59 protein-coding genes are annotated in these 43,752 nt (G+C 63.8%); 46 read left to right on the top strand and 13 right to left on the bottom strand.

Annotated features, from left to right (window positions below; translation table 11 throughout):
- The 7 genes from MRY80_RS27200 to MRY80_RS27170 form a co-directional block, all read left to right on the top strand.
- On the top strand, nt 1-188 hold a 188-nt coding region (locus tag MRY80_RS27200; RefSeq protein WP_293295038.1), incomplete at its 5' end, for a hypothetical protein.
- A gap of 62 nt (nt 189-250) precedes the next feature.
- Nucleotides 251-739, top strand: coding sequence for a hypothetical protein (locus MRY80_RS27195; protein ID WP_293295042.1), 489 nt, complete (start codon nt 251-253; stop codon nt 737-739).
- On the top strand, nt 739-948 hold the full coding sequence (locus MRY80_RS27190; RefSeq protein WP_293295037.1) for a hypothetical protein: 210 nt from the start codon (nt 739-741) through the stop codon (nt 946-948). The genes MRY80_RS27195 and MRY80_RS27190 overlap by 1 nt, the downstream gene beginning before the upstream one ends.
- Complete coding sequence (locus MRY80_RS27185; RefSeq protein ID WP_293295036.1) at nt 938-1,363, top strand: DUF6362 family protein; 426 nt, start codon at nt 938-940, stop codon at nt 1,361-1,363. Before MRY80_RS27190 ends, MRY80_RS27185 begins: the two co-directional genes overlap by 11 nt.
- 152 nt (nt 1,364-1,515) lie before the next feature.
- Entirely contained in the window at nt 1,516-2,049 is a 534-nt protein-coding gene (locus MRY80_RS27180) for a hypothetical protein (protein WP_293295034.1), read from the top strand.
- A gap of 469 nt (nt 2,050-2,518) precedes the next feature.
- Nucleotides 2,519-3,808, top strand: coding sequence for a site-specific DNA-methyltransferase (locus MRY80_RS27175; protein WP_293295033.1), 1,290 nt, complete (start codon nt 2,519-2,521; stop codon nt 3,806-3,808).
- 745 nt (nt 3,809-4,553) lie between these two features.
- Complete coding sequence (locus tag MRY80_RS27170; RefSeq protein WP_293295032.1) at nt 4,554-4,856, top strand: hypothetical protein; 303 nt, start codon at nt 4,554-4,556, stop codon at nt 4,854-4,856.
- Here the strand turns inward: MRY80_RS27170 and MRY80_RS27165 are convergent.
- Together MRY80_RS27165 and MRY80_RS27160 are read right to left on the bottom strand one after the other, a co-directional pair.
- A complete protein-coding gene (locus MRY80_RS27165) occupies nt 4,802-5,341 on the bottom strand; it encodes a DUF3489 domain-containing protein (RefSeq protein WP_293295030.1) in 540 nt (179 codons plus the stop codon). The genes MRY80_RS27170 and MRY80_RS27165 overlap by 55 nt on opposite strands.
- Nucleotides 5,342-5,435: 94 nt before the next feature.
- Nucleotides 5,436-5,708, bottom strand: coding sequence for a hypothetical protein (locus MRY80_RS27160; RefSeq protein WP_293295028.1), 273 nt, complete (start codon nt 5,706-5,708; stop codon nt 5,436-5,438).
- 160 nt (nt 5,709-5,868) lie between these two features.
- On the opposite strand from MRY80_RS27160, the gene MRY80_RS27155 reads away from it, so the two are divergent.
- The 6 genes from MRY80_RS27155 (at nt 5,869) to MRY80_RS27130 (ending at nt 12,084) form a co-directional block, all read left to right on the top strand.
- Entirely contained in the window at nt 5,869-6,366 is a 498-nt protein-coding gene (locus MRY80_RS27155; protein ID WP_293295026.1) for a hypothetical protein, read from the top strand.
- Nucleotides 6,272-8,302 (top strand): terminase gpA endonuclease subunit, encoded by a 2,031-nt coding sequence (locus tag MRY80_RS27150; protein WP_293295024.1) that lies wholly within the window; start codon nt 6,272-6,274, stop codon nt 8,300-8,302. Before MRY80_RS27155 ends, MRY80_RS27150 begins: the two co-directional genes overlap by 95 nt.
- Nucleotides 8,303-8,491: 189 nt before the next feature.
- Nucleotides 8,492-10,096 (top strand): phage portal protein, encoded by a 1,605-nt coding sequence (locus MRY80_RS27145; protein WP_293295023.1) that lies wholly within the window; start codon nt 8,492-8,494, stop codon nt 10,094-10,096.
- Nucleotides 10,093-10,353, top strand: coding sequence for a hypothetical protein (locus MRY80_RS27140; RefSeq protein ID WP_293295022.1), 261 nt, complete (start codon nt 10,093-10,095; stop codon nt 10,351-10,353). Before MRY80_RS27145 ends, MRY80_RS27140 begins: the two co-directional genes overlap by 4 nt.
- Nucleotides 10,350-11,696 (top strand): S49 family peptidase, encoded by a 1,347-nt coding sequence (locus tag MRY80_RS27135; RefSeq protein WP_293295020.1) that lies wholly within the window; start codon nt 10,350-10,352, stop codon nt 11,694-11,696. Before MRY80_RS27140 ends, MRY80_RS27135 begins: the two co-directional genes overlap by 4 nt.
- A 16-nt stretch (nt 11,697-11,712) precedes the next feature.
- Nucleotides 11,713-12,084, top strand: coding sequence for a head decoration protein (locus MRY80_RS27130; protein WP_293295018.1), 372 nt, complete (start codon nt 11,713-11,715; stop codon nt 12,082-12,084).
- Here MRY80_RS27130 and MRY80_RS27125 read toward each other — a convergent pair whose 3' ends face one another.
- Entirely contained in the window at nt 12,085-12,417 is a 333-nt protein-coding gene (locus tag MRY80_RS27125; protein WP_293295016.1) for a type II toxin-antitoxin system HicB family antitoxin, read from the bottom strand.
- The gene (locus MRY80_RS27120) at nt 12,414-12,668 is read right to left on the bottom strand and encodes a type II toxin-antitoxin system HicA family toxin (RefSeq protein ID WP_293295014.1); all 255 of its coding nucleotides are present in this window, start codon (nt 12,666-12,668) and stop codon (nt 12,414-12,416) included. The genes MRY80_RS27125 and MRY80_RS27120 overlap by 4 nt, the downstream gene beginning before the upstream one ends.
- 89 nt (nt 12,669-12,757) lie before the next feature.
- Between MRY80_RS27120 and MRY80_RS27115 the strand changes: the two genes are divergently transcribed.
- The 5 genes from MRY80_RS27115 to MRY80_RS27095 all read left to right on the top strand — a co-directional run bounded on the left by MRY80_RS27115 (nt 12,758) and on the right by MRY80_RS27095 (nt 15,923).
- A complete protein-coding gene (locus tag MRY80_RS27115; protein WP_293295012.1) occupies nt 12,758-13,789 on the top strand; it encodes a major capsid protein in 1,032 nt (343 codons plus the stop codon).
- A gap of 165 nt (nt 13,790-13,954) precedes the next feature.
- Entirely contained in the window at nt 13,955-14,098 is a 144-nt protein-coding gene (locus MRY80_RS27110; protein ID WP_293295010.1) for a hypothetical protein, read from the top strand.
- A 61-nt stretch (nt 14,099-14,159) separates the two neighbouring features.
- The gene (locus tag MRY80_RS27105; protein WP_293295009.1) at nt 14,160-14,576 is read left to right on the top strand and encodes a hypothetical protein; all 417 of its coding nucleotides are present in this window, start codon (nt 14,160-14,162) and stop codon (nt 14,574-14,576) included.
- The gene (locus tag MRY80_RS27100; protein WP_293295007.1) at nt 14,573-15,382 is read left to right on the top strand and encodes a hypothetical protein; all 810 of its coding nucleotides are present in this window, start codon (nt 14,573-14,575) and stop codon (nt 15,380-15,382) included. Before MRY80_RS27105 ends, MRY80_RS27100 begins: the two co-directional genes overlap by 4 nt.
- A 1-nt stretch (nt 15,383) precedes the next feature.
- Nucleotides 15,384-15,923 (top strand): hypothetical protein, encoded by a 540-nt coding sequence (locus MRY80_RS27095; RefSeq protein WP_293295005.1) that lies wholly within the window; start codon nt 15,384-15,386, stop codon nt 15,921-15,923.
- A gap of 63 nt (nt 15,924-15,986) precedes the next feature.
- Here the strand turns inward: MRY80_RS27095 and MRY80_RS27090 are convergent, their stop codons facing one another.
- Both MRY80_RS27090 and MRY80_RS27085 read right to left on the bottom strand, forming a co-directional pair.
- Nucleotides 15,987-16,670: a hypothetical protein gene (locus tag MRY80_RS27090; RefSeq protein ID WP_293295003.1), complete on the bottom strand. Its 684-nt coding sequence runs from the start codon at nt 16,668-16,670 to the stop codon at nt 15,987-15,989.
- A 134-nt stretch (nt 16,671-16,804) separates the two neighbouring features.
- Nucleotides 16,805-17,245: a hypothetical protein gene (locus MRY80_RS27085; RefSeq protein WP_293295001.1), complete on the bottom strand. Its 441-nt coding sequence runs from the start codon at nt 17,243-17,245 to the stop codon at nt 16,805-16,807.
- A gap of 81 nt (nt 17,246-17,326) precedes the next feature.
- Here MRY80_RS27085 and MRY80_RS27080 point away from each other — a divergent pair, with 81 nt between their 5' ends.
- From MRY80_RS27080 to MRY80_RS26975, 22 genes are all read left to right on the top strand, one after another.
- Nucleotides 17,327-17,599, top strand: a complete 273-nt coding sequence (locus MRY80_RS27080; protein WP_293295000.1) for a hypothetical protein — start codon at nt 17,327-17,329, stop codon at nt 17,597-17,599.
- Nucleotides 17,600-17,620: 21 nt separating this feature from the next.
- Nucleotides 17,621-18,046, top strand: a complete 426-nt coding sequence (locus tag MRY80_RS27075; protein WP_293294998.1) for a GPW/gp25 family protein — start codon at nt 17,621-17,623, stop codon at nt 18,044-18,046.
- On the top strand, nt 18,043-18,930 hold the full coding sequence (locus tag MRY80_RS27070) for a baseplate J/gp47 family protein (protein WP_293294997.1): 888 nt from the start codon (nt 18,043-18,045) through the stop codon (nt 18,928-18,930). Before MRY80_RS27075 ends, MRY80_RS27070 begins: the two co-directional genes overlap by 4 nt.
- A gap of 11 nt (nt 18,931-18,941) precedes the next feature.
- Complete coding sequence (locus MRY80_RS27065; RefSeq protein WP_293294995.1) at nt 18,942-20,201, top strand: phage tail protein I; 1,260 nt, start codon at nt 18,942-18,944, stop codon at nt 20,199-20,201.
- 4 nt (nt 20,202-20,205) lie between these two features.
- On the top strand, nt 20,206-22,491 hold the full coding sequence (locus MRY80_RS27060; RefSeq protein WP_293294993.1) for a hypothetical protein: 2,286 nt from the start codon (nt 20,206-20,208) through the stop codon (nt 22,489-22,491).
- An 18-nt stretch (nt 22,492-22,509) separates the two neighbouring features.
- A complete protein-coding gene (locus MRY80_RS27055) occupies nt 22,510-22,680 on the top strand; it encodes a hypothetical protein (RefSeq protein WP_293294991.1) in 171 nt (56 codons plus the stop codon).
- A 4-nt stretch (nt 22,681-22,684) separates the two neighbouring features.
- Nucleotides 22,685-23,470, top strand: coding sequence for a hypothetical protein (locus MRY80_RS27050; protein WP_293294989.1), 786 nt, complete (start codon nt 22,685-22,687; stop codon nt 23,468-23,470).
- A 9-nt stretch (nt 23,471-23,479) separates the two neighbouring features.
- Nucleotides 23,480-23,704, top strand: coding sequence for a hypothetical protein (locus MRY80_RS27045; protein WP_293294988.1), 225 nt, complete (start codon nt 23,480-23,482; stop codon nt 23,702-23,704).
- Between the two features lie 72 nt (nt 23,705-23,776).
- Nucleotides 23,777-25,024, top strand: a complete 1,248-nt coding sequence (locus tag MRY80_RS27040; protein ID WP_293294987.1) for a phage tail protein — start codon at nt 23,777-23,779, stop codon at nt 25,022-25,024.
- 11 nt (nt 25,025-25,035) lie between these two features.
- Nucleotides 25,036-25,572 (top strand): phage major tail tube protein, encoded by a 537-nt coding sequence (locus MRY80_RS27035; RefSeq protein ID WP_293294985.1) that lies wholly within the window; start codon nt 25,036-25,038, stop codon nt 25,570-25,572.
- A 4-nt stretch (nt 25,573-25,576) separates the two neighbouring features.
- Complete coding sequence (locus MRY80_RS27030) at nt 25,577-25,894, top strand: phage tail assembly protein (protein WP_293294984.1); 318 nt, start codon at nt 25,577-25,579, stop codon at nt 25,892-25,894.
- A gap of 108 nt (nt 25,895-26,002) precedes the next feature.
- Complete coding sequence (locus MRY80_RS27025) at nt 26,003-28,447, top strand: phage tail tape measure protein (RefSeq protein WP_293294983.1); 2,445 nt, start codon at nt 26,003-26,005, stop codon at nt 28,445-28,447.
- Nucleotides 28,447-28,878 carry a phage tail protein gene (locus MRY80_RS27020; RefSeq protein WP_293294981.1) on the top strand — a complete coding sequence of 144 codons (432 nt, stop codon included), beginning with the start codon at nt 28,447-28,449 and terminating at the stop codon, nt 28,876-28,878. The genes MRY80_RS27025 and MRY80_RS27020 overlap by 1 nt, the downstream gene beginning before the upstream one ends.
- The gene (locus tag MRY80_RS27015) at nt 28,866-29,093 is read left to right on the top strand and encodes a tail protein X (RefSeq protein ID WP_293294980.1); all 228 of its coding nucleotides are present in this window, start codon (nt 28,866-28,868) and stop codon (nt 29,091-29,093) included. The genes MRY80_RS27020 and MRY80_RS27015 overlap by 13 nt, the downstream gene beginning before the upstream one ends.
- A gap of 13 nt (nt 29,094-29,106) precedes the next feature.
- On the top strand, nt 29,107-30,099 hold the full coding sequence (locus tag MRY80_RS27010) for a contractile injection system protein, VgrG/Pvc8 family (RefSeq protein WP_293294978.1): 993 nt from the start codon (nt 29,107-29,109) through the stop codon (nt 30,097-30,099).
- 11 nt (nt 30,100-30,110) lie between these two features.
- Complete coding sequence (locus tag MRY80_RS27005) at nt 30,111-30,455, top strand: hypothetical protein (protein ID WP_293294976.1); 345 nt, start codon at nt 30,111-30,113, stop codon at nt 30,453-30,455.
- A complete protein-coding gene (locus tag MRY80_RS27000; RefSeq protein ID WP_293294974.1) occupies nt 30,455-30,682 on the top strand; it encodes a hypothetical protein in 228 nt (75 codons plus the stop codon). The genes MRY80_RS27005 and MRY80_RS27000 overlap by 1 nt, the downstream gene beginning before the upstream one ends.
- Nucleotides 30,682-31,548: a hypothetical protein gene (locus MRY80_RS26995; protein ID WP_293294972.1), complete on the top strand. Its 867-nt coding sequence runs from the start codon at nt 30,682-30,684 to the stop codon at nt 31,546-31,548. Before MRY80_RS27000 ends, MRY80_RS26995 begins: the two co-directional genes overlap by 1 nt.
- Nucleotides 31,549-31,570: 22 nt before the next feature.
- Nucleotides 31,571-31,819, top strand: coding sequence for a hypothetical protein (locus MRY80_RS26990; protein ID WP_293294970.1), 249 nt, complete (start codon nt 31,571-31,573; stop codon nt 31,817-31,819).
- A complete protein-coding gene (locus MRY80_RS26985) occupies nt 31,819-32,016 on the top strand; it encodes a hypothetical protein (protein ID WP_293294969.1) in 198 nt (65 codons plus the stop codon). The genes MRY80_RS26990 and MRY80_RS26985 overlap by 1 nt, the downstream gene beginning before the upstream one ends.
- 50 nt (nt 32,017-32,066) lie before the next feature.
- Nucleotides 32,067-32,888 (top strand): hypothetical protein, encoded by an 822-nt coding sequence (locus tag MRY80_RS26980; RefSeq protein WP_293294968.1) that lies wholly within the window; start codon nt 32,067-32,069, stop codon nt 32,886-32,888.
- Nucleotides 32,889-32,893: 5 nt separating this feature from the next.
- Nucleotides 32,894-33,241 carry a hypothetical protein gene (locus MRY80_RS26975; protein WP_293294967.1) on the top strand — a complete coding sequence of 116 codons (348 nt, stop codon included), beginning with the start codon at nt 32,894-32,896 and terminating at the stop codon, nt 33,239-33,241.
- On the opposite strand, the gene MRY80_RS26970 is transcribed toward MRY80_RS26975, so the two are convergent.
- Nucleotides 33,229-33,501 carry a hypothetical protein gene (locus tag MRY80_RS26970; protein ID WP_293294965.1) on the bottom strand — a complete coding sequence of 91 codons (273 nt, stop codon included), beginning with the start codon at nt 33,499-33,501 and terminating at the stop codon, nt 33,229-33,231. The two genes, MRY80_RS26975 and MRY80_RS26970, sit on opposite strands and share 13 nt — an antisense overlap.
- Before the next feature lie 99 nt (nt 33,502-33,600).
- On the opposite strand from MRY80_RS26970, the gene MRY80_RS26965 reads away from it, so the two are divergent.
- The 4 genes from MRY80_RS26965 (at nt 33,601) to MRY80_RS26950 (ending at nt 36,223) form a co-directional block, all read left to right on the top strand.
- A complete protein-coding gene (locus MRY80_RS26965) occupies nt 33,601-34,440 on the top strand; it encodes a glycoside hydrolase family 108 protein (RefSeq protein ID WP_346433425.1) in 840 nt (279 codons plus the stop codon).
- A gap of 2 nt (nt 34,441-34,442) precedes the next feature.
- Complete coding sequence (locus MRY80_RS26960; protein ID WP_293294963.1) at nt 34,443-34,664, top strand: hypothetical protein; 222 nt, start codon at nt 34,443-34,445, stop codon at nt 34,662-34,664.
- Complete coding sequence (locus MRY80_RS26955) at nt 34,664-34,945, top strand: hypothetical protein (RefSeq protein WP_293294961.1); 282 nt, start codon at nt 34,664-34,666, stop codon at nt 34,943-34,945. Before MRY80_RS26960 ends, MRY80_RS26955 begins: the two co-directional genes overlap by 1 nt.
- A 335-nt stretch (nt 34,946-35,280) precedes the next feature.
- Nucleotides 35,281-36,223 (top strand): IS630 family transposase gene (locus MRY80_RS26950; RefSeq protein ID WP_293294959.1). Its coding sequence is split into 2 segments (ribosomal slippage): nt 35,281-35,616 and nt 35,618-36,223, totalling 942 coding nucleotides; the frame shifts between segments, so codons are not numbered across the junction.
- A 471-nt stretch (nt 36,224-36,694) separates the two neighbouring features.
- On the opposite strand, the gene MRY80_RS26945 is transcribed toward MRY80_RS26950, so the two are convergent.
- The 6 genes from MRY80_RS26945 to MRY80_RS26920 all read right to left on the bottom strand — a co-directional run bounded on the left by MRY80_RS26945 (nt 36,695) and on the right by MRY80_RS26920 (nt 42,501).
- Entirely contained in the window at nt 36,695-37,762 is a 1,068-nt protein-coding gene (locus MRY80_RS26945; protein WP_293294957.1) for an HD domain-containing phosphohydrolase, read from the bottom strand.
- On the bottom strand, nt 37,759-39,945 hold the full coding sequence (locus MRY80_RS26940; protein WP_293294955.1) for an ATP-binding protein: 2,187 nt from the start codon (nt 39,943-39,945) through the stop codon (nt 37,759-37,761). Before MRY80_RS26940 ends, MRY80_RS26945 begins: the two co-directional genes overlap by 4 nt.
- Nucleotides 39,942-40,451, bottom strand: a complete 510-nt coding sequence (locus MRY80_RS26935; protein WP_293294953.1) for a molybdopterin-dependent oxidoreductase — start codon at nt 40,449-40,451, stop codon at nt 39,942-39,944. Before MRY80_RS26935 ends, MRY80_RS26940 begins: the two co-directional genes overlap by 4 nt.
- A gap of 24 nt (nt 40,452-40,475) precedes the next feature.
- Nucleotides 40,476-40,853: a response regulator gene (locus tag MRY80_RS26930; protein ID WP_293294951.1), complete on the bottom strand. Its 378-nt coding sequence runs from the start codon at nt 40,851-40,853 to the stop codon at nt 40,476-40,478.
- Between the two features lie 244 nt (nt 40,854-41,097).
- Nucleotides 41,098-41,514, bottom strand: coding sequence for a transposase (locus MRY80_RS26925; RefSeq protein WP_293294949.1), 417 nt, complete (start codon nt 41,512-41,514; stop codon nt 41,098-41,100).
- A 21-nt stretch (nt 41,515-41,535) separates the two neighbouring features.
- A complete protein-coding gene (locus tag MRY80_RS26920) occupies nt 41,536-42,501 on the bottom strand; it encodes a transposase (RefSeq protein ID WP_293294947.1) in 966 nt (321 codons plus the stop codon).
- Nucleotides 42,502-42,824: 323 nt separating this feature from the next.
- Here MRY80_RS26920 and MRY80_RS26915 point away from each other — a divergent pair, with 323 nt between their 5' ends.
- Together MRY80_RS26915 and MRY80_RS26910 are read left to right on the top strand one after the other, a co-directional pair.
- The gene (locus MRY80_RS26915; RefSeq protein WP_293294945.1) at nt 42,825-43,043 is read left to right on the top strand and encodes a hypothetical protein; all 219 of its coding nucleotides are present in this window, start codon (nt 42,825-42,827) and stop codon (nt 43,041-43,043) included.
- Nucleotides 43,044-43,457: 414 nt separating this feature from the next.
- On the top strand, nt 43,458-43,752 hold a 295-nt coding region (locus MRY80_RS26910), incomplete at its 3' end, for a hypothetical protein (RefSeq protein WP_293294943.1).

The following is a 43,752-nucleotide window of genomic DNA, read 5'->3' as shown; positions in this document are numbered from 1 at the left end:
TTTCAGATTTCAGAAAAATCCCCCCTAAAGGGGTAGGTGACCTCCCCGCTGTAGGCGGGGGAGGCCACCACCTACCCCTGGGCAATCTTCTCGGGCCGAAGTTCTGGCACGAGATCCATCCGACGACGGCGGCCGGTACCGCCAAGCATCAACCGCCGTCGTCTTCCAGCCCCAAGCAGCCCACCTGAAGAGGAGACCACCCATGGCTGACCTGACTCTCGCCAGCGCCGCGATCGGCGCAACCCCGAAAATGACACCGTCACCGAGGCCGACCGGCAGCCTCCTGGCCCTCGATCTCGGCACCACCACCGGCTGGGCCATTCGTGGATTCGATGGCCTGATCACCAGCGGCACCGCCAGCTTTCGCCCCGGCCGCTTTGACGGTGGGGGCATGCGCTACCTGCGCTTCACCAACTGGCTGACTGAGATCGACCGGCTGTCCGGGCCGATCGGGGCCATCTGGTTCGAGGAGGTGCGTCGCCACGCCGGAACCGATGCGGCCCATGTCTACGGAGGTCTGCTCGGTGTTCTCACCAGCTGGGCTGAGCTGCGCGGCGTGGCCTATGCGGGCGTCGCGGTGGGAACCATCAAGCGCTACGCCACGGGCCACGGCAACGCCAACAAGCAGGCCATGATCGATGCGGCTTGTGCGCGCGGCTTCAGCCCCGTCGACGATAACGAGGCCGACGCCATCGCCATCCTGCTCTGGGCGATCGAGACGCAGGGAGGGCTGGCCTGATGGGTATGCGCTTCACTCCCAAGGGCTACGGCGGCACGCGCCGTGACCCTGAACAGGTCAAGCGCGATGGCTGGCATGAGCAGCACATGCTCGCGGTCTCGCTCGACGATCATCGGCTCACCTGGCCGGAACGGGAACTGGTTCGCCAGTTGGGCGAGAAACTCTATGGGAAGCTGCCAGCCGTAAGGGAGGTTCGCAATGGCCGATGAATGGACACGGGCAATGGTGGCCGACCGGCTCGACCTCGCGGCGAACGTCATGCGTTCCATGCCGCCGGTCCGGCCGCAGGGCTATTTCAGCGCCTGGCCGGAGTACGTTTCCACCTTCGCCGATCACGTCGAGCAGGAGCCTCGGATGAAAAAGCCACTGCCATCACCACGGATGATTACCCAGGCCGATGAGGCGATGCTCTGGCTGCGGTGGATGGACAGGGACATCGGCCAGATCCTCTGGGCGCGCGCCAACCGCAAGCCGTGGAAATGGATCACGTGGAGCCAGGGCATCAGCCGGTCTGCTGCCAACCGGCGGCACGAATACGGACTGGCCGTCATCGTCTGGAAGCTCAACGGCCGGACCGTGCCGCGCAAGCGGTCGATGGAGTTCGTGATCCAGCAGACGGTGTGACACTCGTGGGGCGGTCGCGTTGTGGCCGCCCCGTCAACCCCTTTCGTTCCGGCGGGACAGTTTTCAGCGGGACATCGCAAGGCGAGACAGATCCGGTCCAGCAGGCTAAATGAACGATATGCTCGGTGTCGTGCGCGCAGGAGGCTGGGTCCGTGAATGTCATCATCCGCGATCTCGACCAGACCCGCGTGCACTTCGAGGCAGCCATCGCGCGCCTCGGCGAACAGGCGGCCACGCGGGCTTTCAATCGCGCGCTGAACAGCGAGGGCAACAAGGTCCGCACCCAGGTGCGCCGCGCCTTGCGTGAGCAGACCGGCGCAAAGGCCGCGCTGATCAACCGCGAGACACGTTCGATCCGATCGACGTTCGCCAACCTGGCCTACACGATCGAGGCCCGTGGCGACTATCTGGGCCTGTCGCATTTCAGCCCACGGCAGTTCGCCTACGGCGTGCGGGCCAGGCCCTGGGGGCGCTGGCAGCGGTTCGACAGCGCTTTCCTCGTGGGGTCGCTGGCGGGCAACGCCTTCGTTCGCGAGGGCAGGGCGCGCCTGCCGATCCGGAAGATGTTCGGCCCCGCCATCCCCAGGGAGATGGTGCAGGACGCGACACGCGATGCCTTCGAGGCCGCGCAACCCGAGGTGCTGGCCGAGGCGACGCGTCAGATTGAGCATATATTTGGCGCGTGACGGCCGAGCGAGGCGAAAAAGATAATGTTTTCAATGGCAAGCAAAAAAGAAAACAGCGGGACATTTTTTTGTTGGACCGCGAGTCTTGGCCGCGATAAAACACTTGCAACGGGCCAAATCAGCACGCTGAGGGGCCTGCGCAGAAACCGACCGGCCCCCCCTTGGGTCCCTTCTGACGCGCTGTGTTACGCGGGGCCGCCGCCTCGCAGGATTTGAGCGTTTTTTCCCGATCGAAAAACCCATTTCGCTTCGTTTCAAACGGGGTCCGCCTCAATGAAATCAGGGGCTTAGGTCCCGAATTGGCGAAATGCACCCCCCTGAAATCCATTTCGTTTCGCGCAGGTTTCGACACGCGAAACCGTGCCAACCCCCCAGAAAACATGGGCGTTTCGCTTCGCGCGAACCGAAATGACCCCCTGCGGTTCGTTTCGTTTCAGCAGGGTGATGACCCGTACCCGACAGGTATCCGATGACCGCGCAGCCCAAACTCACGCCGCAGGCCTGGCCCGCGGAGCAGGTCGAGATCTGGCAGGTGGCCGACCTGGTCCCCTACGCGAAAAACGCTCGCCAGCATCCGCCGGAACAGATCGACCAGATCGCGGCCTCGATGGAGCGGTTCGGCTTCACGATCCCGATGCTGGTGGCCGAGGACGGCACGATCATTGCGGGCCATGGCCGGTTGATGGCGGCGGCGCAACTGGGGCTGGCCGAGGTGCCGGTGATGGTCGCCCGCGGCTGGTCCGAGGAAGACCGGCGTCTCTACACGCTGGCCGACAATCGCCTGGCGGAAATCGCCGAGTGGGACCCGGAGATGCTGCGCATCGAGATCGGGGAACTGCGGGAGGATTTCGGGATCGAGGACATGTCGCTGATCGGCTTCAGCGCCGAGGACCTGGCCGAGATCCTGCCTGACGCGCTGATCGACACCAGCGGCGGGATGACGGATCCCGATGATGTGCCCGAGGTTCCGGCGGTGCCGGTGACGCGGCCCGGAGATCTCTGGGTCATGGGCAAGCACCGTCTGCTCTGCGGCGACAGCACGGTCGCCACGGACGTGCAGAAGGTGCTGGGCGATGTGAAAGCCGATCTCTGCTTCTGCGATCCGCCCTACAACGTGGACTACGCCGGCGGCGTCGGCGCGGAGAAGGCTGGCAAGGGTCGGCGGATCAAGAACGACGCGCTTGGCGATGGTTTCGGTCCGTTCCTCTACGACGCCTGCGTGCTGATCAACGCGCACACCGACGGCGCCGTTTACATCTGCATGTCATCGAGCGAATTGCAGACGCTGCAGGCGGCGTTCAAGTCAGCCGGCGGGCACTGGTCGACCTTCATCATCTGGGCGAAGGACCGCTTCACGCTGGGCCGCGCGGACTACCAGCGGCAGTACGAGCCGATCCTCTATGGCTGGCCGGAGGGCGTGAAACGCCATTGGTGCGGCGACCGCGACCAGGGCGATGTGTGGAACATCGAGCGGCCGCACAAGAACGATCTGCACCCGACGATGAAGCCGGTGTCCCTGGTCGAACGCGCGATCCGGAACTCGAGCCGCAAGGGTGATCTGGTGTTCGATCCTTTCGCTGGCAGCGGGACCACGCTGATCGCGGCGGAAAAGGCCGGTCGCCACGCCGCGCTGATCGAACTCGATCCGAAATATGTCGATGTGATCGTCCAACGCTGGCAGGAGTTCACCGGCGAGGCTGCCATACTCGCCGGAGACGATCGCTCGTTCGAGGATCTGAGCGCCGGCCGGGCGGGATAATTCCCTGTCTGTTCGTGCAATGGAAACCATGTTCGATAACGCAACGGAAGCCTCTTCGGTCTAAAGGTTCGCATCGTGGCCATGAGGCCGTCGCAGCAAGATTACGGAGGGGCTGATACGTGAGGTGGCCGACCAGAAACGAGTGCGTTTCAATCGTTGAATATGTGCTGATCGCCAGCATCACATGTGCAGGCGTGATCGTCGTTTCGACCATGGTCAGTCGTTGGTCCGCAGCCTGACCGGTTGTTGCACTTCAGTTATCTCCGGGAAATTCCGTGAAGCTAACGAAGCATTAACAGTTTGCATACAATTGATGCGCCGTCGGCGATCAAGTTGCGCGTACGCCGACCTCCAACAATTCGCGCGAACATCACAGCCCAAACACCTTCATACCCGCCTTTTGGCGGGTTTTCTTTTGGGCTGATGCGGCTGGTTTGTGACGTGGTCGGTCTGCTTTGTCCGGTTTTGGGTGCCGGAGGTTCGATTACGGCTTTGTGGCCAAAAGTGGCTTGTCCATGAGCGGATCGATGAAGAGACTGAGCATTTCGGCACGGTTCTGCAGGGTCTTGGCCACTTCCTTTTCACACACAATGTATCATGACCTTGGCATGGGGATCGTGCCCTCTGTCCAACTGGCCGGTAGCCACTGCGCATAGCGTCCGCCCGCCGTGATAGCGCTTGAAACGGTTCCGTAGGCCTCCCAGATCTGCGATGTGGGATCGGGATCGTGGGTATGAAGACATCCTTGAACGCTATCATTGCAGAACTGGAAGCTTGCGACGAGGCGGAGGTCTTGTTGCGGCAGATGATTGTGCGCGACGGCGGCGCATGGCCGACGCAGATTGAAAGCAAATTACCTCATGTCGTCGAGATCCAGTATTACGGCATTATCGGCATCGGGCTCGATCCACGCCGCGCGACGCTTGACTGGTTGGCAAATGCGCAAAGGGAATGCGAAAATCAGGCGAGATTTTCGTTCGGGGCCGGTATCGCTCACCGTGCGTTTGGGGACGGACCGTCATCCGTCCGATACACCCGCCCACGCTGATCTTCCTTCTCGGAGGTGATCGTCAGGCCCAGTTTCTTTTTCAGAGCGCCGGCGATTGCCCCTCGGACCGTATGTGACTTCCACGACAAGGCGGTGGCGATTTCCTCGATGGTCGCGCCACCCTCGGCGCGTAGCATGGCGATCAGCGCCTCCTGCTTGGTGCCGCTCCGGCGCTCGGCCGGTGGCGCGGGCGGCGTCTCGGCAGCGTCGTCGTCGTCAGGCGTGTCCGTTATCCCGAGGGTGCCGTAGGCGAGCGGAGTGGCGCGCAGCGTGACTGGCCCCCGCTCCTCGTCATGCCGGTAAACGGTGTTGAGATCGGTGGCGGGGATTTCCTCGATAAGGCCCTGCTTGAGAAGGCTCTTGCAGACATTGCCGACAGCGCCGCCCTTGAGGTTGGCGGTGACGGGGAAGACGGCTCCGTCCTCGCGCGCGCAGGCGGTTGACAGGATGACGGCCTGGGCGTCGGAAAGTTGAATCTGGGTCATGGGGTTGTCTCCTTGCTCGAGGCCCGCGTCATGCTGGACCTTCTACGACCCCGAGCCGCGCAGGGCGCGGCGGGATTTCCAACAGCGCCGGAGATCAACGGGCGTGCTCGCCCTCGCCGAACGCGCTGTCGGTGATGCGCTTCAGCAGGCTGGCGTAGTGTTCGAGGGTGCCAACCGTCGCCCAACCGATCTCGTCGGGATGGCAGTTGAAGTGGTCGTCGCTGAGCGCCTGCAGCCGGGCGAGCATCTCGTCGATTTGGGCCTTCCTCGCGATGAAGGTGTTCAGCGCGGCTTCGCGGTTCCGGCGCGCCTTCTCGGCGCGGAGCTGGTGGCGCGGGGTGGTGATCGGGTTCGGGCGGATGGTCATCCTGGTGGCGTCCCTCGGTGAGTTGCAACGTGTTCGTGCAATGACCTTCGCTCGGCAGGGGCGATTATCGTAGTAAAATCGGAGCAATATCATTGCTATCGATCATTCGGCGCGGTCGGCCGCATCAACCCGCGCGCCCTCCTGTCAGAGGCGGTAACCCATGTCCGACGGCAAACCACGCGGCCAGACGATCACGGTGGCGCAAGCAGCGGCCTTGCTGGGGCGCTCGGACCGCTGGGTCCAGGGTCTTGTGAAGGCGGGTTACATGGATCGCGCGCAGCGCGGGGAATACACGCTGGTCGGCGTGATCCGCGGGGCGCTGGCCTATTACGAGGACCAGCTGTCGAAGAACAACAAGGCGGCGGTTGCCAGCCGGGCCACGGAAGCGCGCACGCGCGAGATCGAACTCAGGATCCAGGAACGCAGCCGGGAACTGATCCCGATGGAGGATGCCAGGGCCGTGGTGGGCGAGATGGCGGCGCTGGTGCGGGCGGAGCTTGCGGGGCTCGCGGCGCGCTACACACGTGACATGGAGGCACGGCGCGCGCTCGAAGAGGTGATCGATGGCGCGCTGGGACGTATTGCAGGGGCGGCCGACAAAGCAGGCGCAGCTCTGGTCGCTGGCAGCGGCGATCTGCAGGCCGAGCGAGAAGCGTGATCCGGCGCCTTGGGCTGCGGCGCATCGCATCTATCCCGAAACCGCCGGCATTCCCGGTCCCCGGGACCCGGGGCTGACGCCGTACATGGTGCCATGGTCTGCAGCGGTGCACCGTGGCGGCTATCGCCGGGTGGTGGCGGTGACCTCGGCGCAGTCGGGCAAGACCGACAGCATGCTCGACGTCATCGGGGCGCGGCTCGACCAGCGACCGGCGCCGATCCTCTATGTGGGGCCGACGAAGGAGTTCCTCACCGACCAGTTCGAACCGCGGCTGATGGCGCTTCTGGATGAGGCGGACACGCTGGCAAACAAGGTGATCCGTGGCCGGCGCATGAAGAAGACGCTGAAGCATGTCGCGGGCGTGCGCGTTCGCCTTGCCCATGCCGGCTCCTCCACGGCGTTGAAGTCCGATCCTGCCGCGCTGGCGCTGATCGACGAATACGACGAGATGATGGCCAATGTGAACGGCCAGGGCGACGTGCTGGGTCTCGTGGAGGCCCGCGGCGAGACCTACGCGGATTTCGTCACGGCCATCACCAGCACACCGGCGCGCGGCCTCGTGGAAATCGAACCGGATGAGGCGAGTGGCCTGGAGTTCTGGGCGCGTTCGGCCGCTGACGACCTGGAGAGTCCGATCTGGAAGCTCTGGCAGGAGGGGACACGGCACCACTGGGCCTGGCCGTGCCGACACTGCCACGAATACTTCATCCCGCGCTTCCAGCAACTGCGCTGGCCGGAACGCGCGACGCCTGCGCAGGCCAAACAGGCCGCGACACTGGAATGCCCCCGCTGCGGTGGCCAGCACAGCGATGATGACAAGCCCTGGATGAACGCGCGCGGCACGATGGTGGCGCCGGGGCAGCGGGTGGAATTGAGAGGCGACGTCCCTCATGTCACCGGCGCGCCTGCCGAAAGCTCGACCCTGTCGATGTGGACCTCGGGGCTGTGCTCGCCCTTCGTGAACTGGGGCCAGCGGGCGGAAACCTACCTCACCGCGCTTGGGTCGGGCGATCACGACCGGATCCAGACGGCGATGAATGCGGGCTTTGGCGAATGCTACGCCATGACGGCCTCGGGCGATGTGCCGGACTGGCAGGAAATCATGCAGCGCCGCCAGCCCTACCGGCCGGGTGATGTGCCCGCGGGGGGCCTGCGTCTGGTCATGGGCGTCGATGTGCAGAAGTTCAGCCTCGTCTACGTGATCCGGGCCTTCGGGGCGCGGGGCACGTCCTGGCTGATCGATAGCGGCCAGCTTTACGGGCCGACGGAGGATGACGATGTCTGGTCGGCGCTGGCGGACCTGATGCTGACGCCGGTGGGCGGCATGCAGATCGAGAAGGTGTTTGTGGACTCAGGCTTCCGGCCGGACAAGCCGGAGCTCGGCAACGAGCACAAGGTCTACGAGTTCTGCCGCCGCTACAGCTGGCTCTGCGCCCCGACAAAGGGCAGGGATGTCCAGAGCCCGCCCTACAAGGTCTCCAAGATCGAGGTGAAACCCGACGGCAAAAAGGCGCTCTATTCGATCGATCTGGTGACGCTGTCGTCGGACTTCTTCAAGTCTCTGGTGATGTCGCGGATCCGCACGCCTGCCGATCAGCCTGGGGCGTTCCATGTCCATGAGGCGGTGAGCGAGGATTACTGCAAGCAACTGACCTCGGAGGCGCGGGTCGTGGTCGAGGGCAAGCCGGTCTGGGTGAAACGGTCGCGAAACAACCACTTTCTCGACTGCGAGGCCTTGTGCGCGGCGATCGGCTACGCCTTTAATGTGCAACGGATCCCCGAGGGAATCGAGCGATTGGCCCCTACATCCCCATGTCGCCCCGTCGCCGGCCTTCCGGATCCTCCCCCGTCACCACCCCCAAACCCCATACCAGGTGGCGGGGGACCTTTGATGCGCGACCGCTTCGCCAGGATCGGAGCCAGACTGAACCGTTAGGCCTGGCCTTCGACGCGCCGAGGATCGTATCGCACCGCGCAGAGACCGCGCCGCCGCCGGCGTCATGTCCCCCTCCCGAGATCATGGCGGCGGCGGCGCAAAGGGCGTGCGATCGGCACGCCCGTGTTCAAGGCCAAAGCCCGGATCAACTGCGAAGCATCACGAAACCGTCATGGATCGAACATCACCATGCGACTGATGTCAAAGCTGAAGGCGCTCGTGACGTCCATTGCGCCTGCGCGCGACAGCGATACCGTGCGTCCGCGCCTGGATGCGCAGTTTATGCGTGGCGGCCGTGGCGTGACTTTCGCCGGTTGGCGCCCGGCCTTGCGAGAGGCGCAGGACGACATCGGTGACGCCTGGGATGCTGCTGCGGCCCGTGTCAACGATCTGCTTCACAATAGCGGCTGGCTGGCCGGCGCGCTGGAGCAGTGCGTGGCCAATACCGTGGGCACGGGCCTGCAGCTGAAGGCGCTGCCGGAAAACGAGACCTTCGGCATGACGCCGGTGGAGGCGTCGGATTGGGCCAAGACGGTTGAGCGCCGCTTCGAACTCTGGGCGCGCAACGCGCAGGAATGCGATATCCAGGGCTTGCGGTCCTTCAGCCAGATGCAGGCTGCGGCTTTCCGGTCCTGGCTGGTGACGGGCGAGATCCTCGCCGAACTGCCCTGGCGCAAACGGCCGTGGAACCGCTACGGCACCAAGGTGCGCCTGCTGCCGCCTCAGCGTCTGTCGCGCAAGACCGAGAGCATGAAGCGGCTGATCAACGGGGTCTACACGGATGCCGATGGCATGCCGGTGGGCTACCGCGCGATCCGCAAGGACCTCTTCCGCCACGATGTGGAATATGACGTTCGCGCCCGCGACGGCGCGGGACGACCGCGGGTCATCCATGTCTTCGAGGGGGCGCCGGGAACACACCGGGGCATCTCGCCGCTGGTGCCGGCCCTGCAGGTGGCGCGTCAGTTCGACCAGCTTGCCGATGCCACGTTGATGGCGGCGATCGTTCAAACCTTGTTTGCGGTGACGATCACCTCGGCCGAGCCGACGGAACAGGTGCTGCAAGGGCTGCTGACGCCACAGGAACAGGCGCAGATGCTGGCGCAGGGCATCTCGCCGATGGAGGCCTATATCGAGATGGTCGCCGGCTATTATGACGACACCACGCTGGATGTGGGGATCAACGGGCGGCTGGCGCATCTCTTTCCGGGGCAGGAACTGAAATTCCACACCTCGAACCATCCGTCCTCGGACTATGCCGCCTTCTCGATGCATCTCTTGCGCGAACTCGCGCGGTGCCTCGGGCTCACCTATGAAAGCGCCACAGGCGACAATGTGGGGGCGACCTATTCGTCGCTGCAGGCGGCCACGACGGAGATCTTTGCGATTACAAAGGCGCGGCGGCGCAACATCATGGCGCCCTTCTGCCAGCCGATCTACGAGGCCTGGCTCGAGGAAGAGATCGAGGCGGGCAGCCTGCCATTCCCCGGCGGCATCGCCGCCTTCCTCGCCAACCGCACCGCCGCCTGTCGGGCGCAATGGCGCGGCGATCCACGACCGCAGGCCGATGATCTGAAAAAAGCCAAGGCGCACGAAGTGTGGAAGCGGCTCGGCGTCATGTCGGATGCGATGATCTGCACCGATCTCGGCGCGGATGTGGACGATGTCTACCAGCAGCTGGCGCAGGAACAGGCGCTGCGGGCCGAATACGGGCTGCCCGAGCCTCAGATGATGGGGGCGCAGGGCGGTGGTCCTGCCGGGGCAGACGACACAGGCATTGAGGCTGAGGCATGACGATCGGCGTGGATGAAGCGGATCCTTGCGCCGCCGCTGCCAGCCTGCGGCAGGTCTATCTGCGCCTCGTAGCGGGCGAGGGCGCCATGGAGGTGCGGTTCCGGGCGGGCTCGAACGGGGTGGAACGCGCGGTGACCTATCAGCGGGCGCATCCGGACAGATTGCTCGCGGTCATTCGCGGCTTCGAAGAACAATGTGCGCGCCAGCAGGGGCAGCGCCCCCGGCGCTTTGCGCTCGCAACGGGAGGGGTGCGGTGACTGAGCCGTCCGACAATACTCAGGCGGCCGTCGTGCAGGCCGGCCCGTCGCTTGCGCAGATCGCGGGGCGGGTGCTGAACCGGCCGCTGCTCCTGCATCCGGACAAGGCCGATCTGATCTTGCATGTGCTGCAGGGCCGGATCGGGATCGAGCCTCATGAAGCCATCACGCCGGAGACCAACCGTTTTGTTGGCAGCTATCGCCGCGACAATGGCAGCGTCGGTTCCATGCGCGTGGAACACGGCGTCGCGATCCTGCCGATCGTGGGTAGCCTGGTGAACCGGGGCGCCTGGATCGGGGCAAGTTCCGGCCTCGTGTCCTATGAAGGCATCGCCGCGCAGCTGCGGGAGGCGGCTTCGGACCCGGAAGTCCGGGCGATCCTGCTCGACATCGACAGTCCTGGCGGCGAGGCCACGGGCATGTTTGCGACTTGTAACCTCGTTCGCGCTGTAAACGAGGTGAAGACGGTCGTGGCATTCGTCAACGATGTGGCGGCCTCGGCTGCTTACGGCATCGCCTGCGCGGCAACGGATATCGTCGTATCGCCCACCTCGATGGTGGGCTCCATCGGCGTCGTGCTGACGCATTTCGACCGCTCGGGTGAGTTGGAGGACCGCGGCGTCAAGCCGACGCTCATTCACGCGGGCGCGCACAAGGTCGACGCCCACCCGTTCGGCCCGCTGTCCGACGCCGTGCGCGCCGATCTGCAGGCCGAGGTGATGAAGATCTACGACCAGTTCGTCGGTCTCGTTGCCGAAGGGCGCGCGGGTCGGATCAGTGCCGAGTCCATCCGTGCCACGGAAGCCCGCACCTATCTGGGCGCCGACGCCATCGCCCAGGGCCTCGCCGATCGCATGGCGGGCCTCGACGAGGTGATCGCCGCGCTCGCACAACCGCCCTCCGGGGCAAGCCCCCAGAGAAAGGGAGGACCCATGACCAAGACGATTGAAGGCGAGCCGCCGCAGGGTGAGGTGGCGGCGGTTCCGCCGGCTGACATGCAAGCCGCTGTCGAAGCCGCCCGCACCGAAGCCCATGCTGCCGGTGTCAGTGCCGGCAAGGCCGAGGCCACCGCACGGATCAAATCCATCCTGACAGCACCCGAGGCGGAAGGCTGCGAGGCGCAGGCGTTGGTGCTGGCGCTCGAGACCGAGATGACGGCAGCCGACGCGGCTAAAGTGCTGGCAGCATCGCCGAAGGCCAACACCTGCGCCTCTATCGCTGATCGTGCCGCACACGAGGCCGAACTCGGCGCCGAAACCCCGGCCGATCACCGCAACCGGTCTGAACGCAATGCGGCCGGGTGGGCGAAAGCCATCACCCAAGCCAATGCGCGCTTCAGCTGAATAGGAGAGACAGTCCATGACCGTTCTCATCGAAGGCCGGCATCCCGGCGAATTCCTGATGACCGAGGCCAATGGCCAGCGCTCGCGGGAGGCCATCACCATCGCAAGCGGCGCAGGCGTCATCGCGCCGGGCACAGTGCTCGGCAAGATCACCGCCAGCGGCAAATACCTCGCCAGCGCCGTGGGCGCGACCGACGGCAGCCAGACCGCCGCGGCCATCGCGCTCTATGGCTGTGACGCCACCGCAAGTGATGTTGAGGTCGCCGGCATCACTCGGGACGCCGAGGTCAACGGCAAGATCCTGACCTACCACCCCGACCGCGATCAGGGCGCCGAGAAGGCCGCCGCCAACGCCGATCTCGCCGCCGTCGGCATCATCGTGCGGTAGTCAAGCTGTTGCCCGTGACAGAACGTCTTCCGCCCACTGGTTCAGGCTTTTGCCCTCAAGCTCGGCTGCGATCACGGCTTTGCGATGTAATTCCGGGCTGACACGAAACATCATCTTTCCTGAATAAGCTTTTTGCGGCTCTTTTCCGATCGTGGCGCAGGTGGCCAGATAATCCTCGACGGCCTCATGAAATGCAGTACGCAGGCCACCAACCGTCTCGGCATGAAAGCCGATGCGGTCCCTGATCCCCGCGACATGTCCAACGAAGAGGGCATCCTCGTCGTCGTAATCGATCCGGGCAGCATAGCCCTTGTACGTCATCGTCTTGTTCATGGCGTCACCTTAATGCGCTTCAGAAAATCACGGGCGTCCCGAACCTGATACCGTTTCGCTTCCTTGCCAGGATGCGGACGGTGGAACGTGGCGATTTCACCATCTTTTTCAAACCTCACGCGTGAACCACGCCCTTCGATCCGCTGTGCTCCCGCAGCAAGCAGCAATCCTTCAATCGCCATCCACTCAACGGTACCCGAGATTGGCTCCGTAAAAACGGCGGTCAAGGTTTTGCGGTGCCGGCTGTTCATCACCGAAACATAGTTATGCTAGCAAAAACCGCAAGCGCTATTGGCGCTGGCATGGTCGCGCGCCGCCAAACACTGAGAAGGACCCCTCCATGTCGATCCTCAATATCTTCAGTCAGGACGCCTTCAGCGTCATGCGCCTCACGGACGCGCTGCGTGAGATCAAGTATACCCCGTCGCGCATCGGGCAGATGGGTCTGTTCCAGACCACCAGCATCGACACGCTCGACATCGCCATCGAGAAGGACAAGCAGCACAACCGCATGCTGGTCGCCGCCACCCCCCGCGGCGGGCCGGGCCAGACCTTCGACAAGTCGAAGCGCGCCGTGCGCATGCTGAAGGTGCCGCATTTCCAGGTGGACGACGCCATCTATGCCGACGAGGTGCAGCAGGTGCGTGCCTTCGGCCAGGAGGTGGCTGTCGAGCGGCTGCAGACCAAGATCGCGGACCGTGCCGCGGAAGCGAGCCAGTTCTTTGCACTGACCGAGGAATACCACCGGCTGAACATCCTCAAGACCGGCCAGTTGCTCGACGCCGACGGCTCGGTGCTCTTCGACTATTTCACCGAGTTCGGCGAAAGCCAGCAGGCCGAAATCGACTTCGATCTCGACAATGCCAGCGCCGCCGAGGGGGCACTCCGCAAGAAATGCGCCGGGGTCATCCGCCAGATGGCCGGTATCCTCGACGGACTTCCCTACACGGGCATCATGGCGCTCTGCGGCGACGCCTTCTTCGATGATCTGATCGCTCACCAGGAGGTGCGCGAGACCTACAAGGGGTATGCGGACGCGGCCTCGTTGCGGAACGCCTATATCAACTCGGGCAACTCCGGGATCTACGGGGCCTTCGAGTTCGGCGGCATCACCTGGATGAACTACCGCGGCGGCGACAATGTCGGCATCGGCGCCGACAAGTGCCACCTGTTCCCGCTCGGCGTGCCGGGCCTGTTTCGCACGGTTTACGGGCCTGCCGATTACATCGAGACGGTCAACACGCCAGGCCAGCGCCTCTATGGCAAGCAGTGGGAGATGCAGAACGGAAAGGGCGTGAACCTGGAGTTCCAGTTGAACGCTCTCCACTACTGCACCCGACCGCGCGTGCTCATCCCCGGCAAGCGGACGTGATGGTGACGCCCGCCACCTTGCGCCGGCCCGAGGTCGAAGATCACCGGTCGATGGGGATGGTTAACAAACTGTGTGCGAATGCACATCGCCCGCGCCAGGGACGCGGCATCTTGCGGGCATCGAAAGCTGGCGCAACGACGCCGCAAGATGCAGGAGAGAGACGTCATGGCGCAGATGCTGATCCGGGGAATGCTGGTTTTGATGTTTTCGTCGATCGTGGCCGTCGGGACGGCCGTTCACCTCGCCAAGGCCAATGTGAACTACATGGTCGACACCTACGTGGCCGTCGACCTCACCGCGCATGGCTGACCAAACCGCGTTTCGGTCTGGCATGGCCGAATGGCGCTGACGACCCGTTGCAGGCAGCGCCATGACTTCGCCCTTCGATGCGTTCGATACGCTGCTTTGCGGGGCAATGGCGGATCGGTTCGGCGAGGTCGCGGTGCACCGGCCGCGCGTTTTGGAGCAATATGCCGAGAGGCGCGCCGACCAGGATCGTCATGCACAGGCGATGACCGGCATCTTCTCCGCCGGTCCCGCCGATACACGGTTGAAGGGCTCGGCGCGCTCCGGCGACTTTTCCGGCACGACGCGCCTTGCCGGCCTGTCAGCCGAGTTCTGGATCGCAGCCGATATGGTTGCGGCCCTGGCTGACCGGCCTCGCAAGGGCGACACACTCGTCTTGACGGCACGTGCCGGCCAGCCCGTTTACGCCATCACCATGGTCGCGCCATCCGACATGGGCGATCTCAACCTCATACTCGTGCGCGAGGACCAGCCACAATGAGCCTCGCCCGCCTTGTCATGCGGATCGCAACGGCCCGTGCGCTCAAGGGGGCGACATTGGCCGGGCCGCGAGTGTTCGACAGCGCGGTCGATCCGATCGACCAGACCATCGCCGAGCAGCGCCAGCCGCTGATCGTGCTCACCACCGACGAGCACGAGCTCGAGGTCACGGGGCGCGACCTCGGCAGCGGAAGTCATCGCTGCGACCTCGTGATCGAGGTCGCCATTGCCGCGCGCGTCGAGGTTCCGGCCAGCGACGGGCAGGGAGGACAGATCACCATCGCAATCCCGCACACCGACGAGGGCATGGAACTGACCCTCGACCTGATGGAACACCAGGTCGTGGCCGCGCTGACGCGGGACGACAATGAATGGTCGCGGGTCTGGATGAAACTCGTACCCCGTATCCAGCGGCGTCTGTCGCGGCGCGGGGCCTCGGCCGAGAACGGCGTGCGCTTCGCGGCGCGTCAGCTGGTGCTGACCTGCGATCTGGTCGACACACCGCCGTTTGGAGCGGAGATCGAAGCAGGGACCGCTTGGGCCTATGCTCTCTGCGCGATGGAGGCCGACCCTGAACTGGCGCCGATCGCCGGTATGCTCCGTGCGGAGATTGCGGGTGCGTCGGTGCCCGACTGGGAGCAGGCAGCGCGGATGCTCGGCATCCCGCTCGAGGTCGTGGACCAGCTTGGGGTCATGCCGACCCTCGATCTTGCAGGCGACCCGGTCGTGCTCGGCGACATCCGCCTCCTCGAAGAAGGCCGCACAATGACGATCGATGAGCCGACCGCAGACGGGCAGGGGCTCTGACATGGCCTTTCGGGAACTCGTGGAGCTCGTCGCCCGCGTGGCCGAGCTCGAGCGTCGCTTTGCCGGGATGATGCGGCATGGCACGGTGGCCGAGGTCGATCCGGCCAGGCAACGCATCCGGCTGGACTTCGGGCCCGCGCATGGCGCAGAGGGACGCTTCCTGTCGCCCTGGGTGCCCTATGCCCAATTCTCCGGCGCGCTGCGTGTCCATACCCCGCCCACCGTCGGGCAGCAATTCACGGCCATGTCGCCCACGGGCGACTTTCAACAGGCCGTGGCGGTGCCGCTGACCCATTCGACCGCCAACCCATCGCCTTCAACGGCGGCAGACCAGAATGTCCTGAGCTTTGGCGATGTCACATTGACCCTGGCCGAAGACCGCCTCGAAATCGCCGTGGGGGCTGTGCGGTTCAAGGTTGACGGCGACAACGTTGAAATCACGGGCGGCGAGGTTCGCCATAACGGCGCCAACATCGGCGACAGCCATGTCCACGGTGGAGTCGCATCGGGGCCGTCCGTGAGCGACGTTCCCGCGAACTGAGACCGAAAACGGCGCCGGTTTGATCCCGGCGCCGCTGGTTGTTCTTGTTCTGGGCTATTGGACTCAATTTTCGGCCCAGGTCGTGTAACCGATAGTCAGGGTCTTCGGACTGCCGGGCGATACCGCATTCACGCGGAATTCGCTGATGCGCCCTTCATTGGTGCGCACGCACACATAGGTGCCGACCGGGATATCGCGCAGCGAGATGCGATTGGTGGACATGCGCGCAGACCGGCACCCCTCATAGCCGCGGTTGCGCGTTCCGCTGATCCCGATACGCGCGCCGTTCTTTGGCACGATATAAAGAAGATTGCGCGTTTCCGCCTGGAACCAGATATCGGCGCCCGGTTGCGTGACGCGGCCACGATCGAGATCGGCAAGATAGGTCTGGGGAATATCGATCAACCCGGTCGAAAAGGTGCGCAAACCGGCGGAAGCGCGCGTGCAGCGAAAACCACCTGCGACGGCTTCACAGTTTTGGTTGTCCGGCGCGTAACGCTGGATGTTGCCGGCTTCGCCATATTGGCATTGCAGGGCGGTACGGCCACCGATCGTGACGACCCGGGTGTTTTGCAGCGAATTGACATAGGGTGTATTCCACCATCCGCTGGGCAAAGGCGTGGTGACCTCACGCCGGATCTTGGTATGCGGGCAGGAAATCGTATCGGCTTGAGCTGTCGGCACGAGCGCGGCGAGCCCCAAGACAGCGAGCACGATGCTCGCGACGCGTTTGATGGAATTGTTCATTCTTCCTCTCCTCGAATAATCGAAAGTTCAAAACTTGTTGCGGCGGGGGATGCCAGCCGGGCAATCTGTACCGCCTCTCGCTCCTCGATAGACAAGCGGTATGCCCAACAATGTGCGCAAGCGCACACTGCCGCTCAGTCTGTCAATTGCGGTACATGGTCGTCATAATCATTGCCGTCCGACTTCATCACGTTTCGGATCAGGTGCTCTGCCGTTTCGTTGAAATAATCCATCATCTCGCGGTGGAGCAGCTGGAACTCGCCGTCCACGACCTTCATGAAGTGGGACCGCCTGACCTTGACGACCACCGTGGTGCGCCTTTGGCGCGAATAGCGATAGGGCGTGACGCCATGCTTTCGGCAGACGGCATAAAACAGTCTGACCGCCCACAGATCGGGCAAGGAATATTGCAGTTCGATCTCCGGGTCTTCGCGACGTGGCGGCAGCTTGCCGAGTTTCGCCTGAAGCCTGTCGACGGCGGCAGCCGCGGCAGCTGCTTCACCGGCTGAACCGGCGCGCTCGAACAAGGCCTCGACCTTGCGCAATCGCTCTTCGAGTTCGCTGCGCTGCGACATGGCGCCTCCTTTCTCTTGGCACTACCGTCAAAGCCGAAATGACGCGTCAAATTCAAGTCCAACCTGTCATGGAACGCAAAAATGCCCTGTTACGCGATCACCGAGAAGGCCGGGCGCTTTGTCGCCGGACAGACGAACACCGGCGTCGGCAGCGTGCTGACGCTGACTGAGAAGCAGGCAGAGCACGAGGTTCGCCTCGGCAGCCTGCGACCGCTCGATACACCGGTGGCCAAGGCTGGTGGTGCCGAAACACAGAATGCGCCGACCTCAAAGGGAAAACGCGTCGCGAAGGCGGATGCAAAGACGATGGACATTAACGTTTCAGGCGAGGACAACGCTTCCGCCGGGGCGTGATGACGAGGGCAGGACGGACCGATGGCCACGCGTTACACCAGCCCCTCGGTCGGCCTGAACGCGGCAACGGGCGGCGTCATCCAGGGCTGGCCGCATGTGGTCCAGAGCCTTCACGACATCTTTTCCACGCGGTTCGGTAGCCGGGTGATGCGCGAATGGTATGGCTCCTTCGTGCCGAGCCTGATGGGCCGCAACATCACGCCCAACGAGGTCACCCCGTGGTTCGCCGCCGTCACGTCCGCGATCGAGCAGTGGGAGCCGCGCTACCGCGTGACCCGCATCCAGATCCTCGAGGTCACGCGCGACGGGCAGCTGCATGTTTTCCTCGAAGGGGAATATCGGCCCCGTGCGACCTATGGGGATTTCACCGTCGAGGGGGCGCGACGCATCGATGCCTATGCGACCCCGGACGGGGTTCTGATCGAGGAGCGCGAGGCCGGGACATGAGCCGCTTTGCCGCCATCAACCTGTCGGGCCTCACGCCGCCAGACATCATCGAGACGCTCGACTACGAGGCGATCGTGACGGAGATGCGCGACGACCTGGTTGCGCGGTTCCCTGCCATTGCCGGGGTGATCGACTTGGAGAGTGAGCCCGCGCGCAAGCTGATCGAGGCCTTCGCCTATCGCGAACTGATCCTGCGCGGCCGGATCAATGATGCCGCCCGTTCGGTCATGCTGGCCTCAGCCTACGGATCGAACCTCGACCATCTGGCTGCGCTCTTCGCGACGCAGCGCATGCGGGTCGAGGATGAGACCGGCGCGCTTGTGCCCGAAGATGATGACCGGCTCCGCCGCCGTGTCCAGCTGGCCCCGGAGGCGTTCTCGGTGGCCGGGCCAGAAGGAGCCTATGTCTATCATGCGCTCACCGTGGCCTCGTGGGCCCGTGATGCCACTGCCATCATGACGAGTCCTGGGAGGGTCCGGGTTGCCATGCTGCGCGAAGGGGCCGACCCGGTTCCGAGCATCGCCGAGCGCGAGGCGGTGCGGATGTCGCTCATCGACAACGACGTGCGACCCCTGACCGACATGGTCGAGGTGCTGGCGCCGCGCGTGCACCGGATCGCGATCGACGCGACCTTGACGCTCTACCCCGGCCCGGACGGCAACGTGGTGCAGAGCCTGGCGGTCGCCGCGCTCACGCAGTGGGTCGAGGCCAACCGGATGTTGGGCATGAACCTGCGCCGTTCCGCAATCTTCTCCAAGCTGCATCAGGAGGGGGTGCATTCGGTGGACCTGACCGCCCCAGCCGAGGACCTCGTTCTCGGCCCGACCGAGGTCTACGCGATCGACGCCATCACGGTGACGATCGCCAGCCTGCGCGATGAATAGGAACCCCGGCCATGGCCCGCGAGACCGTGCTGCCCGATAACCGGGGCGCCTTCGAAGAGGCCGCCGACCTGACGGGCGCACGCATCGGCGAGTTGCCGGTGGATCTGCGCGATCTGGTCCGACCCTTCGAGGTTGCGCCCGCGCATCTGCCGTGGCTCGCCTGGGGGCTTTCGGTCGATCTCTGGGACAAGGGCTGGCCGCAGGAGAAGAAGCGCGCGCGCACGGCGCGCTCGCTGCCATTCCACGCAATCAAGGGGACACAGACCGCGATCGCGGAGACGCTTGCGGTCATGGGGGCCGAGGCGCGGCGCTTTATCGTGCCGCCGGCCAGGACTTTCATGTCGAAGGCCTTCTCCGATGAAGAACGGTCGGCCTATCTGGACCGTTTCGCGCAGCTCCGCATCTACCCGTTCGTCCAGCGCGGTGTGACAGGCCGGTTCGGGCTCTTCCTCGGACAGAACCGCGGCGCGGGTGAGGCCTGCCTCGGCCCCGTCAACCCGGTCAGCGCGGTTGCGAGCAGATACCTGCGCACCGGCACGGTCTACGACCGCGGCGAGGAGCGGAGCATCACGGTTCGCACGGTGACGCCGGAGGACGTGGGCAGCTGCGAGGCGGTCGAATATGACGAGGCGGTGATCGCCGCCAAACCGACGAAGGCCGTGCATCTCGGCGCGGGCTACGCAGGCGCCGCGCATCTGATCGACGACGCAGGAGTCCGGCAGCGCATCGTGCGCATCCCCCGCGCCGTGTACTACAGCTACCGGCTCGGGCGAGAGCAGTACACCACGCACATGCCGGACGGCGGACTGGTGGACGTACGCCCGCAGTTCGTGGCTGAGGAGCACGCCGCGCAGGTGGGTTCGGTTTTTCCGGGCGGAGACCGTCAGCGGATCGTCGGCGGGCATTTGCCGCCCTCGATCGCCTGGCAGCACGTCTACGAGCGGTGGCACATCCACGATCCGGCTCGGGTGATCGAGGAGCGCCGCCGATCCACGCATATCGGGCACACGCGGCTTGGCATGCCCGCATATCACGCCGAGGTGCTGACCCGGATCAAGGGGCGGCGCTGGCCGCGCACGGCGGGGCGACACGTCAACGGATTCTTCGTGGCGGCAAGCCGCCGCCCCATCGAGGACGCCCGTGCCGCCGTCAATGCGTCGAAGGCACTGCGCGACAAGGTCCTGATCAACACCACCACCTACCGATTGCCCCGCGTGGGTGACCGCCTGCCAGTCGGCAGCATCGACATCGGCGCATATATCGAGGTCTGACGCCATGGAAAGCATCGTCATCTATCGCGACCGGCAGGAACTCCAGTCGGCGGATCTGAACGCCGCGCAGGAGTTCGCCCGCGCGTCTCTCGATCATGTCGTCAGGGACAGTATCGAGGGGGGCAAGGCCTATGCCGGGTTCTCCGCTTCCAAGACCTCGGCGACCGAGGTCACGCTCTCGCCTGGCCGGCTCTATGCGGGGGGCGCGGTCTACGCGCGGGGCGAGGATATCGTCGTCGACCTGTTCAACGTCCTGCCGCTCATCACGAAGAAGCGGGTCGCGATCGTCGCCTACGGGCAGGAGGTCGAAACCGACGTCCAGCCGCGCGACTTCCTGATCGACGCGCAGACCGGCACGACCGAGCCGCAATCCGTGGCGATGGAGAGCCTCCGCCGGGCCGAGGTCAGCACGGTGGCCGGGACCGAAGGCCCTGACCCGAGCTACCCCGCGACCGACGCGAATGTCACCGTGATCGCCTACGTCCTGCTGGACACGACCGGGGTGGTCTCGATCGAGCAGTGGAAGCCGACGCAACTGCCGAACCTGCGCGATGTGGCCAACCGCACCACGGCGCTCGAAAGCTGGCGCGGGCAGATCAGCGGCCAGGTGGACACGCTGCGCACGGACCTCTCGGCTCTGGCCGATCGCATGCAGGGCTTCGCCACCAAGGCGGAGATCGCCGAACTGACCGAGGAACTCGAGGTGATTCGGCAGGAGGTCTACGCGCCTGCGGCCTATGTCTACTATGGCACGGAGCACTTCCTGACCGAGGACGGCAGCAACACCGCGCACCCCGACTATGATGCGGTTGTCGAAGAGGGCATCCGCTTCCCGCATACCGGCTCGCAGACGGCAGAGCTCGCGCTGCTCAACCCGAACAACGTCTATGTCAACTCCGCCTCCGGCTTCATTCTGCCGAAGTATTCGCACGCCATCCGGCTCGACCTGACGGGCTATGCCTCCGAGGCCCGGCTCGCGCAATACACCTATGAGACCACATCGATCCGGCAGCTCTCGCGGGCGCGGACGCGCCTGCGCTACGGCAGTTCCAGGACCGTCTGCACGAACAGCCGCTGGTGGCGGCAGGGCAGCTACGATCCGGTCGCCAACGTGTTCCGCATCGGCGCCGAGACCTGGGAGGTCGCGGCCGATGACCGTCGCAACGCGCTCATCAACCACCGCTGGATCCGGGTGACCCGCTTCTGGGTCGATACCTATGACGAGCCCTATTGGGAGCACGTGACCACCAGCGACACGATCAACGGCCAACAGGTCGCCCAGACCTTCCTCAATTCCCAGGACGGCTGGCTCAGCCAGGTGGGTCTCTACTTCTCGCGCAAGGCGGCATCCGGCGACGTGACCGTGCTGGTCACCGAGACGGCCTACGGCATGCCGGATCTGAGCCGCGTCATCTCTCGGACCACGCTGCCAGTGGCCGACATTCAGGTCGGCGCAATCTCGACGGAGGCGGGCCTGCCGTCGCTCGTGGAAACGCGCGTGCCGATCACGCCGACCTATCTGCGGGCAGGCCGGCGCCATGCGCTGGTTCTGGTGACGACGGGCGACCACTACGTCGCCATGACGAACACCGACAACGGCGTGGTGCAGGGCACGTTCTTCGTCTCGACCGACGGCGCCTTCTTTGCGGGCAACCTCGTCGATGACATGAAGCTGCGGCTCTACTTCGCGAAGTTCGAGCGCCCGCGGGTGTCGGTCGAGCTGACCTCCTTCCAGCTCGCAGGCGGCATCCTCGATCTGGACGTGACCTTTCCGGGCATCACGCCCCCGGCCTGCCGCTCGGACATCGAGGTGCAGGTGAACGGCGCCTGGGTGGCGCTGGACGTGGCGCCCAACGGCCCCGATCTGACCGGTCTCCCGGCGCTGCTGCCGGCCCGCCTGACGCTGACCGGGACGACGGACCTCATGCCGGGCTTCGGCACCGCGGGCTCGCAGGCGGTGGTGACGCGCCCGAAGACGGCCTTCATCTGGGTGTCCGACGCCCGGGCGCTGGGGTCTGCGACCACCAGCATCAAGGTGGTGACCGACCTCCAGTTCTACCTGGAGGCCGATCACGATTGCACGGTGTCGCTGCTGACGGGCGTGGCGCTGGACGGAACCGAGGCGGCGGATGTCGTCGAGGACGTCACGCTGCCCGACGGCACGCTTCGCCGGACATCGGTCTTCAACGTGACGGCGGTCAGCGACTACGCGGTCAAGATCGTCGGCTCGACGGTCAGCGCCGCATCGGTGTTCCACGTCTCCGAGATGATCGAATACGCACAGAGCTGATGAACAGGAGAGCCTCCCATGGCATCGAAGCCCACGCATTACCGGGTGACGGTCAATCGCCCGTTCGAGCATGCTGGCGCAAAGTTTCGGCCCGGCGCGCGCTACACCGTGACGGCTGCGGTCCATGGCAGCCTCAAGACGGACCATCCCGAGGCGATAGCCAGCGCCGATCCGCTGAAGATGCAGTGACGGCATGCTGCGCTTCGAGGACATTCGTGCTCGCGACAGCGACCGCATCGACCGCGACTTCCTGAACCGGCGCTACCGCCTGATCGCCGAGAGCCTTGCGGCGCTCGATGCGGGCCTGGCATCGGTGAGTTCGGCAACCGACCAGCTGGTCGAGCTCGGGCTGGTCCGGCTCAATGAAGTGCTGGGCCCGGCCCTGGCGACGGCACAGGCGGCGGCCGAGAACGGGTTCCTCGTGGCGACCTCCTCGACCGCGCTGACCCTGACGGTGGGACTTGCGACCACGTTGGCGCTTGATGAAGGCAGCGGTCGGGCCTTGTTCTCGCCGACGCCCATCGTGATCCTGACCCGCATGGGATCAAACGATCCTGACGACTGGGCCGCGTTCCGGGTGAGCAGCTACAATCGGGACAACGGCGGCCTCGCGGGCGAGGTGTTGGCGGTCAACGGCAACATCGGAGCTGCTGAGCACGACGACTGGGTTGTGTCCTGCAGCGCGGGCTTGGCCACGTCGATCCTGACCGCTGCGACCGAAGTGTCGAACGCGCTGGCGTTGGCGCAGCAAGCCGCCATGGATGCAACGGCTGCGGCAGCCACGGCTGAGCAGGTTCTGGCCAGCGGCCCGGTGGCGTCGGTGAACGGCCAGACCGGCATCGTGGCGATCGGCATCGCGGACATTCCGAACCTGACCGCGCAGCTCGCGACGAAGGCGGCAAGCTCTCACGGGCACACCATCGCCGAGGTCAGTGGCCTTCAGGCGGCGCTCGATAACGTAGACGGCGGGACATACTGAGGAGGCGCGATGCGCTCTGCGGTCAACACGATCACCACAAAGCTGGAAATCACCCAAGTCCGGGACGTGCAGGTCACGGATGCGGTGGACGACGGCGAAGGGGGATACATTCGGGCGATCCGTTTCTTGGGGGAGCCTTCGGCGGCGGCGGGGGCGGCGCTCATCCTCGAGGTGCAAATTCGGTCAAGCACCGAGGCGGACCTCGACATCATCACGCCCGCGCTGTCCTTCTGACGCCGGGCACCACCACCCATCGCATGCCGCGCCGCGCCACAAGCGCGGCGTTTTGCTTTCAAGGAGACTGCCATGTCTGACCCGACCTTCGGCATTTCTATCACGCGGATCGACAACGAGCCGCGTCCCCCGGTGTGGAGCGACATGTCCGTGGTGGGCATCATCGGCACCGCCCCAGACGCGGATGCCTCGGTGTTCCCCGCCGATACGCCGGTGTTTGTCTATTCGGATGACGACACGAAGCTGACCGCGCTGGGCGCGACCGGCACGCTGCGCGACGCGATCACGCTTATGAACGCACAGCTCGGAGAATTCCAGGTCGCGGCCAAGGTGGTCGTGGTCCGAGTCGCCGAAGGCGCTGATGCCACGGCGACGATCTCGAACATCGTCGGCGACGGCATCTCGACCGGCCTTCAGGCGTTCATCAATGCCGGCCCCGAGATCGGCGTCATACCGCGCCTGCTTTGCGCCCCTGGCTTCACCAGCCAGCGCACCGCACCGGATGCCAACGCGGTCTGCGCGGCGCTTCCGGCGATTTGCGAAAAGCTGCTCGCTCACGCGGTGGTCGATGGCCCGGCAACGACCGAGCAGGATGCGATCGACTGGCGCGAGACGATGAGCTCGTCGCGCCTGATCCCGGTCGATCCCGCGGTCAAGGTGCTCTCGGGCGGCGTGACCGTGGTGCAGCCCGCATCCCCGGCGGTCGTCGGCATCGCGCTTCGCCGTGACCACGAGAAGCAGGGACGACCGTTCCATTCGTGGGCGAATCAGCCGATCCAGGGCATCGTCGGCCCGAGCCGGCCGGTCAGTTTCTCGCTCACCGACGGCGCGACCGAGGGCCAGCGGCTCTTGTCGGCCAACATCGGCGTCATCCTGCGTGGCGAGATGGGCGTCGAAAGCGCCATCGCGCAGGGCGGTTTCGTCTTCGTCGGCAGCGACAATGCGGGCGAGGATGACCTCTGGCGCTTCTACAACGTCACCCGTGGCCGAGATTACATCCACCTGATGCTGCTCCGGACGCTGCGGTTTTATCTGGGCCGCTTCAATATCACCGGCCAGGCCATCCAGGCGGTCCTGAACACGATGGAGACCGGCCTTCGCAACCTCAAGGCCGACGGCGACATCCTCGGCTTCGAGATCAAGTTCACCCGGGACCAGAACACTTCGCAAGAGCTGCGCCAGGGCCGCTTCACCGTCAACTTCGCCGCCGAGGAGGCCCCGGTGCTGCGGTATCTGGGCGTGCAGTCGGCGCGCTACCGCCCGGCGCTCGATGCGCTGCTCGATGACCTGCTGGCACAGGTCGGCACGATCACCGGCTGAGGGAGAACCACATGAGCAACATCTACATCATGGAGGCCGCGAACCTGTTTTGCGGCGACGACGACCCGACGGCCTCAAAACACCTGACGCTGACCGAGCTGCAACTGCCGAACCTGCAGGAGATGTATCAGGATCACCATCCCGGTGGCTCGCGCGTGCAGATCGAAGTGGCCGTCGGCATTCAGAAACTGGAGGCCTCCTTCAAGCTCGCGGGCTGGGACCCCGATCTGCTCACCCAGTTCGGCCTTGGCGCCAGGGCCTTGAAGAGGTTCACGGCCTATGGCGTGGTCCGCAACAAGCGCACCGGCACCGCGATCGAGGCCAAGGCGGTTCTCGAAGGCCGCCTCGGCCGCGCCAACCCCGAAGCCTTCCAGCGCGGCGAGATGCAGGGCTACGACTACGCGATCAACGAGATCATGCATTACGAGCTGCATTTCGAGGGCGAGGAGAAATTCTACTGGGACTTCTTCACCACCGACTGGCGCGTCGATGGCGCTTCGCAGAACGCGGATGAGCGGTCGATCCTTCGCATCCCCAACGGTTTTTGAGCCCATGGTGCAGCATCGCAATAAACGACTGCCGCTCGCGGCACCCATCACCATGGGCGATCAGATCCTGACCGAGGTCAGCGTCAAGAAGCCCAAGGTCAAGGACCTCAAGACCCTGCAGGACGCTTTGGCGGGGATCGAGGATCAGCTGGAACAGGGCATCGAGATGGCCGCCGTTTTGACCGATCTGCCGCGCGAGGCGATCGAGGAGATGGACACGGATGATTTTACCGCGATCTCCGAGGTGATCTCCGGTTTTTTCCCAAAGGGCACGGCATCCGCGACTGGCGCGCCGTCACAGCCGAAACCGCCCACTGGCTGAACACGCCCATCACGGACTTGATGGACCTGGACTGGCCGGAGCTGGTGCTCTGGCACGCCGAGGCCCGTCGTTTGGTCCGCGCCACAATACTCAAGTGAGCCTGACCCCATGGCAACGCTGACCTCCCAGCTGGTGATCGAGTTGCTCGATCGCGTCACAAGCCCTGCGCGCCAGGCCGCCAGCGCGCTGGCTGGCATCTCAACCCGCATCCGGGAAAACAACGGCCTGCCGATGACCTTCGGCGACCGGCTGAACGCGGCGATCACGCGCAACAATCGTGCGCTCGCCACTGCGCGAGGCGGCCTGGTGGATGCAGCGGCCAGCTTCTACGCTCTTCGGCAGGCCATCGGCGCGCCGATCGAAGCGGCCGCCGCGTTCGAGAGCGCCATGGCCGATGTGGTCAAGGTTGTGGACCTTCCGACGCCGGAGGCCTTCCAGCAGTTCCAGAGGGACATCTTCGCGCTCTCGCGCGACATCCCGATCGCGGTGAACGGGCTGGCCGAGATCGCCGCGGCGGCCGGTCAGGCAGGTATCGCCGGGCAAGACCTGGTCCGCTTCACCGACGCGGCCGCACGGATCGGTGTCGCCTTCGACATCAGCGCCGATCAGGCCGGCGCCTCCATGGCGAACCTGATGACCGCGCTGAACCTGACGATCGACGACACTGTGTCCCTTGCGGATGCGATGAACCACCTCTCCAACAACCAGGCCTCCACCGCGGCCGACATTCTCGACGTGGTCCAGCGTGTGGGTGCACAGGCGACCATGTTCGGCTTCACGGCCGAGCAGACCTCGGCCTTCGCATCGGCCATGCTGGCCGCCGGCGCGCAGAGCGAGGTCGCGGCCACCTCCTTTCGCAACATGGGCGCGGCCCTGACCAGGGGCGCGGCGGCCACGAAGACGCAACAAGAGGCGTTTCAGCAGCTCGGTCTCGATGCCGAAGCGGTGACGCGCTCGATGCAGGAGAACGCGGTCGAGACGACGATCGACGTCCTGCGCCGGATCGGTGAACTGCCGCGCGAGATGCAGGCGGCCGTCTCGAGCCAGCTCTTCGGCAACGAGGCGAGGGCATTGGGGCCGCTTTTGACCAACCTTGGTCTCGTCGAAGACACCCTTGGCATGGTGGGCGATCGCGCCAATTACGCCGGCTCCGCCTTTGCCGAGTTCGAGGCGCGCAACAGCACCTTCCAGGCCAACATGCAGCGGTTCCAGAACGTGCTGAGCGAACTGCAGGTCAATATTGGCAATGCGCTGACGCCGGCGATCACGTCCCTGGCGGAGGCGATCACGCCGCTGATCCTGCGGATTTCTGAACTGGCGGCAGCCTATCCGGAGGTGACCCTGGCGGTCGTGGGCGCCACCGCGGCGGTCATCGCTTTCAAAGGCGCGATGTCGGCGCTGCAGTTTGCCGGGCTCTTGGGCCGTGGCGGTGTGCTCTCGATGATCGCCTTGGGCTACAACACCATCGGCCGAGCCGCCATCGGCGCGCGCACGGCCGCCACTCAGATGATCGGCCTGCAATCGGCTCTGGCGGCCATGGCGGGGCAACCGCTCGGCACGCTGGGGCGCCTGCGGGCGGGCCTCACGGGCATCGCGCTGGCGGTGCCAGGGGTGAGCGCTCTCACGTCCGGCATCGCCGCCATTGGCGCGGCCGTGGCGACGATCTCCGCTCCTGTCTGGGGCACCTTCGCGGCCATCGTGGCCGCGGTCGCCGCGGCTGGCTTCACGATCTACCGCTACTGGGACCGGATCACTGCCGTGTTCCGGGGCGTCGGCCAGGCCATCGGGGAAGCGTTGCAGCCCGGCTTGGAATGGGTCGGCGAGAAGCTGGCCTTCCTGAACCCGGCAGTGGACGCCTTCGGGGTGGCATGGGGTGCGGTCCGTAACCGGCTTTCCGGGCTCGGCGAACTGCTATCCGGCCTGTTCACGCGCGAGACCCTGTCCGAGGAAGAGATGACCAGCATCACAGCGCGAGCGCACGAGGTGACGCAGAACATCATCGGCTTCTTCACGGGCATGCCAGCGCGGATCGGCGAGGCTGCGGGCGACCTGGTCGCGGCCGGCCGGAGGCTGATCCAGTCTCTCCGGGACGGCGCGGTCGAGAAGTTCGACGAGTTCGTCGCGTGGCTGACCGGCATCCCCGGGCGGATTGTCGAGGCGATCGGCAATATCGACCTGTCGAGCATCATCCGGTGGCCGTCACCGCCGGCATGGTTGAGCCGGATCACCGGCGGGGGCAATGATGCCCAAAGCGACCCGGATAACGTCGACGGTCAGCGCGCCAAAGGCGGCCCGATCAGCCGGGGCGCAACATATATGGTCGGCGAGCGCGGCCCCGAGCTGATCACCGCGTCGCGCTCCGGATACGTCCACCCGACAGGCAAGGGCGGGGCAGGTGGCCCGATCGAGGTCTCGATCAACGCGCCGATCACCATCAACGGCGCTGGTTGCGACCCCGAGCGCATTGCGGCGGAGGTTACCCACCGCCTCCAGGAAGCTGTGTGTCAGACCCTGCGCGGCGTCTTCGCGGACACCGGCATGAGGATTGCGTGATGCTGATGATGCTCGGCCCCGTCCAGTTCGAGGTCATGCCCTTCAACACCGACGGCTATGGCCACGGTCATGAGGCGGGCTTTGCGGAGAAGCCGGTCCTCGGGACCCGGCCAGTGCTCGAGTTCGTGGGCGAAGGCCCGGAGAGCTGGACGATCCGCGCGAAGCTCTTCCCCGCGACATTCGGGGGCATGGGCCAGCTCGAACTGCTCTATCAGGCCCGGGCTTCGGGCCGCCCGCAATACATGATGCGGGGCGACGGCGCGCTCATGGGCTGGGTGGTGATCCTCTCGGTCAGCGAGCGGGCCTCGTATCTCGACAGGAACGGCGTCGGCAAGGTCATCGACGTCGACATCTCGGTGAAGCGGTGCGGGTCTCCAGGCGCCGGTTCGTTCTTTTCTCTGCTCGCGGACGTCCTGCTGTGGAACCGGTGATCGAAAGGGTAACGGTCGGCGGGGACGGCCTCACGCTCTCACTGATCGTCTGGCGCCGGTTCCATCGACCGATGCCGGGGCTCGTCGAGCAGATACTCGACCTGAACCCGGGGCTGGCCGACCACGGCCAGACCCTGCCTGTCGGGCTCGCGTTCGACATGCCGATCCCGATCCCGCGCAAACAGCAATTCCTGGACCCGATCCGGCTCTGGTAAGGAGGCCTCCACCTTGTCGAAACAAGCGGTGTTCAACGTCACGGTTGCCGGGACCGATATCACCACCGCGCTGTCCCCGGTCCTGCTGGGGCTGCGGGTCGACGACAAGGTCGGCACCCATGCCGACACCGCCACGCTGACGATCGACGACAGCAATGGCCGCATCATCCTGCCGCAGATCGGCGCGCCCCTCACGGTAGCGCTCGGCTGGGCGGGCGGCGGGGTGCGCGTCGTCTTCGACGGCACGGTCGACGAGGTGAAGTCCTCCGGCAGTCGCGGGGCTGGCCGCATCCTCACCATCGCCGCCAAGGGCGTCGATACGACCGCGCCGCCCAAACAGGGCCAGCAGCGCCATTTCGACGACAAGACGATAAAGGACATCCTGACCGAGGCGGGACAGGCCGCCGGCATCACCAGCGTCGATGTCGATCCCGATCTCGCCTCCATCACCCGCACCTACTTCGAGATGCGCGATGAGAGCTACATCGCCATGGGTGAGCGCCTTGCCCGCGAAATCGGAGGCAATTTCCGCATCCAGGGCATGAAGGCAACAATGTCGAAACGCGACGCCAACTACGTCGCCGCCGTCACCGCCACATGGGGCGTCAACCTGCATTCCTGGGACATCGCCCCGCAACTGGGCCGCACCCGCTTCTCGGCCATCCGAACTCGCTGGTACGATCTCGACAAGGCGCAGTGGAGGGCGACCGAGAACGCCACCGGCCTCGACGTGGATGCCGCCTATGCCGACCGCATGCCGCGCGCCAACGAGGCCGAGGCCGGCCAGCACAACGCCTCCGACAAGGCGACCACCAATCGCGACAAGGGCGGCGGGGCCGTCACCATCGAGGGCAATATCGGCGCCATCCCCGACGGGCTCTGCTTCATCGTCGGCGCGCGGCCTGGCGTCGATGGCGCATACCGCATCGACAGCGTCACCCACACCTATGGCCGCGGCGGCGGCTTCGTCTCCCAACTCTCGCTCAAGCAGCCGCAGACAGGCTGATCGGAGGCGCCATGACAGTCGACGTCAGCGACGGCCCGGCGATCGTCGTCGGTTATGAATACCGCCTGCAGGTGGAGGCGAACCGCGATGTCTTTCCCGAGGGCTGCACGCTCGCAGCACAGGTCCGCTCCAGGGTGAGCGACGCCATCATCCTGGCCACGTTGACGACCGAGAATGGCGGGCTTGTGCGCAAGGCCGATGCAATCGTCGAGATCGTCATGGCGCCGATGCAAACAGGGGCCATGGCGGTCGGCACGGTCGTGCTCGACATGGTGCGCACCGATCTCGATCCCGACCGGCATCTCCAGTTCACTCTCGAAATCCCGGTCATCCTGCCTGTCACGCGGGGGCTTTGATGGCGGAGGCGATCGCGGTCACAGCCCTCGGCGGCCCGATCCGCGTCAGCGTCACATCGAGCGAGCCGGTCAAGGCACGCGTGCTGGCGGCGCCCGTCACGATCCGCGCGCTTGGAACACCGGGCCCGAAGGGCGACACCGGCCAACAAGGCCTCAAGGGTGACAAGGGCGATCCCGGCATCACCCTTCTTCCAACCGATGCACCCATAAATGGAGGCTTCTTCTGATGGCCAACACGATCCAGTTCAAGCGTCGCGTCTCGGGCAATGCCGGCGCACCGGCAGCCCTCAAATCCGGCGAGGTCGCCCATAACGAGGTCGACGACACCCTCTATATCGGCAAGGGCGATGACGGCTCCGGCAATGCCACCTCCATTGTGCCCGTCGCCGGCAAGGGCGGCTTTGCCGATCTGTCGACCGCCCAGACGGTCGCCGGCAAGAAGACCTTCTCGAGCGTGCCGGCCTCCTCGCAGGACGCTTCGGCAGGCAGCGACCTTGTGCGCAAGGCGCAACTCGACAGCGCCATTGCCGGCGTGGCCATCTCTACCCTTGGCGATATTGGCGATGTGACCATCACCGACATGGTCTCCGGCGAAGTGGTCGCATGGAACGGCGCCGCCTGGATCAACCGCACGCTGGCCGAGGCCGGCATCGCGGCTGCAAGCCACGCCCATGCCATCTCTGATGTGACCAATCTCCAGACGAGCCTCGACGCCAGGGCGCCGCTGGCCTCGCCGGCGCTGACCGGCACCCCCACGGCGCCGACGGCGCCAGGAGGCGCCAACACCACCCAGATCGCCACCACCGCCTTCGTCGCCTCCGCCGTGGCCGCCCTGGTCGATGCCGCGCCGGGCACGCTCGACACGCTCAACGAACTGGCCGCGGCTCTTGGCGACGATCCGAACTTCGCAACCACGATCACCGCCAGCATCGCCGGCAAGCTCGCCATTGCCTCCAACCTGTCGGACCTCGATGACGCGGCTGCCGCGCGCACCAATCTCGGCCTCGGCTCCATGGCCCTCCAGGCCGCAGGCAATGTCGCCATCACCGGCGGCGCGATCGACAACATCGCCTTTGACTGCGGCACATTCTGATCACGGACGCAAACCGACACCCATGGCCATAGCCCTGACCATCAAGCGCGGATCGCGCGCGCAGATCGAGGCGGCGGCGTCGAACGGCGCTCTTGTCGCCGGTGAGCCCTATCTCGTCACCGACGAGGGCCGCATCGCTGTCGGTCTGTCGGGATCCTCATACGAGGTCTTCGCCAAACTCGCCGAGGCCGGGGGCGAAACAGGCGATCTCGATTACGGGCTGATCTCCGGCCTGCCAACGAGCGCCACAGATTACGGGAGCATCGCCTGATGGCGCAACAGGTTCAGTTGCGACGGGGCTCGACCGCCGAGCATTCCACCTTCACCGGCGCTTCCGGCGAGATCACCGTCGACACCACGAAAAAGACCGCCGTCGTCCATGACGGCGCCACGGCCGGCGGCCACCCGCTGGCAAGACAGGCCCACGATCACGCCCCGACAGACACGATCGACGGCGGCTCCTACTGAGCAGGTCGAAGCACCACCACCCCGCCATATAGCCACGAGAGGGCCGGCACATGCCGATCAGACTGAAACGCTCCGCGGTCGCCGACAAGGCGCCGCAGACCACCGATCTCGACCTCGGCGAGTTGGCCGTCAACACCCATGACGGCCGCCTCTTCACCAAGAAGGATGACGGCGCCGAGGCCATCGTCGAATTCTCGAAGGTCGGCCACGACCATGATGGCATCTACGAGCCAGCGGACGCCTCGATCCTCAAGGCAGCCAATATCGGCTCGACCGTGCAGGCCCATGACGTCGATATCGCCACGCTCGCCGCTTCGCAGGCCGAGATGGAGGCCGGGACTGAAGCCGCCCTGCGGTCCATGTCGCCCCTTCTGGTCAGGCAGGCCATTGCCGCCAATGCCGGGGCTGGCGGATTGACGCTCCTGTCGACGGGATCGACGGCGGGATCGACCTTCGAACTCACGGTGAGCGGCTATGCTTATCACCAGATCCTTGTCTACGACCTCGATCCGCTTGGCAACTACAAGACGCCAACGGCGCAGGTTCAAAAGGGCACCGGCGGCAGCGCGTCAAACCTGCCGTTTCTGTATTCCCGCGCCGACGGCGGCGCGATCACGACGGGCAGCTTGGATTACACGATCGAACTGGGCCTCAGTCAGGCCAACGAGCCCCTGGAAGGCATCCTTGAACTGTTCGGCTGTGCGGGTGGGCCGGTCGTTCTGAAATGGATGTTTTATGTCTACAACAGTTCCGAGAAGCTTTCCTTCGGCACGGCGATCCACCCGGGCGCTCCGACCTCGGTGGACGTGTTCCGGTTCTATTATCCGGGCGACAGCATCGCTGGCGGTCAATATTCTCATTATGCGGGGTGACCATCATGGCGCGAATGAAGACCATTGACGGCGTCCTTGTCGAAATGACGCCGCAAGAAGAGGCAGCCTTTGTGGCTGCGCCCATCCCCCGGCCCACGCCGGAAAAGGTGAAGGCTGAGGCCATGCGCCGCATCCTCGCCATCTGCCCCGAATGGAAACAGCGCAATCTGACGGCGCAGGCCGTGATCCTCGCCGACAAGGGCCGAGCCAACTGGACGGCGCAAGATCTGGCCGCATGGGATGCCGGCAAGACGATCTGGGACCGGATCGACGCCATGCGCACCGCGTCCAACGCGCTTGAAGCCATGGACCCGATCCCGACAGACTATCGAGACGACCGCTACTGGCCGTAGGTGACGGACCGGTTCGGCGAGCTTTGGCCCGGTCGTGGGAAGGGGAGGATCAACTTGTGGATCGTCACATTCATGGCATTCGGCGTCAGCGTGACCACCATCCGCAAATCCTGCTCATAGGCCCCGCCGGCCTGCGCGACGACCTCAGCCATGAGTTCTCTGGCATAGTCCAGCGCATGCGCCTCGTCAGCCAGATCCACGCCGTCTGCATCCATGTAAAGGGTTTGTGATGACTTCAGATGAAAATAGTAGCGCGGCACCGTCAGACCTCTCCTTGTCGAATGCAAAAGCGTGCGTGGTGCATCTGACAGGTCCGTGTCATCGGCGAGTTTCGCACAAGGGTACAATTTTATCGGTTCGTGCGTTTATCGGGATGTGAATTCCCGCCTGCTTTCGCCGCAGCGCAAAAGACGGTCCTGTCCCGCCCATATTCCTCGGCCCGCAGTGCTGAGCAAAGCAACGGACCGAAGCTATCAACCCTTCCAAATGACCAAAGAGGTTTTCCCGTGGACGCAAACTTCCAGCGGGCGCTTTCGCGCGTCCTGAAACATGAGGGCGGCTATGTCGACCACCCCAAAGACCCCGGTGGCGCGACAAACAGGGGCATCACCCTCGCCACCTTTCGCCGCTACGTGAAGCCGAAAGCGACAAAGGCGGACCTGCGCGCCATCACGGATGCGCAAATCACCACGGTTTACAGGCGTCACTACTGGGACGCTGTTCTCGGCGCTGAACTGCCCTCCGGCGTTGATTACGCTGTGTTTGATTTTGCCGTTAACAGCGGCCCTTCGCGCTCGGTCAAATTCCTTCAGCGTGTGGTTGGCGTCACGCAAGACGGGCGCATCGGGCCGATTACGCTTGCCGCCTTGGCAAAAGATGATCCGCAGGACGTGGTCTCCAAACTTTGCGATGCCCGGCTGGCGTGGCTCAAGCGGCTGGAGACGTGGCCGACATTCGGCAGGGGCTGGGAGCGCCGCGTGAGCGAGGTGAAGCGCGACGCCTTTCTCGATGCCGCCGACACGGCAATCGCCAGGGCGACTGTCAATGGCATCGAGGATGTCGGCGCGGCCGTCGAGGCCATCAAGGCTGACGAGGACTTCAAGCGCAAGCGCATCGCCGATGGCGCCGTCGCGGGTGGGCTGGCCGCATCCGTCATCGCGGCCGGTGCGGTGATCTGGAAATGGCTGATCGGAGGTTGAGCATGCTGAAATACATTCTGCCCAAATCGCTGACATGGTGGACCGGTGTCGCTTCGATTGTCACCGGTGCGGCCCAGATTGCCGCCCCGGACGCAAAAGCAATCGGGCAGGTGGGCGAGGTCCTCTCGCTGGCCAACGGCGCCGGCTCCGCGCCGACGCCCGCCACGCTGATCGTGCTCGGTCTCGGCCTGATCGGCCTGCGCCGCAAACTGGAGGGCCAATGATGGGCGACGCCGATGATGCCCGCCTCGACCGCATCGAGCAGAAACTCGACAAAATGGCCGAGGCGCTCGTCTCGCTGGTGCGCATCGAGGAACGCACCAGCACGCTGTTCAAGCGGCTCGACGCCACCGACGAGCGCATGAACAGCCTGTCGAAACGCGTGGCCGACCTCGAAAAGACCAGCGATACGCGCGGCGTCACCTTCGCGCTCGTGGACCGGGTCTTCTGGATCGCCATCACCGCTGCCGTCGGCATGGGCGCATACTGGGTGCGCGGTGGTTGAGCCCGGAAACGACGATGACGGGCCATCGCCCATCTCCTACGTCTCGCTCAAATCCAAAGTGGCCCAGTTTTGCGCCGCCCCGTGGCCCAATTTTCCTCCGACGTTGACAGCAGCTCATCCCGTCATCAATCGCGGCGATCAAGCGCGCCCGCAAATCCATTGAAAGAGGCTGTCCCATCCATGCCGACCTCCTGCACCCGGCAGGAAGCATGAATCAGAAACCCTCTGATTTGGGAATCCCTAGAGCGTTTCACGTTTTGAGTGAATCGGAATGGATTCCCTCTGGTCGGGATTTGTGATTCAAGATGCTGGCTGGGACAGGAGGCCAGCATCGAATGACGGCACCTCTTTCCAATGATTTGCGTGAGCGTGTGGTCGCTGCGGTTCTTGCTGGCGAAAGCTGTCGATCAGTCGCTGTCCGGTTTGGCGTTGCGGTCTCTTCGGTCGTGAAGTGGTCACAACGTTACCGAGCGACCGGATCAGTAGCGCCGGGCCAGATAGGCGGACATCGCAAGTCGGTTCTTGAACCGCATCGTGACTTCATCATCGAGCGGCTCGGGCAGACGCCGCATCTGACCCTGCAGGGTCTGAAGGGCGAGCTTGCGGCACGGGGCGTGAAGGTGTCGCACAACGCGGTCTGGCTGTTCCTGCGGCGCGAGGGCCTGCGGTTCAAAAAAAACATTGTTCGCCCTTGAGCAGGCGCGCGCCGACATCGCCCGCAGGCGACGGCGGTGGCGATCCTTTCAAGGGCGTCTCGATCCACGGCGGCTGGTCTTCATCGATGAAACCTGGATCAAGACCAACATGGCCCCGCTGCGCGGTTGGGGGCAAAAGGGCAAACGCCTGCGTGGCTTTGCCCCGCATGGCCACTGGCGCACCCTGACCTTCCTCGGTGCGCTGCGTCATGATGGCCTTGTCGCACCGTGCGTCTTCGACGGCCCGATCAATGGCGAATGCTTCCGGGCCTGGGTCGAGCAACAACTCGTGCCTGTGCTCGAACCCGGCGACATCGTCGTCATGGACAATCTGGGATCGCACAAGTCGGTCGAGGTGCGGCGAATGATCCGCGCCGCCGGTGCGCGGATCTGGTTCCTGCCGCCATACTCACCCGACCTGAACCCCATCGAGCAGGCATTCGCCAAGATCAAACATTGGATGCGCGCCGCCCAAAAGCGAACAATCGAAGACACATGGCGACACATCGGACACCTGGTCACAACAATCGAACCCGACGAATGCGCCAATTACATGCAAAACGCTGGATACGCTTCCACCTAAACGTGAAACGCTCTAAAGATTCAGGACGCTCGAAAAACGCTCTAAAACAACGTGTGCTACCACGAGAGCCTCGGCAACCTGACGCCCGCCGATGTGTACTTCGGGCTTGCCGTGCAGATCCTGAAACAACGAGAGTAGATCAAACGCAAAACCATGCTCAAGCGGCGCTTGCGCCACCAAACGGAAAACGCATAACCTCAATCAAGGATGAGCCAGAGCCTCCAAACGAAAGGACGCTCAAATGTCCCAAATTATCTGACGACGAACAATGATCTCATGCCCTGTAACTTCAAGCCGCAGTAACGCAATCGCGGTCAGACCGGACGCATACGCTCAAAACTTCTGACGACGGCCACCCCATGAAGCTGGCGGCGGCGACCCCATGGCCTGGTCCCGCAAATCGCGCAACGCGAAATCGAATACAGGCTACAACTATCTTACCGAACAACGCAGTCAGGCGAACGCCGTTCGCTATTCGCGACCGTCGAAATCGACGTGGTCGCGACATATGCTGAATATCTCGGGCGAGGCCTCGGTGAAAGCGTCGACGCAGTCCGGATCAAACTGGCTAGCTGCGCGGGAGCCGATATAGGCCGCAGCCTCGTCGATCGGCCAAGCCGTCTTGTAGGGACGTTCGGTCGTCAGCGCATCGAAGGTGTCGGCGATAGCGACGATACGCGCCGAAAGCGGGATATCCGTTCCTGACAGGCCGGCCGGATAGCCGGAACCATCATAGCGTTCGTGATGAAACTCGGCGACTTCCTTCGCCATACGCATCAATGCCGACTTCGCTCCCTGGAATATCTCGGCTCCTATCACCGTATGACGGCGCATCTCTACAACCTCTTCAGTGTCGAGCTGTCCTGGTTTCTCCAGCACCGCCTCCCGAATGCCGACTTTTCCGATGTCGTGCATTGGCGCCGCGAGTTCGAGATCCCGGCAAAATTCTTCCGGTAATCCCATCCGGCGGGCAATGACGCCGCTGTACAACGCGACGCGCTTAGTGTGGCGCGCGGTATCATCGTCCCTGTAGCCGGCGGCGAGCGTCAACCGCTGGATGATCTCCTCTTCGCGTTCGCGCAGTTCCGCAGTCGCCTTGTCGACTTCCTGGCGGAGCAAGGCCTCGCGTTCCGCCATGGCGATCTGTGCCTTGCGCAGACGGATCATATTCCTAATACGGGCGGTGAACTCGACTAGGTCTACCGGCTTCCGCAGGAAGTCGATAGCACCGGCCTCCAAGGCTGACAGATGCAATTCCCGCTCGCTGGCGGCCGTGATGATGACGAAAAGCTTGTCGGCATGTTCGGGGGAGCTTGACAGGCGTTCGATGACCTCGAGCCCGTTATGGTTGGGCAGCATGTAGTCGATAATGGCTATGTCGAATTCGACGCCGGGAAAATCGGCGAACAATTCCGCCGGATCGGTATAGGGAACCGATTCGCAGCCGCGGATACGCTCGACTCGTTTCAAAAAGGTCTGCAGAGTCGAACGGCTGTCCTCGACCAAAAGGATTCGTATGGGGCGTTCAACGTCTGTCATGCCGCCTTCTCCGGTATTTCAAGTCCTTCGAATTGCTCGCGCAATCTGGCTACGTCATCGGCCCGCGGCCGGGCAGTACGCAGGGTGGTCGCCACCTCGGCGACGCCATCGAGGCCTAAATTCAGCGCGGCACCCTTCAACGTATGCAGCAATCGGTCGCGCAAATGCTCGTCGCTCGCCCCATCGGTCTCGAGTACCCTCAGTAGATCACTGGCTTCGCCGAGAAAGGCGGACAGCAGTTCGCGGAACTGTGCCGCGCCGAACAATTCGATCATCTCGGCCTGGCGGTCCGAAATCGCCCACGGCGCCGGCCCGTCCTGAGGCGTCACTTGCCTCAAAGTCACGCGTTCGAAGAGCGCGCGCAGGCGATCCAGCGTCACCGGCTTAGATTCAAATCCGTCGAAGCCGGCGGCGATGCAGCGTTCGCGATCCTCCTCCGACGAATTCGCTGTCATGGCGATAATCATGGTCTGAGCGTTCGGCCCGTTGCCGGCGCGGATCGCTCGAACTGCCTCGATGCCGTCCATCAATGGCATCTGGATATCCATCAGTATGAGATCGAATTTTTTGCGCGAAGCGATCTCGACTGCCTCGATGCCATTTTCGACGATAACAGCGGTTTGTCCGAGCTTGGCGAGAAACCGCACAGCGACCCGGCTGTTAACGGCGTTGTCCTCAACCAGAAGTGTGCGTACTGTATTCAGCGCGATATCGGTGGCGGAAAGCGTTTCGGCAGGTGCCGGTGTATGCGCATTTTCGGCCACCTCTACCGGGATCTCGAACCAGAAGGTCGAGCCACCATCGCGGTTAGGGCGCATACCGATCGTTCCGCCCAACGCCTCGACAATATGCTTGCAGATCGTCAGCCCCAGACCGGTGCCGCCGAAACGACGGCTAATCGACGAATCGATTTGGCTGAACGGCTCGAACAACTTCTTGCGGCCGGCAGCGTCGATTCCGATACCACTGTCGCTTACCCGAAACTGGAGATAAGGCTTTCCACCGCGATCCATCAGGTCAGCGGAAAGTATAATGTCCCCCTCGTTAGTGAACTTTACAGCATTGCCGAGAAGGTTGATGAGAACTTGGCGCAAACGTGTTGGATCGGTTCGAAAGGCAATTTCGCAAACGGTGTCTACGACTTCGGTGTGCAAAGCCAATCCCTTTTCCAGGGCGCGCCCGCGCACGATGTTGAACGACTCTTCGATGAGTTGGCAGACTGCGGTGGGCTTGTACTCGATTTCCAATTTACCGTGTTCGATCTTTGAATAGTCGAGAATGTCCGTTAGCATTTCCAGCAACGCATGACCGGACGCGCGGATCACATGAACGCACTCGGCGGTGTCGCGCGGTAAGTCTTCGGTATCGATCAATTCGGCCATCCCGAGAATGGCGTTCAACGGGGTCCGGATCTCGTGACTCATCGTGGCTATGAACTGGGACTTGGCCCGGTTTCCCGCTTCCGCCGCTTCCCAGGAGCGCGACAGTTCTCGCGATATTTCGTCTGATCGCTCGGCAAATGCGAGGGCACTCGACACCTGGCGGCGCATAGTCAGGATCAGCGCGAGGAGAGAAAACACAAGGATTACCACGATAGCCGCCGCCACGTTTCCCAAACGAATCATCAAATTGCGGTTTTCGGCGCGTTGCGTCGAGATCGTGCTGTTGGTGAAACTCAGGAAATCCTCGGTCGCATTGGCGAGTTCCTTGAACCGGTCCTCGACGCCTTCGAGCAGTTCCTTCGATGGCTCGTTTCCCTCAGCGATGGCGTTGAAAATAGGTTCGAAATCCCGGATCTCGTTCTTGGCTTCGCCTATCCGGAGCCGTACCTCCGAGTTTTTCGTGAAATAGTCCTGGTATATGGAGTTCTCTAGGATGGTCAGCCGTGAGTAAAGGATGTCATAGCGCAAGCTGAGTTCCTGCAAATCAGTGTCTATTTCGTCGGATGAATGGACGTAGCGCTCCAACGCGATGGCGAGTTTTCTGGTCTCGCGGTCAAGTTGGTACACGGCCCAGATCGCGTCCTCTCGGACGGAACTTCGTAGTGAGTCCTGGGTACGAGAGATCGATACATAGAGCGCGATCAGAGCCACGAGTACAACAGCCGAGACTACCTGCAGGATCCACGCAATACGTTTGATCCTGATAACAGAACGGTGATCACGGGTGTCAAACGGTCTCATTCGACGACTTCGATCTCCATGATCTGCCAGACCGATCGGGTGAAATATTTCTCGTTGTAGAGATTCGGATTCGTGTCGAAAGGATATATCAAAAACAGCGGTCCTTTTTCACGCACGGACATCGGTTTGCCGTTCATTTTTATTGCCAGGATCGTGTCAAACTCGATGGCGTCGCTAGCCGGAACCTCGGCAGCGTAATCGTTGAGCGCGCGCACGATCAGCTTAGATCCCTTTGAGCCGACTTCATCAAGTACCGCGCGCAGATAGGGTCCGGAAAACCGGGTTTCGTCCTCGATCCAGGGCGTCTTCATCATCGCCTCGCGGCCTGGCAATGCCGCAAGCATGGCCTGATCGAACTTGGCGACACCGTCGGAATTTGTCTGCGTGATAGCACCCTTCACAGTCAGTATGACACTGCCAGTCGGCTGTTCGAGCGCGGTCGCGGCATTGGCGCAAAGACAAAGCGTGCCGGCAGCGGCGGCGCAGCGCAATATGAAAGATTTCATGCCATATACTTTCGTTAGCGAAACTCAGGCCGCATCGCGGTCGATGATGCTTTCAAGGAGGCGCTTGCGGAATTCCAGCGCACAGACCGGCTTGGTCAAAAAATCCGTGACGCCGGCGTCGATCGCACGGGAACGCAATCGTTTTTCCTTGGCTATCGTCACCATGATGATCGGTACGCTGTCGTAATCTTTGAGGAGGCGGACGGAACGCGTGAACTCAATGCCGTCCATTTTTGGCATGAAATAGTCGACAATCAGAGCGTCAAACCGCTCGCGGGCACATAAATCCAGCGCATCGTACGGACTGGTCGTCATGACCGTTTCCGTATCGAAGACCTTGCGGGCAAGCTGCTTAAGCACCGCGCAGTTGGTCGCAATGTCGTCGAGGGCGAGGAATTTCATTTCCTATTTCCTTTTCCGAGTGGACAACTTCCGATAAAAATCGGATTCCGAATTTGGATTCCAATTTCAATTATTGTCCTGATGTGCGGCGAGAGCAAGCTTGAGAGCCGGATTTAAAAGTAGTTGAGAGCCTGTCGGCCAATAGGCGTGTTTTCAGGTTCTCCGCGCTCCAGCGCGCCATGGCGGCGTAGAGAGCCGCGTTCTGGCGGTTCATTGAGGCCGTTTTTCGGCCGTTTTGTTGGTTCTACCCGTCTTTTTCTGTTCGGCGGACGGACTCCCGGTGCAGTTTTCGAAGGTTGTGAACGGCGGCCTGCAGCTGCCACTCGCCGCGACAGAGCTCAAGCCCGCGCATGCTGAAGCGACCGGCATCCTGGCGATCCTTCATCTGGCCGAACACCGGTTCGACGCTGGCCCCCTGTAGACGGTAGAGCGCCCGGCCACGCTTGGTGCGCAGCTTGCGATCCATGCGATCGCGCGCGGTCATGGACTTGGGCATCCGCCCACGCGGCGGCGGAGCCTCTCGCAAGGCAGCTCGCTGCTTGTGGTCTTTCTGGGTTGCGATGAACAATTCGCATTCCTCGGTCTGGCTTTCGGCATTCGCCTCCGACCAGTACCCGGCATCCGCAACCGCCGCCCCGAGAACCGCTTCCTCGCCCAGCACTGCTTCGGCATTCGCCTGCGCCTAGTCGATCATCCCGGTAAGTTGGCGCACATCATTGGCCTCGGTGGTGACGTCAGCGGCCAGGATGATCTGTCCCGTCGTCACAACCGCCTGCGCGTTGTAGCCCTGCACCCAGCCGCGCCGTGTCTTCAGGATGCCGCTCTGCGGATCCGTGGTGTTGGCCTCCGTGTCGGGATCGACGCTCGGGTCGGGCTCCTTGGGCTTGCGTTCGCGCTTGCGCCTGCCGGTGGCCTTCTCCTCGGCCTCCCGTTGCGCGATCTTCTTCTCCTGGCGGGTGGCAGCAGCGGCAGCCTGAGCCTGGAGCTTCTCCTGGCTGGCCTTCAGCCGGGCCAGACGGTCTCCGCGCCGCTTCAAATCGCCAGGCAGGGTCGGATCGCTGGCCTCGGGACCGAACTGTCGATCCTCGCGGGCATCCGTCGCCTCGACCTCCGCCAAAACCCGGTTGATCTGCTCCTCGATCGTGCTGGCCGTATGGTTGGCGTCGAGCGACGCGTTGGCTTTCACCTTGGTGCCGTCCAGCGCTCCCAGCCAAAGACGGATCAGTCCCGCCTCCCGGCACAATTCCAGCACATGGAGGAAGACGCCCTTCATCCGCTCGGCATGGCGCTGGCGAAAGCGTACGATGACGCTGTGGTCGGGAACGTCGTCGCCGACGATGAACCGGTAGCCGGCATCGCCGACGATGAACCGGTAGCCGGCATCGCGCCGGCACAGCCGCTCGATCGCCCGGCTCGACCGAACCCCGTGGCTGTAAGCGTAGATCAACAACGCCAGCAGCATCGACGGCGCAAAAGGCGGCTGGCCTGCGCGACCGACCTTGCAGGTCGCCTCGAAGTCGCTGAGGTCCATAAGCCCGACAGCATCCACTACGACGTGGACGATGTCTCCCTCGGGCAACCAGTCCATCATGTCGACCGGGAGCAGGAAGCGTTGGCGACGGTCCGGTTGGCGGAAGAAATGGGCCATGGCGATCCCCTCAACGGCTGCTGATGCTCAGCGAATCATGCCGCTCACAGCCCCGTCAACCGATTGGCGGCGAGCCGGACCGGAATTCCGACCGAAAGGCGCCGATTCTGCAACAGGCTCCAAATCAGATTGATTTTGGTCCTTGACCTGCGTTGAATTGCGAACGAGTTTCGGCTCGTCCCGGCCTCGGTCCCCCATGCCTTATGATGTCGGGGCTCGCCGGATCGATTGTGTCGCTTCGATCCGGCGTCAAATTCAATGCTCGCCGAGCGGTGGGCAGGGATTGCTTGCACGATCTGCCCATGGATCAGAAGGCCAGTTGAATGGAAGATTACGGCAACTTCGTGCGAATCGCTGTCGAAGCGATACCTGAAAACACCGCCATTGCGAGGGCTACGGCTTATGTTCGTGCCCGACAGGCGATCCAGCGGCAGTTGGACAGGGGGGCTTTTGATGAAAAGACCAGGCAAGCGATCATTGGCCGTCTGGAAGACGCGATTCTTGATTTCGAGGCCGCGCTTCTTGTGAACTCCGGCCAATAGGCATTTCTGAGCGGTGATCTTTGTGCACCGACATGTCATTGCCGGGCCGCGAGGCCTGAAGAGTGGGGTGAGGGCGCCTTTTTGATCATCGAGGCTGATGCCGAAGCGGCTGAACCTCGCTCGCATTGAGGCCCCGGTATAGGACGATTGCCATTGGCGGCCAAGTGGGGGGCAAGAGCTTCGACCCTGTTCTCCATCAAAGTTCGTGCGCCTGGCCGTGGCCGCGCGCCTTCTTGGGGCGGTGGGGCGCGTGCATGCGCATCGACTGCCGGAGCGAAGCGAACCTCATCGCCCGTGTTGCGCTCATGCAACCATCAATGAAACTTTTTTGAAGGGGCATTTGGGGGTTTGACTGGCGTCGGTCCTGTGGTAGCTCCGAAATTGGCTTTTTGATGTCTGCGAGGGGACAATTTTATGAATCACCGTATCCTGAAGGCCCTTATGGCCTCGACCGTTCTGGGTCTTGTGGCGTCGCCCGTGGTGTCTGCCGAAATTACGGGGCCGACATCTTCGACCTATGTGATCGGCGATCACGACAGCCTGACGATCACGTCGAGCGGATCGATCGCTGTTACGGGTAACGACAATGACGGTGTTGACGGGTATGATGATGCCAATCACATCACCGTGATCAATAATGGTTCGATCACAACGAACGGACTTCGCTCTGACGGCATCACGGTGCGGGACTTCGATGCCAATGCGGGCG

It is taken from the genome of Oricola sp., assembly GCF_022763245.1.
Lineage (GTDB): Bacteria > Pseudomonadota > Alphaproteobacteria > Rhizobiales > Rhizobiaceae > Oricola.
The sequence above is the reverse complement of the archived record's forward strand: the minus strand, read 5'-3'. Positions and strand labels throughout refer to the sequence as shown.

Bases quoted from the DNA above. Each gene is read 5' to 3' on its own strand.
- MRY80_RS27195 (WP_293295042.1), top strand. From the start codon at position 251: ATGACACCGTCACCGAGGCCGACCGGCAGCCTCCTGGCCCTCGATCTC.
- MRY80_RS27190 (WP_293295037.1), top strand. From the start codon at position 739: ATGGGTATGCGCTTCACTCCCAAGGGCTACGGCGGCACGCGCCGTGAC.
- MRY80_RS27185 (WP_293295036.1), top strand. From the start codon at position 938: ATGGCCGATGAATGGACACGGGCAATGGTGGCCGACCGGCTCGACCTC.
- MRY80_RS27175 (WP_293295033.1), top strand. From the start codon at position 2,519: ATGACCGCGCAGCCCAAACTCACGCCGCAGGCCTGGCCCGCGGAGCAG.
- MRY80_RS27165 (WP_293295030.1), bottom strand. From the start codon at position 5,341: ATGACCCAGATTCAACTTTCCGACGCCCAGGCCGTCATCCTGTCAACC.
- MRY80_RS27160 (WP_293295028.1), bottom strand. From the start codon at position 5,708: ATGACCATCCGCCCGAACCCGATCACCACCCCGCGCCACCAGCTCCGC.
- MRY80_RS27155 (WP_293295026.1), top strand. From the start codon at position 5,869: ATGTCCGACGGCAAACCACGCGGCCAGACGATCACGGTGGCGCAAGCA.
- MRY80_RS27150 (WP_293295024.1), top strand. From the start codon at position 6,272: ATGGCGCGCTGGGACGTATTGCAGGGGCGGCCGACAAAGCAGGCGCAG.
- MRY80_RS27145 (WP_293295023.1), top strand. From the start codon at position 8,492: ATGCGACTGATGTCAAAGCTGAAGGCGCTCGTGACGTCCATTGCGCCT.
- MRY80_RS27140 (WP_293295022.1), top strand. From the start codon at position 10,093: ATGACGATCGGCGTGGATGAAGCGGATCCTTGCGCCGCCGCTGCCAGC.
- MRY80_RS27130 (WP_293295018.1), top strand. From the start codon at position 11,713: ATGACCGTTCTCATCGAAGGCCGGCATCCCGGCGAATTCCTGATGACC.
- MRY80_RS27125 (WP_293295016.1), bottom strand. From the start codon at position 12,417: ATGAACAAGACGATGACGTACAAGGGCTATGCTGCCCGGATCGATTAC.
- MRY80_RS27120 (WP_293295014.1), bottom strand. From the start codon at position 12,668: ATGAACAGCCGGCACCGCAAAACCTTGACCGCCGTTTTTACGGAGCCA.
- MRY80_RS27115 (WP_293295012.1), top strand. From the start codon at position 12,758: ATGTCGATCCTCAATATCTTCAGTCAGGACGCCTTCAGCGTCATGCGC.
- MRY80_RS27110 (WP_293295010.1), top strand. From the start codon at position 13,955: ATGGCGCAGATGCTGATCCGGGGAATGCTGGTTTTGATGTTTTCGTCG.
- MRY80_RS27105 (WP_293295009.1), top strand. From the start codon at position 14,160: ATGACTTCGCCCTTCGATGCGTTCGATACGCTGCTTTGCGGGGCAATG.
- MRY80_RS27100 (WP_293295007.1), top strand. From the start codon at position 14,573: ATGAGCCTCGCCCGCCTTGTCATGCGGATCGCAACGGCCCGTGCGCTC.
- MRY80_RS27095 (WP_293295005.1), top strand. From the start codon at position 15,384: ATGGCCTTTCGGGAACTCGTGGAGCTCGTCGCCCGCGTGGCCGAGCTC.
- MRY80_RS27090 (WP_293295003.1), bottom strand. From the start codon at position 16,670: ATGAACAATTCCATCAAACGCGTCGCGAGCATCGTGCTCGCTGTCTTG.
- MRY80_RS27085 (WP_293295001.1), bottom strand. From the start codon at position 17,245: ATGTCGCAGCGCAGCGAACTCGAAGAGCGATTGCGCAAGGTCGAGGCC.
- MRY80_RS27080 (WP_293295000.1), top strand. From the start codon at position 17,327: ATGCCCTGTTACGCGATCACCGAGAAGGCCGGGCGCTTTGTCGCCGGA.
- MRY80_RS27075 (WP_293294998.1), top strand. From the start codon at position 17,621: ATGGCCACGCGTTACACCAGCCCCTCGGTCGGCCTGAACGCGGCAACG.
- MRY80_RS27070 (WP_293294997.1), top strand. From the start codon at position 18,043: ATGAGCCGCTTTGCCGCCATCAACCTGTCGGGCCTCACGCCGCCAGAC.
- MRY80_RS27065 (WP_293294995.1), top strand. From the start codon at position 18,942: ATGGCCCGCGAGACCGTGCTGCCCGATAACCGGGGCGCCTTCGAAGAG.
- MRY80_RS27060 (WP_293294993.1), top strand. From the start codon at position 20,206: ATGGAAAGCATCGTCATCTATCGCGACCGGCAGGAACTCCAGTCGGCG.
- MRY80_RS27055 (WP_293294991.1), top strand. From the start codon at position 22,510: ATGGCATCGAAGCCCACGCATTACCGGGTGACGGTCAATCGCCCGTTC.
- MRY80_RS27050 (WP_293294989.1), top strand. From the start codon at position 22,685: ATGCTGCGCTTCGAGGACATTCGTGCTCGCGACAGCGACCGCATCGAC.
- MRY80_RS27045 (WP_293294988.1), top strand. From the start codon at position 23,480: ATGCGCTCTGCGGTCAACACGATCACCACAAAGCTGGAAATCACCCAA.
- MRY80_RS27040 (WP_293294987.1), top strand. From the start codon at position 23,777: ATGTCTGACCCGACCTTCGGCATTTCTATCACGCGGATCGACAACGAG.
- MRY80_RS27035 (WP_293294985.1), top strand. From the start codon at position 25,036: ATGAGCAACATCTACATCATGGAGGCCGCGAACCTGTTTTGCGGCGAC.
- MRY80_RS27030 (WP_293294984.1), top strand. From the start codon at position 25,577: ATGGTGCAGCATCGCAATAAACGACTGCCGCTCGCGGCACCCATCACC.
- MRY80_RS27025 (WP_293294983.1), top strand. From the start codon at position 26,003: ATGGCAACGCTGACCTCCCAGCTGGTGATCGAGTTGCTCGATCGCGTC.
- MRY80_RS27020 (WP_293294981.1), top strand. From the start codon at position 28,447: ATGCTGATGATGCTCGGCCCCGTCCAGTTCGAGGTCATGCCCTTCAAC.
- MRY80_RS27005 (WP_293294976.1), top strand. From the start codon at position 30,111: ATGACAGTCGACGTCAGCGACGGCCCGGCGATCGTCGTCGGTTATGAA.
- MRY80_RS27000 (WP_293294974.1), top strand. From the start codon at position 30,455: ATGGCGGAGGCGATCGCGGTCACAGCCCTCGGCGGCCCGATCCGCGTC.
- MRY80_RS26995 (WP_293294972.1), top strand. From the start codon at position 30,682: ATGGCCAACACGATCCAGTTCAAGCGTCGCGTCTCGGGCAATGCCGGC.
- MRY80_RS26990 (WP_293294970.1), top strand. From the start codon at position 31,571: ATGGCCATAGCCCTGACCATCAAGCGCGGATCGCGCGCGCAGATCGAG.
- MRY80_RS26985 (WP_293294969.1), top strand. From the start codon at position 31,819: ATGGCGCAACAGGTTCAGTTGCGACGGGGCTCGACCGCCGAGCATTCC.
- MRY80_RS26980 (WP_293294968.1), top strand. From the start codon at position 32,067: ATGCCGATCAGACTGAAACGCTCCGCGGTCGCCGACAAGGCGCCGCAG.
- MRY80_RS26975 (WP_293294967.1), top strand. From the start codon at position 32,894: ATGGCGCGAATGAAGACCATTGACGGCGTCCTTGTCGAAATGACGCCG.
- MRY80_RS26960 (WP_293294963.1), top strand. From the start codon at position 34,443: ATGCTGAAATACATTCTGCCCAAATCGCTGACATGGTGGACCGGTGTC.
- MRY80_RS26955 (WP_293294961.1), top strand. From the start codon at position 34,664: ATGGGCGACGCCGATGATGCCCGCCTCGACCGCATCGAGCAGAAACTC.
- MRY80_RS26945 (WP_293294957.1), bottom strand. From the start codon at position 37,762: ATGACAGACGTTGAACGCCCCATACGAATCCTTTTGGTCGAGGACAGC.
- MRY80_RS26940 (WP_293294955.1), bottom strand. From the start codon at position 39,945: ATGAGACCGTTTGACACCCGTGATCACCGTTCTGTTATCAGGATCAAA.
- MRY80_RS26935 (WP_293294953.1), bottom strand. From the start codon at position 40,451: ATGAAATCTTTCATATTGCGCTGCGCCGCCGCTGCCGGCACGCTTTGT.
- MRY80_RS26930 (WP_293294951.1), bottom strand. From the start codon at position 40,853: ATGAAATTCCTCGCCCTCGACGACATTGCGACCAACTGCGCGGTGCTT.
- MRY80_RS26920 (WP_293294947.1), bottom strand. From the start codon at position 42,501: ATGGCCCATTTCTTCCGCCAACCGGACCGTCGCCAACGCTTCCTGCTC.
- MRY80_RS26915 (WP_293294945.1), top strand. From the start codon at position 42,825: ATGGAAGATTACGGCAACTTCGTGCGAATCGCTGTCGAAGCGATACCT.